This window comes from Aestuariirhabdus haliotis (assembly GCF_023509475.1).
In the GTDB taxonomy this organism is placed as follows: Bacteria; Pseudomonadota; Gammaproteobacteria; order Pseudomonadales; family Aestuariirhabdaceae; genus Aestuariirhabdus; species Aestuariirhabdus haliotis.
In genome coordinates, this window is sequence record NZ_JAKSDZ010000006.1 from 1 (window position 1) to 57,671 (window position 57,671).

Consider the following 57,671-nt stretch of genomic DNA (forward strand, 5'->3'; position numbering starts at 1 on the left):
GAATTATTATCCATCTGCGCAGTGCACCCGAAGGGCGTTCTGGGGGCGCGCTTTCTTTGCTTCGTTTCTTTATCGCGAATAAAGAAATGAAGTCGTCTGCGGGGCGAAACCCGCGGAGCTTCATCAAGGAATACTGGGCCAAAAACGGACTTTATAAGAGAATAAGGGCTCAGAACCCTTATCCAGCTCTCTCTGGTCCATAACATCGAAAAGCTAATGAATTACGGAGCGATAGTTTAGTCGCAGAGCTATCCGCAGAAGCGCCGAGATCTCTTTGTATAAGAGATGATTATGTTGAATGGATTTGGTTAAATAACCGACATCGAAAACAAAGGAATGCAGGCTTTGGATAACAATTTGGCGGTTTTCGTTTTTCTACAGCCTCGTTATGAATTTCCGAGCTGTGAATCCACATCCATTTGTTTATGTAAGATACGAACTATTTGAATGGATTTATTGGAGAGTTCCCGGTAGAAAATAATGTGACTTCCTTGTGGAAACTTGCGATAGCCAGCTTTAATGTAGTTACAGTCTTTACCGGCTGAAGGAGTTTCTGAAAGCATATGAAAGGAATCATCAAACTGCTTTATGTAAATTGTTCGTTGTTTGTAACCCCAGTGCTGTTCACTGAATTTAGCTATCGCTTTCAAGTCATTCTTTGCAGAGTTGGTGAGGGTAAATGAACTCATTTATTACCATCTTCATCCATTTCGGAAATAAAGCTCTCAAGGCTGTAATCAGAGACGCCACTATTTTCGCCATCGACCAGCATTTGCCGAAGGGCTTCAAGTTTACCCTCGCTGTCTTCAAGAAGCCTCAATCCTGCCCTAACCACTTCACTGGCAGAGCCGTAGCGGCCGCTTTCGAGTTGGCGTGTAATAAAGCCATCAAAATGTGTTCCAAGCGTCATGCTGGTGTTCTTGGCCATAACGAATCTCCCGAGTACCTAAATATACCTAATACTGGTATAAAAATCATAACAAGTCAATGCACTGGAGCCACAAAGCTGTGTTTTGCAATTTATGCACTACGCTGCCGCTTGGTTAACATAAATTACAACTCCGCTTTATGTCCCAGTGATTGAAGCGTTATCGCGCAATGAAACCAGACTGATTCGCTTCGTTACAGCTACCGGTTATTCACGCTTTATAACTCATAAACTTACTCTTCAAATGGAGATTCGATATGAATATATCTGAAAAGTTTTGGGATAAAAAAGCAGAAAGCTATGCAAAGAGCCCTATTTCTGACGAAGAGACCTATAAGAGAAAACTCACCGAAACGCAAAGTTTGTTGAATCCCACAATGCGTCTTTTGGAGTTCGGCTGCGGAACAGGCACTACCGCAATCCATCATGCTCCGCATGTACTGCACATTGATGCGATTGATATCTCTGAAAACATGCTGGATATCGCTCGTGAGAAAGCCAGCAACGCAAACATTGAGAATATTACCTTCACTCACTCAACCCTGACAGAATTTAACGCAGACACAGCCAGCCTGGACGCTGTTTTGGGTTTAAATATTCTCCACTTGCTACCAGAAAGGCAGTCTATCCTCACTGAAGTGGCTAGAATTCTAAAGCCTGGAGGTATTTTTGTTAGTAGTACGGTTTGCTTGGGCGATTCGCTGTTCCGCTTTATAAAACCTATTGTCCCTCTTGGAAAGCTTCTGGGAATAATGCCTGATGTGTATGTACTGAGAAAATCTGAACTGGTGAGCGAAGTCCAAAACGCTGGGTTTGCGATTGAACGCCAGTGGTATCATGGCATGAAAGGTATGGTTGTTTTTATGATTGCTCGGAAATTATAAAGCTAAAATTAAAAGGCCATAAAGACTCGAGCCACTTTTCTCTACTCCTCCTCTCGCGACCAGCGACGTATATGGGCAATCTCTTCCTCATCGATCCCCAGCCCCTGCAAAAAGTCCTGATGGGCCTGCGGGGCCTGCTGCTCAAAGGAAACATGCCATTGCCGCATATCCTCTTCTGACATACCGGAGGCTGCCAGTACCGAGACCCAGCCGGCCTTGTCGAGGGAGCGGCAGTCCTGCAGGCGGGAGCGGTCCTGTAACAGGTTTACCAGCAGCCTTTGTTGTTCCCGCAGGGCGTGAATCTCCCGGTTAATGGTCAACAAACGTTGATCCAGCAAACTGTTGGTTCCGGTCGCATCCGCATTGAGCAAGGCGGCAATCTTTTCCAGTTCGATACCTGCCTCGCGATACTGTTGAATCGCCGCCATGCGCTGCTGGTCCGCCTGAGAATACAGCCGGTAATTGGCCGCAGAGCGCAGCGATGGCGACAACAGACCGATACGGTCGTAGTACAGCAACGTACTTCGGGACAGGCCGAAGCGTTTCGCCATAGCTCCCACGGTAATTGCTGCGCTCTCTGACATTCGGCTTATCCTTTTCGGGAGTCTCTGGACCATTGACGTATGCGAGCCACTTCATCGCTTGATTCACCCAACCAGCGCAGAAAGCTCTCGTGCCCTTCGGGATGACGCTGCTCAAACAGCTGATGCCACTGTTGCATCATGGCCTCGGTCAAACCGGTGTCGGCAAACAGCTCGCTCCACTGCTGTTTGTTGATCGCACCAGTCATGGGCGTCGTGGTGTTGTTCGGTGTATTCGTCATGTTCTTACCCTCTGTGTTGATCGAGAGGCCAGTGTGAACTATGAAGCTATAGTCAGGTCAACACTGGTCAGAGCAACGACAGCCCGATCAGCTACCGCTGGTTCATCGACTCGATAACCTGGTCAACACTCGCACAAGGCGATCAGCCGGCCTGGGCTTCACTTTCAAAGTCGGCCTCACCCAGTTGGGCCAACGCCGCCATCATACCGGGGTAATGACGCTGGTACTCCTGGAACATCCGTTCAAAGGGCAGATCAGCGAAGTGGCCATGTTCCGTGACATATTCCATATGGCGTTGGCCGCTTTGATCAAATTCATGAAATACCGAATCACTCAAACCATCGAACTCCAGAGGCTTGACCCCGGTTTTTTCGCACAGTGACAAATTAAAGGCCGGTGTCGCCTTGACCCACTGCCCTTCAATAAAGAGCTCGGTGTAACCATGCCAGGCAAACAGGTCGGTGCCCATCGCCTGGCGCAAACGTTCGGACGTTAAATGATTGCGCACATCGGCAAACCCCAGACGGGCCGGAATGTCCGCCGCCCTGGCCAGGGCCGCCAATAACACCGCTTTGCTGACACAGTAACCATGACCACTGGCCAAAATGGCACTGGCACGGGAACTCTCCAGGGTGGTACCAATGCGATAAGGATCATAGCGAATGGCATCACGTACGCTGTAATAGAGAGCGATAGCCTGCTGACGTTGGCCTGTATGGCCTGCAATCAGCTGCTGGCTATGGCGGACAATTTCGGGGTGGGTACTATCAATAACCGCTGTTGGGGCCAGGTACAGACTGTGATCCGGGTCGGCACCCTGGGTAGGTGTTGTAGTGGAAGCCATCATCGCCTCGATTTGCTGTGAAGGTGGTTTGGGTAGAGGTTGTCGCAGACAGGGTCTCAGCTTCCATCAACAGCCGCAGAACTTCAATGGCCAATAGATTCATCGTGAATGACACTTACCCACATTGAAATAGTACACCCTGTAGTGTATTTGGCGATCTCTGTTGGTCGCTGAGATGCTGTCAGCAAAGGCACAGGATTGGGAGAAACAGGCAGGCTGTGAACAGGAGAAAAAAAGGGGCGGCAAATAGTGAATCCTTTCACTCAATCATCGAAATGCCGTGCCGCCCCTGCAGAAACCTGACTGTCCAGGGAAGCTCTTGCACTGCAAAAGCGGGGCCGAATTACCTTAATTGCTTATTTTTGAATGAGTTACACCGTATTAAGAGTTCCCACGAAGAGATCTATGTCAAACAATCTGACACTCGATTGGTGAGCCATCGGGCACCTCTATATACTGAGCCGATTGCCCTGCTCCGGTCTAAAATAACGGGGCTGGGAACCTGATCAAGCAAGGAAGACACACTACATGAGTCTGGCTAGCAAGGTAATTCTGGGTCTGATAATTGGCGTCAGCTGCGGCTTATTCTGGGGCGAACTTACCGCGCCACTGGAAATCATCGGGGATATTTTCCTGATGCTGCTGCAGATGACTGTCTTGCCCTATATTCTCACGTCGGTCATGTTGGGCGTGGGGTCTCTGAAGCGTCATGAGATCCTCCCGATCGCAAAATACGGTGGCCTGGCACTGCTTCTAATGTGGTCAACCGCCGCCATACTGCTACTGCAAACAGCCTGGTCACTGCCCCACCGGGTAACTGCCAGCTTTTTCAGCTTATCCTGGATTCATCCCCCGCAAGAGTCTTTGGCATTAAGCCATTTTATACCGGCCAACCCGTTCCTTGCCCTGTCCGAACGCTCGGTGCCGGCCATAGTATTGTTCAGTGTGGCTATGGGTATCACCATCATCGGAATGCAACGCAAAGAGAAGATACTGGAGGGCCTGACCACCGCAAGAGACATGATCTCTTCCCTTTCCTCACTGGTGATTCGCTTTACCCCTTTCGGTGTCTTCGCTATCAGCGCCGCTGCTTCCGGCACCATGGAACTGGAGCAACTCAAGGGCATCTACGTGTTTGTCACGCTGTTATCTGTGATGTCACTGTTTCTCACCTTTTGGGCATTCCCTCACCTGATACGCAACATTACTCCCTTCCGTTACCGGGAAATCATCGCCACCAGCCGGGATGCTCTGGTAACCGCTTTTGCCACCGGCAACCTGTTCGTTGTATTGCCTATTTTAAGCCGGCGCAGCCGAGTGTTGTTGCTTAAACATCGGCCGGCTAACAAAAGCAGCGTATCCATTGTTGATGTGATCGTACCCATCAGTTACAGCTTACCGACGGCGGGTAAAATGCTGGGCTTTCTGTTTATTCTGTTCGCCGGTTGGTTCAGTGGCAAAGAGCTTTCCCCGGCGGATTTCCCCGTACTGCTGTTGATGGGACTCACCTCCTTTTTCAGCCCCATGATCGTCTCCATTCCCGAGATGCTGAATCACTTCAATATCAACCCGGAGATTTTCAAGCTCTACCTGTTGACCGACCAGATCCTGTTTAATCGTTTTGCCGCACTCACCGGTGCCATGTTTATTTTGGGTGTCGCCCTAATCGTCGGAGCCGGGGCTACACGCATGTTAAAGGTCAAATGGCGACGTATCAGTTTCGCCTTTGCCATTACCGTTGCCTGGACAACCGCCATCGTGCTCTCTCTGCATGCAGTCTTTGCCGGCATCGATTACCACTACAACGGCTACCAACTTTTTATCGAGCGGGGGGCCATGGAACCTCCGGTCAAACACAGTCTGCTGGAATCGGTACCCAACACCATTGTGAAAGCACCTCTGGTTACTTCCAAACCGGTACTCAAACGTATTCGCGAGAGAGGCTTCTTGCGTGTGGGTTATTATCGCGATTGGTTGCCCTACGCTTTCCATAATGTCGATGGCGAACTGGTCGGGTATGACATCGAAATATTTAACAAACTGGCCGCCGATCTGGGCGTGGAGATCGAGTTTGTTCGTATCTATCGCAACGAAACTGCGCCATTGCTGAACAATGGCTATCTGGACATTGCTTCCGGCGTGGTTTCCAGCCCCAAACACCTGTTGCAATACACCCTGTCGTCCGAATACGGCCGCGAATTGATGTCCCTGATCGTACCGGATAACAAACGTCGTCAATATCGCCGCTGGGAAGATATGCGGCAACAGGAGAAACTGATCATTGGTGTCCCCGATGGTTTTGTCGATGCCGTGGATTTGTCCGATTTACTGCCGAATGCCACCTTGTGGGAAATCGCTTCGCCCCGAACCTTCTTCCGGGACAGCGAAGAGATGGCGCAATACGATGCCCTGCTTTTTGTCGCAACGGCGGCTTCGGGCTGGGGCATGATCAACCCCGAGTACAGCATTGCCATTCCCCAGCCCGAGCAGCTGTTCGTGCCCCTGGCCTTTCCGCTGGCACGCAGCGACCTGGAGTTTGAACGCTACGTGCGCAAATGGCTGGAGCTCCGGAAGCTGGATGGCACGTTGGATCGTTATTTTGATTACTGGATCAAAGGCGAGCTGGGCACACCAAAGGCACCACGCTGGTCTCTGTGGCAAAGCCTGACCGCACCCGACACCCAAGCGGCACAATAACCAGCACGGGTACCAGAACGCTGCCAGCTATTGTCCGACCTAAAACAAAAAAGCCCTCCTGAATTGCTCAGAAGGGCCTCAACCTGACAGAAAATCGGGTCAGCTTTTATTCAAAGCGCTTGCCGCTGGCGGCCATCTCCTGCAACAAGGCGGGAGGCTCAAAACGCTCCCCGTATTGTTCAGCCAGATAATGGGCGCGGTCCACGAAGGATGTCAGCCCGTACTGATTGATAAATTGCAGTGCACCGCCACTCCAGGCCGCAAAACCGATACCGAAAATACTACCGATATTGGCATCCGCCACCGAGCGCAACACATTTTCCTCCAGACAGCGTACGGTTTCGATGGCCTGAATAAACAGCATTCGGTCCCGCACATCCTGCTTGGAAATTTGCAGATCCGATCGCACAAACTGCTCACGAAGCCCAGACCAAAGATGCTTTTTCCCTTGTGAGGGATAGTCATAAAAACCACCACCAGCAGCACGACCCTGGCGATCGAGATCCTCCACCATGGCGTCGATCACGGCATTGGCAGGATGATTCGGAATCGTCGCGCCTTCGGCTGCCAGATCGGCTTCGGTCTGTTTGCGAATATGCTTCATCAGACTCATGCTAACTTCGTCGGAGATCGCCAGCGGCCCCACCGGCATACCGGCCTTGAGCGCTTCTTTCTCGATCAGCGCCGGCTCGACGCCCTCACCCAGCATGGCAATACCTTCATTGGTGAAGGTACCAAATACACGAGAGGTGAAAAACCCTCGACTGTCGTTAACCACAATGGGTGTCTTGCGAATCTGCAAAACAAAATCAAACGCCCGAGCCAGGGCTTCATCGCTGGTTTGCTTGCCGCAGATAATCTCCACCAGGGGCATTTTGTCCACCGGCGAAAAGAAGTGCAGGCCGATAAAACGATCCGGATTCTGCACCGCTTCGGCCAAACCTGTGATCGGCAAAGTCGAGGTATTGGATGCCACCAATGTGTTATCGCCGCAAATGGCTTCGGCCTCGGCGGTTACCCTGGCTTTCAGTCCCCGATCCTCAAATACGGCTTCGATAATCAGGTCACAATCGGCAAAGGCTTCGCTGTTGTCAGTGGCCTGAATGCGGGCCAGTATCCCGGCCTTTTTCTCTTCCGTCATACGACCACGGGATACACGCTTGGCCAGCAGCTGCTCGCTGTAGGATTTGCCCTTTTCGGCGCTTTCCATAGAGATATCTTTGAGCACCACATCAATTCCGCTGATAGCGGCTTGGTAGGCGATACCCGCTCCCATCATTCCGGCACCGATCACACCCACTTTTTGCGTGGTGTAGGTATCGATGCCCTGGGGACGTGACCCACCCGCCTTGATATCATTGAGCTGAAACCAGAAAGTATTGATCATATTCTTCGCCACCGGCGAGGTAACCAGCTCGGTGAAGTAGCGACTCTCGATCAGGCAGGCGTTATCAAAATCGACCTGAGCCCCCTCCACTGCGGCGGCCAGTATTTTTTCCGGCGCCGGGAAACAGCCTTTGGTCTTCTGGCGTAACATAGCGGGAGCTACGGACAACATCTGGAACACCTTGGGGCTGGATGGCGTGCCACCAGGCATGCGATAGCCTTTTTCATCCCAGGGCTGGGAAGACTTTGGATTGTCTTTGATCCAGGCTTTACCCCGTTCAACCAGCTGCTCGGGCGTATCGACCAATTCCTGAACCCAGCCCGCTTTTAGCGCCGCTTCGGCTTTTAACTGTTTGCCTTCGAGCAGGTACGGCAAGGATTTTTCCAACCCCAGCAAACGCACCATACGCACGACTCCGCCGCCACCGGGTAGCAGTCCCAGAGTCACTTCCGGCAAGCCCAGGCTTACTTTAGGGCTGTTCAGGCAGATACGGTGATGACAAGCCAGGGCAATTTCCCAACCGCCACCCAGAGCGGCCCCATTGATGGCAGCCACAACGGGCTTACCCAGGGTTTCCAGTCGGCGCATGCCCTCTTTGATGCGATTGACCATGGCATAAAACTCAGCGGCATCTTCAACCGCCACCAGTTCTTTCAGATCACCGCCAGCAAAGAAAGTGCTCTTGGCCGACGTCACCAGAATACCACTGATGCTGTCTTGCTCTTGCTCAATACGGGTTACGACATCGGTCAGGGCCTCGCGAAAATCCGCATTCATGGTGTTGGCCGATTGTCCGGGATTGTCCAGGACCAGGGTTACGATGTTGTCGGCGTCTTTCTCAAATCGAATTGCACTCATGTTTCTATCCCCTATACCCGTTCCACGATTGTCGCGATACCCATACCACCACCTACGCAGAGGGTGCAGAGGCCATAACGCAGCCCTCGGGCTTCCAGTTCATCGACTACGGTGCCCATAATGATGGCGCCGGTTGCGCCCAGTGGATGGCCCATGGCGATGGAGCCGCCATTGACATTCACTTTGCTCGGATCGACATCCATCTCCTTGATAAACTTCAACACTACCGAGGCGAACGCTTCGTTGACTTCAAACAGATCGATATCATCGACACTCATGCCTGCTCGAGCCAGGGCTTTGCGGGCCGCCGGAGCTGGGCCGGTCAACATAATGGTGGGATCGGTACTGGTCACTGCAGTGGCGACAATGCGCGCCCGCGGAGTCAGGCCCAGCTCTTTGCCTTTCTGCTCATTACCGATCAGCACCGTGGTGGCACCATCGACTATTCCCGATGAGTTACCCGGAGTATGGACATGGTTAATGCGCTCGACGTGGGAGTACACGCGCAGGGCTGTATCATCAAAACCCATGGCCCCCATCATCTCGAACGAGGGTTTGAGCTTACCCAGGCCTTCCATGGTGCTCTGGGGTTTAATGAACTCATCTTTGGCCAGCAAAACAATGCCATTCTGGTCGGCAACCGGCACCACGGAGCGATCGAAACGACCACTGTCCCGTGCCGCCGCGGCTTTTTGCTGCGAGGCCAGGGCAAAGCTGTCCACATCTTCGCGGCTGAAGCCTTCCAGGGTAGCGATCAGATCGGCACCAATGCCCTGAGGAATGAAATCCGTATGCAAATTGGTATGGGGGTCCGCCACCCAGGCACCGCCATCGGAGCCCATAGGCACTCGAGACATCGACTCGACACCGCCACAGACCACCAGGTCTTCCCAACCGGACGCCACCTTCATCGCTGCCATATTGACCGCTTCGAGTCCGGAGGCGCAAAAACGATTCAGCTGTACGCCGGCGACCGAGACATCCCAATCGGCGACACTGGAAGCGGTTTTGGCAATATCAGCACCCTGATCACCCACGGGTGTAACACAACCCAGCACGATGTCATCCACCTGGGAGGTATCCAGATCATGGCGCTGCTGCAATTCCCGCAGCAAGTTGGCCACCAGATCGACGGGTTTTACGGTGTGCAGTGACCCATCCTTCTTACCCTTACCCCTGGGGGTACGGATCGCATCAAATATGTAAGCTTCGGTGCTCATACTATTCCTCGTCTGTCGCGCTGCTTAAAACCGCAGCGTCTCTTTTATGGATGATTGTTATAGATGACCGGTATAGCTGATCGTACAGGCATCGTTAGGGGGCAGTAATTGCCATGGCTGTCGACACTGTCTGTAACCCTAATGGATCGCCGCCGGGATTGCCTATGGCCGCATTGCTCAAAGCCGGTGACCGAATCGGTCAGTGATGTGAACTCATCCCTTGTCATTGGCGCTCATTGCCCCGTACAATGGACGCCGATTTACTGATACATCAAGAGAAGGGCTGACGTCCTCTCCAACCTGCTCCTAGGCAAGGTGGATTCCGGTAACGGAGATGTGGCCATCGCGGCAACCATCTAGGGATTTTCCCCGTACCCCAAACGTCAGTTCTCTGTTATTTGGAGAACAAAATGCAGTTTACATCGATCGCTATTGATCATCCGAACGAGCCCCCCCTGCCCGACAGGTCCTGCTGTTTAATCGAGCACAGCTGGGTTATCGATCATAAGCAGTATCACTGCCCTATCTACCTGTGGCTATCCAATGGTCGTTATCGGGACGGCGAAATCATTGTCTTTCTGTTTATCGAATACCGTGACGTCGACCGGGCCAGCCGCTATTGCCAATGGCAGTTTCAGAGCCACGAACAGGCACTGACGTTTATCGAGCAGCATGCAACAACGGTGTCCCTGCCAGCCATCAGTGGCAAGCAAACCCGGCAACACCCCATTCCAGCCTGACAGGGCAGCCCTGAGTAATCTGGATAGCGCCGTTTTAAGAGTTCAGACGGACACACTGATTACGATGTGAAATATTGCCCTTGACCGCAGGGTCTCCTAGCCAAAGGAGGGTCCCATGTCTGCATATACATTCGCCCCAGCGCCCGTTCGTCAGCTTCGCCTTTCACTCACCAGCCTAATGTCGAGCATTCTGTTGAGTGTTTTTGTAGTGGTCCCCAGAGCCGAATCCGCCGGGTTGTTTAATCAACATAATGGCTTTGACCTGAGCGATAGCAGTCTGCCCGTCAATGAGATTATGCATGGCGGGCCACCCCGGGATGGCATCCCGGCGATCGATAAGCCCCGGTTTATTGGTGCCGAACAGGCTGACTATCTGGACGACGATGCGCGAGTGATGGGTGTCAGCCTTGGCGGCCAGCAGAAGGCCTACCCGATTGGCATCCTGAACTATCACGAGATCGTCAACGACTCTCTCGCCGGCACTCCCATCGCGGTCACCTATTGCCCCCTGTGCGGTACCGGCATTGTGTATCAAGCCCAGGTTAAGGATCAGCTGCTGCAGTTCGGTGTCTCCGGCTTGCTCTACAACAGCGATGTGCTGCTGTACGACCGCCAGACCGAATCCCTCTGGTCCCAGGTCCTGTCACGGGCCGTCACGGGCCCCATGAAAGATCAGCCACTGGAGCTGATCGCAGCCAGCCATACCAGCTGGAAAGATTGGCACAATCGTTACCCCGATACGCTGGTGCTCTCACGGGAGACCGGATACCGCAGGGATTATTCTCGCTCGCCCTATGGCGACTACGATCAATCTCCCGGGGTCTACTTTCCCGTCGCTAACAGAGACGATCGTTACCACAACAAGGAGGTGGTGCTGACCCTGGAACTCAATGGTCAGACTCGCGCCTGGCCCTTTGTTGAGCTGGCTCGTTATCAGCAACAGAGCGGTGCCAACCGCTTGCAGGATCGCATCGGCACGACTGCCGTTACCATCGATTTTAACCTCGATGCCCGCAGTGCCCGCGTTCTCGACAGCGACGGACAGGAGATACCCAGCGTGCAAGCCTTCTGGTTTGCCTGGATCGCCTTTCATCCCGGTACCGGAGTCTATCAGGCACCAGTAGGCAACTCACCGAAGCCGACAGAATAAAACCGGATAACCAGGCCGATCAGGCCTGAATCATCAACATATTGCGTACGATGGGCGTCAGGCCACCGACAAAGAATTCAACCCCGATCACCATCACAATCAAACCCATGATCCGCAACAACACCTTGTTGCCGCTTTCCCCCAGACGGTCCATGATCGGCGTGGAAAACAGCAGGAACACATAGGTCACCAGCGCCACCAGGGCAATGGAGGAAAACAACATCAGGTGGTACACCAGACCAGTGTTACTGCTCATCAAAATGATCACCGAGGCAATGGCGCCGGGACCCGCTATGAGGGGGATGGCGATCGGCGTAATGGCGATATCCTGGGTGTAGGATTCCATTTCATGCAGGTTATCCTTATCGAAACGAATCTTACTAAGGCGAGCCTGAATCATCTCGTAGCCCATGATAAAAAAGATCACGCCCCCCACGATGCGCAGGCTGTCGACGGTGATGGAGAAGATTTTGAAAATAAACTGACCAGTAACCGCAAACAGGATCAAAATAATGGCCGCGGTCAATGTCGCCTTGCCCGCTACCCGGCGGGCTGTGGCCCGGTCCAGCTGGGAGGTCATGGAAGTAAATATCGGTGTCACACTGAGCGGGTTGATCATCGTAAACAACGATGTCAGGCACAACAGGAAAAACTCCAGCAACTCATTGGGCATAACAATCAACTCCTGACACTGACGCGATGGGCGCACCGACAAGGTTCACTATAGCGTTAACGGTCATTAAATCCTCTTTCTCTTTTCAACAGTGCGACAGAATAGTCCTGGCATCAATTAGCCCTGGCTTCTATTAGCCATAGCACCATACAATGCCTCGAGCTAGAAACGCCTTACGCCACATGCATTCCATAGCTCAAAAAACCTATCAAGTGTCTCGATAGCCGATACGGTTGTACCTCAAGAGCCACAACTGCGGGAACCTCTATTGCCAACGCCATCGTCCTCCCCATCGCAAAAACACTCAGAATCTACCATCGGTCTTTTTTTCGCCCTCGCCGCCTTCACGTTTTGGGGTCTTTGCCCAATTTACTTCAAGGCCGTCTCCGCGGTTCCCGCACTGGAAGTGCTTTCGCACAGAATCCTGTGGTCCGTTTTATTACTCGCCGCGCTCATCAGTGTGGCACGACAATGGCCACTCACCCTCGGCATTCTGAGAGATCGAAAAAAACTGAAGTTATTACTTGTCTCGGCCATTTTGATCGCCATTAACTGGCTAACCTTTATCTGGGCCGTTTCTAACGAACGTATTCTGGATACCAGTTTGGGTTATTTCATCAATCCGCTGGTCAATGTGCTGCTGGGTATGGTGTTCCTGCAGGAGCGCCTCAATCGTGGACAGACCCTGGCCCTGCTGCTGGGGTTGGCGGCGGTATGCTACCAGATCATGGTGATGGGCAGTATCCCCCTCGTAGCCCTTATTTTAGCCTGCAGTTTTGGCTTCTATGGCCTGGTTCGAAAGAAAGTGTCCGTCGCTTCGGTGCCGGGACTGGCGATTGAAACACTGCTGTTGTTGCCACTTTGTCTGGGATACCTTGGCTATCTGGCGCTCAATCAACAATCAAACTTTAGCGGGCAAACTCCCGACACGGCCCTGCTGCTGGCACTGGCCGGTGTGGTCACGACACTGCCTCTGGTCTGGTTCAATTCTGCGGCCACGCGTCTGCCCCTGTCCACCATCGGTTTTATTCAATATTTGGGCCCCTCCATTGCTTTTATGCTGGCGGTCTTTCTTTATGATGAACCCTTTAATCGCGAAAAGCTGATCGTGTTCGCCTTGATCTGGATGGCCCTGGTGGTCTTCAGCCTAGATGCCTGGCAACAACAGCGACGCAGAAACTTGTAAAGCCAAACCCTCGCCCCCATATCTGAAATAGCTGGCCAATTCTGGCAATACAGTTATGGAATCAATACTCAAGGACACAGGGAACTCAGTGGCTACCACAGACAACGCTATGGAGAGCAATCCACCAGCATCGGTTGGTGACGAGATCCGGTCAGGCGCGCGGGACACCATCCCACTCATTGTTGGCGCTATCCCCTTCGGGATTATCTTTGGCACACTGGCTGTCACCAATGGCTTATCGCCCTGGACGGCCATGGCGATGTCGTTGTTTGTCTTTGCCGGGTCTTCCCAATTTATTGCCGTGGGCTTGCTGGCGATTGGTTCGAGTCCTGCCGTGGTAATCTTGACCACTTTTGTCGTGAATCTTCGTCACCTTTTGTATGCCGCATCGCTGGTACCCTACGTGCGTCACCTGTCCCAACGTTGGAGAATTCTGCTGGCCTTTGGTCTCACCGACGAAAGCTACGCCGTGGTTGCCAATCGCTATTTTAACCAGCAAGCCCGCGATAGAAACCACTGGTATTTCCTGGGTTCCACCTTAGCCATGTGGAGCAACTGGCAACTGTGCACCCTGTTAGGAATCAGCCTGGGGGCCCTGATCCCCGACATGAGCAGCTGGGGGCTCGACTTTGCCATGTCCGTTACCTTTATCGGTCTGGTGATACCTTACGTGCGTAACTGGCCGATGATGGCCGCTGTTCTGGTTTCCGGCACCATAGCCGTGGCGGCCCACCCCCTACCCCACAATCTGGGATTAATACTGGCGGCGCTGTGCGGCGTCGTCGCTGGCGTGCTGTGCGAACGTTTCAAACCTACACCGGAGGCCGCGTAGTGAATGACCTACTACTGATTCTGGGTATGGTCGCCGTGACTTTCCCCGTTCGCTACACCCTGTTCGCCCTGGCCGGTCGTTTTCGTTTTCCGGAAGCGGTTTCCGATGCCCTGCGCTTCGTGCCGCCGGCCGTGTTAACCGCCATTATTGTACCGGCGGTACTGATGCCCAACGGCGAGATCCAGCTAAGCCTGGACAATGCCTATCTGATCGGTGGACTCATCGCCGTAGCCATCGCCTGGTTCAGTCGCAACCTGTTATTGACGATCCTGATTGGCATGACCAGTTTCCTGATACTCAAACACCTGATCCTATAGAGCGACTCGGCCCGAAATAGCGACGACAATTCCAGAGCCGTTTAAAAGGAGGAACCCGGTTGGGTCAAAAACTCTATTTCCTCAGCGGACGACTGTCGAGCCAGGGCCTTGTTACGATGGGGGAAACGACCGAAGCGCTGAATAATATCGCGATGCAAACGGGCAAACCGGGCATTACTCAGCACCTCATCCCGCTGCGATGCATCAGCTATATCAGCCAACGCATCGAATAAAGCAATGCCCTGTTCTTGCTCAGCCAGGCTTTCGCTGTGCATGAGTGGCATGTAAAAGAAAACCCGCTCCTGCACCGACAAAGAACGATCATCACCTCTTACCAGCCCCTCTTGCACCAGGTTTCGAGCCTGCTGGTCCCAGGCAAACGCTTTGCCCAGGTCTCGATAGATATGACGGGGAAGCTGATCGCACGCAATGATGCTCGCCAACCGTCCCTTGGGAGAATCCTCCAACAAAGGCATTCCAGGTTTTGACAGTACCGCCAGAAGATCGGCAAACTGCTCCGTCACAAAACGGTCCACCGCTGCGCTTTTCCCCCACCAGAGCTGTTTCCCGGTCTCGGGTTGTCCCTCCAGTTCAGCGAACCAGAATGATAAAATACGCGTTACCTCAGGGTGCACATCAGGATGAAGGTTCATGAACGCTCCGGTAGACAATGTCGAAGTCGGGATGATCGATAAAATCTTCAGGTGCTATGCCTTCCGGGGTCGGAAACCAGCCCCACAACTTATGCACGCTGGGCATAAACTCACTCATCCCCCGATAGGCGTAAGCGGCCAATTCAGAACAATAGAAACGCTCATCTCCCGAGGCCACGTCGAAATCAAACTCCTTACCGATAGCCCCATGCATACGCTGTTGAAGTCGCTCTATCGCCTCCTCGCGCGCAGAACCCTCAAGCGCCGCCAGCTTCTTGTTGCGCAGTAAAATCAGATGATCACAACGACAAAAATAGGGGATATCAATTTTTTCTACCCCGCCAGCGATCGCGTGGACCACGGTACGATGATCGACGCAGACACCCGAGTGGGTATAAAAGCCCGGAATAAAAACCGTATTAAGATAAGAGTCGTATTTACGTAACAGTATATCCCCCGGTTCCACATGATCGAGCAGAGTGTAGAGATCTCGAAACTTGTATCCCGGCACACGAAAAACCACAAAAAAAGGATATCGGTAGACCCGTAAGTGTCCCAGAAACGTGAGTAGTCTGGATTTCAGTCGGTAACCCAGTGAGGGACGCAACGTATTGATTACAGATTCTGGCTTGGCAGCAGCAGGTTCTGACGGATTGTTAGCTGACATAGTTTATATTTTGAAACAGGACAGAGTTAAACCGCTCACTGTACCAAAGCTATCGCCTTGCTGAAATCAAAGGCGCACTAATCATTGAAATCAATTCACCGTTTCGAAGGTCTATAACAACACACCGATACGGAGAAAAACATGTTCCGACTTCTTGCCATAAGCATATTGGCATTTTCCAGCACAGCATGGGGATGGCAAATCAGCAGCGACTCCCAGCGCGTCGCACTGCTTGAGCTTTATACTTCGGAAGGATGCAGTAGCTGCCCAGCTGCCGATCGCTGGCTGAATGGTCTGGTCAATCATCCGGATTTATGGCAACGCTTTGTACCAGTTGCCTTTCACGTTGATTATTGGGACTGGATCGGCTGGAAAGATCGCTTTGCCCGCCCCAGCCACAGCAACCGGCAACGCACCTACCAACGTCAGGGAGGGCTGAATGCGGTCTACACTCCCGGTTTTGTTGTCGACGGCAAAGAATGGCGCAACTGGTTCCGCTCTACAAACAGCACAACACCCCCGGAGTCCAGTGAGGATGCCGGTGTTCTGAGCCTTGAGCAAAAGGGTAACGAGCTCGTCGCGCGATACCAGTTACCTGAACACCAGGCTGGCGCAAACCATTACAACCTGGACTTTGTTATCACCGGGTTTGATCTCAGTAATCGCATTGATGCCGGAGAAAACAGGGGCAAAGTACTTGAACACAATTTTGTCGTACTCCACCACCTGAGGCAGATGAGCTATCCACTACCGGACTCACCCGGAGTATTGCAATGGCGCATCGCCTTGCCTCAGACGATTAACCAACAGAGTCAAACCAAAGAGCCCCGTCGTCTGGCCATATCAGCCTGGGTCAGCACCGGCGACTTTTTACGCCCCTTGCAGGCCACCGGGGGTTGGTGGAGGAACTCGAAGGAAAACACACTCTAAGGGCTTAGGGAGCTAATGCCTCGTACAAACTGACACGACCAAACTCCCTGAATTCATCGATATCCGGGAAGGTCGTGCACTCCACCTGGCTGATACGTCGATAAGGCGGAACATTAAAATCACGAATTCGTGAATCCGCCACCAGCACTCGTTTAGCACAGGCAAGAAAACCATCAAGCAACCCCAGGTTTTCACGGTCATACAATACGTCCGCGGCAATCAACAGGTCCACCCTGTCCTGTTGCTTGGAGAGATCATCCAGTCGCTCGATCTCGACGCCGTTAATCTCGGCATTGATCGCCACCGCCGCTAACGCCTGTTCATCGATATCGCAGGCGATCACCTTTTTGGCCCCCGCACGGGCTGCAGCAATGGCGACAATACCGGAACCGGCACCAAAATCGACAACCGTCTGGCCTGACAGTTGCTCAGGCCGCGCCATCAGGTACTGGGCCAACGCCAAACCACTGCCCCAGCACAGGCTCCAGTAGGCTGGCTCCGCCATGATTCGATGGATCTCTTGCTGCGTATAGCGCAGTGGCACAGTCCGGGGATCAACCAGCATCAGCTCAATACCTTCACAATCGGGTAAGCGCTGTGATAGCAGGCGCGAACCGGGGATTCGCTGTTGCAGCATGTGTTGCAACAGCGCAACAGACGGCGGTTGGCAACAGCCTGATTGATCAGCACGTTTGGATACAGGTTTGTTCGTTAGCACAGCGATTGCAAACTCATTGGGAGAAGACTATCCAGGGATGGAGTAGGGATGGACTTTAGGGTTTTTCTAATCTGTTTTCTGGCATTAATCGCTGTTTTCCAACGCTATTTATTCAGGCCTGTACGAACAAAAGCAGGGTTAAGCGGAACCACAGGATTATGGTGACAATGTGCGGACAGGCTAGTGTTGTTCATAAAACATTTCGACTAAAAACAGACAAGGCCGACCACTCTCTCTGGATTGGTCGGCCTCTATAGCCTTTCAACAGGAGGTGGTTATACCTCCTTGGACACTCATGGTGAGCAGTTCTATTTATAACGCTCGGGGGCAGCCAAGTCCACCGAGTTCTGAGAACAGTTTGCACTAAAAAAAAATCCTTTCTTCCTTCTATTTTTAGACGCTCATTCATTATCATCCGGTGCCCGTTGCCACGAGCAAACTACGCTGTTCGCGAACGGCCCTGGATATTTCCAAAGCCGATGTCGGTCGGCAAAACAGGTATCCCTGCCCTTCGTCACAGCGCAGTCGCTGTAAGTAGGATTGCTGCAAAGCGGTTTCTACTCCTTCGCCAACCACCCGTAAATCCAGATTATGAGCCAGTGCCACGATGGCACGAATAATGGTTTCGGCATCTCCCCGACCCGTAACGGCCTTGCCCAGCTGATTCACAAAGGTCCGGTCGATTTTAATGCAGGAAATGGGTAGCTGGTTGAGATAGCTGAAGGAGGAATAACCGGTGCCAAAGTCGTCGATAGCGACGGTGATGCCTAATTCCCGAATGTGTGATAGCAGCTCGATCGAGCGATCGATGTTCGACATAATTGCCGTTTCGGTCAGTTCAATTTCGAGTAAGCGAGGATCGATGTCGTGCTGCTGCAACAGGGACGCCATATGACTTGCCAGCTGCTGATTTTGCAGTTCCTGGGCCGAAATATTGACCGCCATCGTCAGGTTGATTCCTTCCGCCCGCCAATATGCCAACTGACGACACGCCAGCTCCAGCACCCGGCGCCCCAAACGATGAATCTGGGCCGACTGTTCGGCAATGCCGACAAATTCTACGGGAGATATCTCGCCCAGCTCCGGATGCTGCCATCGGGCCAGCGCTTCGACACCGATAACCTGGCCACTGAGCAGATTAATTTTGGGTTGATACTCGAGATAAATTTGCTCGCTTTCCAGCCCTTCATGCAAGGCTTGCTCAACCTGCACACGACGCTCCAGCGCCTCAGCCTGTTCCAGTTGAAATAGCGACACCGGCACTTCTTTTTGCTTGGCCTGGTACATGGCAATATCGGCATGCTTGAGCAAACTATTGAGATCAGCCCCATCTTCGGGAAAACAGGCAATCCCTATACTGGCCTCCACCTGTACGCGATGGTTTTTCAACGCCACCGGTTTACCGACCGCAGCAGCAATACGTTCGGCAACTTCCAAAGCCGCCATATTGCTGCATTCGGGTAGGATGATGGTGAACTCATCGCCACCTTGTCGGCAAAGGGTATCGATATCGCGCAAGCACCCCTTGATCGCCTTACTCACCGCGACCAGCAGAAGGTCGCCAACATCATGCCCCAGGGTATCGTTGACGTCCTTGAATTTATCCAGATCGATCACCAATACCGCCAACGGCCCATTACCACGACGAGCCAGGGCCAAACTTTGTTCGGCACGTTCAGCCAATAAACGACGGTTGGGCAAGCTGGTCAGGGAATCATAAAACGCAAGATTCTCAATCTGCTCTAGCCGTTCCATATCCTGGGTAACGTCCTTATGGATACCCACCATGCGCAGGGGTTCGCCGGCTTCGCTCCAACTGACTACCCGCCCCCGGGAAAGGATATAAATCAGCGAACCATCCTTTTTGAACATACGAAAACGTTCTTCAAAACGCCCACCATTCTCTTCATGGCGCTCAAGCATACTGGTGACCAGTGCTCGGTCCTCCGGATGCACAAAACGTCCCCAATAGCTCAACTGGTCGCCATACTCAGCGGGGGTATATCCGAGCATCTCCAGAAAGCGGGGACTATAAAACACCTTACCGCTGGGAATATGAGCGTCCCAAATCCCCTCATCAGCCACTTCAAAGGCGTAACTCAATAACTCTTCGCTATGCCGGGTCCTCTCTTCCGCCCGCTTTGAAGCATCGATATCGGCCATTGTGCCTACCATGCGTAATGCCCGACCGTCCGCATCAAAACTGGCCGTCGCACGCTCGGACACCCAGATATAATCACCGCCGGCTACACGAATTCGATGTTCGCTGTGATAAAAGGGATCCGAGCCACGCAAATGCCCTACCGTCTCCCGACTTACTCGGGCACGATCATCCGGATGCAGTACCCCCTGCCAACGCTTGACATCGAAACCCTCATCGATGTCATAGCCGGTAATTTCATACCAGCGACGGGAAAGAAATAATTGGTTGTTGGCAATGTCCCAATCCCATAAGCCTTCCTGGCTGCCTTCCAGTGCCAGCTGCCAACGCTGTTCAGAGGCCTTGAGCGCACTGTCGGTGTGACGGGCTTCGGTGACATCGAGACCGCAAGCTCCAGCTCCGCGAATGTTACCTGCGTCGTCCAGAATAGGGCCATAACTCGCATCCAATACCAGTATTTCGCCATCAGGCAATTGATGGCGACGTTCTGCATGGCAGCTCTCCCCGCGCAACGCCTGATTTAGGCCGATCCGTATTTCCTCTCCGCCAGCGGCTTGGGCCAATAAAGGCAATATATCCATGCCTATCTCAGGGTCGACACCGGTCAGTTGCTTCACCAGTTCACTGTGAGCTCGGTTGAACATCGTGTAGCGATAGTCAGTATCAACCGCATAAGCGAACATCAATTGTGTTTCGAGAATATTTTGCAGTTGACCATAAGCATCCCGAGCCTCAAACCCAAGTTGAGTATTGGTCTGTAGTTCCGATTCTTCCTCCGTATGAAGCTGCTTTCTCTGACCACCAAACCAGAATCTCAGACCTGCAATAGTCTCCGGTTTTTTACTCGGCAGGAACAATAACAACGCGGCGGCGGGTATCAACAACAATACCGCAACCATAAACTTATTGATCAGCCAGTCCCCTCCACCAAGAATAAGCCCGGAAACCATCGCATCGACCAGGGTTCCCCCTAACAGACAGATCGAAAAACTCCAGAAACGGATACCCTCAATTCGCAACAATAGACGCTCGAAAACGGCCAGAGAGAATAACGCCAATAAAACCAGGCTAAACATTTTCAGGAGCAGTTGTCCGAAAGGCACTGCGACTACCGGGCCATGAAAGAGAGATCCCCCCATCAGGGCGCCGACACCGGTCTCCACAAGAGGCAGCCCAACACAGGTAGAAACAATAATGGCAGCCCCTATACGAGCTGCCGCAGGGCCTGTATAGAGATAGATCAGCAACAAGGTCATCAAAGACAAGGGCGCGGCAATGGCTTCCCACCCGGAAAGGCTGAGCACCGCTACCGCAGGAGAAAAATGCACCAGAGTGATGCCCCCCAACAACACATAGGCAGGTACCAGACCCAGATATCGACGAAGACTGACAAGGATGCACGCAACTCCACCAAGCAAGATGGCAGCCAGCAGCTGCAGCACAGTTAGGCTCAAAACAGTATTCTCCTCACCCGAGCGAGATAAATCATCAGCAAACTCCCGGCAGTTGGGAACTTGCCCTATTTTCATTAGAATAGCGCACCCGTTTCATCCCAATCTACCCTAGGGTGACCTACTTGACCGATAACGGCCGCAACAACGCTCATCAAACACCAATCGCCTGGGACGAACAGGGTCTGCCCCGCTCCAGCCTCTACGATGATGTCTACTTCTCGGTCAGCGGCGGTCTGGAGGAGAGCCGTCATATTTTTCTTGCCAACAACCGTTTGTCCGAGCGCTGGCAGGCACTATCCGAAAACGACCACTTTACCGTAGCCGAAACCGGTTTTGGCACGGGCAAGAACTTCCTGTGTTGCTGGCAGCTGTGGCGGCAACAAGCCCCTTCCAATGCCCGACTCCATTTCATCAGCACCGAAAAACACCCGCTCGGCCGTGACGACTTAAAGCGCACATTTTCCCTTTGGCCCGAGCTGGAACCCCTGGCTCAAGCACTGTTACATCAGTATCCCGCCGCCTGGACCGGTATTCACCGTTTGATCTTCGATGAAGGCCGTGTCTGCCTGACCCTATGCCTGGGGGATGCTCTGGAGAGTCTGGAGCAATTACAGGCAAGCGTCGATTGCTGGTTTCTCGATGGCTTTGCTCCCGCCAGAAACCCGGACATCTGGCAACCCGCACTTTACATGAGAATGTCTCAACTTAGTAATCCGAACGCTACCTTCTCTACCTATACGGTAGCCGGCATGGCTCGGCGCGGCCTGGTCGCAGCAGGATTTCATGTCGAGGTGGCCGAAGGTTGTGGGCTGAAACGGGAGATGCTACGCGGTTTCTTACCACGGCCGGTGGAATCTGTACCCTCAGGAAGCCCATGGCAATACCCGGCAAACAGTAACCTTGGCGGACGAGAGATTGTGGTGGTTGGTGCCGGCCTGGCAGGTGCCAGTTGCGCCTACGCCCTGGCTCGTCGTGGCTGGAAGGTAAGAGTGCTTGAACAACACAGCGAACCGGCGCAGGAAGCATCAGGAAATCCCCAAGGGGTTCTGTATACCAAACTGTCGGCTCAGGGGACCTTGCTATCAGAGTTAGTGCATCAGGGTTATCACTTCAGCCTGGCCTTGTTGCGCCAGCTGCTTCCTCCAGACCAACACCCTTTGGCCTGGTCTCCCTGCGGTATGGTTCAGCTCGCCTACAACGATAAGGAGTTAAAACGCCAGCAGCAGCTGTTAAACAGCAACCTGGCTCATCCACAATTCTTCCAGGCACTGAACGCTGGCCAACTCAGTGACAAGGCCGGCGTTGAGGTCGGTGTTGGCGGTTTGTATTACCCGAACGCGGGTTGGGTTAATCCCGCCAGCCTCTGCCAGGCCCTGTTGTCCCATCCCGCGATCACCCTGACAACCCATTGGCCGCTGACCTCCCTGGAAGCTATCAATCCGGGTTCCGGATGGCGGCTGAGCAACGATCGGGGTGACAGCCTGGACAGCTCCAGGGTGATACTGACCACCGGTCGGGATTGTCATAGCTTACCCCAGAGCCAATACCTGCCATTAAAGTCCATTCGCGGACAGATCAGTTATCTGGCATCGGGCACCAGCAATTCCGACTCGTCGTGCGGACAACTGCCCAGGACCGTTCTCTGCGGTGAGGGGTACATTGCTCCTCCAAGGCTGGGTCAAGTCAATGTTGGCGCGACCTTTAATTTCGATAGCGATCTGCGTGAGTGCCGCGATCAGGATCATGAGTTCAACCTCGATCTGCTGCATCGGCTCAGCCCGGAACTGCATCAATACCTGAATGCCAGCTTGCCTAATATCACCGGTGGTCGGGCCAACTTCCGCACCACATCGCCCGACTACCTTCCCCTGGTCGGAGCCCTGGTCGATGAATCCGCTTTCCTGGAGACCTATTCCAGGTTGAGAAAAGACGCCAAAACGCAGTTCGACACCCCCTGCCCTTATTTGCCTGGACTCTATGTGAGCACCGCTCACGGATCCAGAGGACTGGTGACCTGTCCTCTGGCTGGCGAGATGCTGGCCAGCGAAATCTGCAACGAACCATTACCCGTAAGCCTCAAACTGCATCAGAACCTGAGCCCTAATCGTTTCCTGGTACGTCAACTGATTCGTAACCGGATTTGATCAGGCCTGATATCAAGGCTGGATCTTCCCCCTGCGCTCGACCTCAAGCGGGCCCGATGCTGTGACGCGTCCATGACCCGTGCCCAGCCATCGAACCCTTGCCAATCGGTCAAACCAGAGGGTATGCTGCTGTAAATTTTAATTTACACATCAGAAAGTATATTCAACAACATGAAGATACCCGTACACAGCGCGAATCACGCCCCCTCTTACTACGCCGCGACGGCCAACCGACAGACGGACTATCAAAGCCTGCAGGGGGATCAAAGTGCGGATGTCTGTATTGTCGGGGGAGGATTCACCGGTGTCAGCACAGCTCTGAACCTTGCCGAGCGCGGGTATAAGGTTATCGTGCTGGAGGCCCACAAGATCAGCTGGGGGGCTAGCGGACGCAATGGTGGTCAGCTAATCCGGGGAATCGGTCACGGCGCCGATCAGTTTCGAAACGAGATCGGCACCGAAGGCGTCGAAGCGATCTTTCGAATGGGGCTCGAAGCGGTCGAAATTGTGCGCAATACCGTCGATCGTTATCAAATAGATTGTGACCTGACCCTGGGTTACTTCGATGCTGCGACCAAGCCACGCCATATGCGCGAGCTGGAAGAGGACTATGAGTCGCTCACTGGCTATGGTTACCCTCACGAACTCAAGATGCTGGATCGCTCCGAGGTTGCTTCCGTGGTCGGCTCGGATATGTACATTGGCGGCCTGGTCGATATGGGCAGTGGTCACCTTCATCCGCTTAACTTGTGTCTGGGTGAAGCCGCTGCGGCAGAATCTATGGGCGCGCAGCTCTTCGAACATTCTGCCGTTACCCGCATCAAACATGGCACCCGGCCCGTGGTTTATACCGAGCAGGGTAGCGTCAATGCCGATTTTGTAGTGCTGGGCGGTAATGCCTACATTGGCAATCTGGAGCCCCGCATTGCAGGCAAGGTACTACCCGCCGGTAGTTATGTGATCGCAACCGAGCCCCTGCCGGAGACCCTTCATAGCCGGTTAATGCCTCGCAATATGGCCATCTGCGACCAGCGTGTGGCTCTGGATTATTACCGTTTGAGTGCCGACAAACGTTTGCTGTTTGGCGGCATGTGTAACTACTCGGGCCGTGAACCGGCCAGCATCACCGCCGCCATGCGGCCGAAGATGCTGAAAGTCTTTCCTGAACTTGAAAGCATCACTATCGACTACGAATGGGGGGGCAACATTGGCATTGGCGCTAACCGCATGCCGCAACTGGGTCGAATCGAAAACAACGTGCTCTTTGCTCAGGCCTACTCCGGTCACGGTATCAATGCCACCCATATGATGGGGCGACTCGTTGCAGAGGCCATCAGTGGTCAGGCCGAACGCTTCGATGTTTTTGCCGGCATCAAGCATATGACCTTCCCCGGCGGGAAACATTTGCGCAGCCCCCTGCTGGCAGCGGGCATGCTCTATTACCGTTTTATGGATCTGTTCTAACTGTGTTTATAAGCGGGTTAACAGTGATTGAGGGCGCTGACAGGGGGATCTGACAGAAGGCTTCACGCCGTACCTGCACCCTGCACCAGCAATCCGGTCGTGCCGTCATACAACAATTTGACACCCATGACGCAGAGAAAGAAATAAGCCAGTCGATAGATGGTTCTCTCATTCACCTTATGCAGCAGATAAAAACCCAACCGGACCCCGATAGGCGCTAGCGGAATCAGCACCAACGACGTCATCAGGTTCGCGGTTTGAAAGCTGCCCAGCCAGGCATAGGGAAAGAGCTTAACGACATTGACCGTGGCAAAAAAAATCGCAAAGGTTCCCATTAACAGTTTTTTGTCCAGCTGTTGGGGCAACATATAAACACTCACCGGAGGCGCTCCGGCGTGAATTCCAAAACTGGTAAAACCGGCGACCATGCCCCAAAACGAACCCTTCATCACATTGGGGCCGGTTTTCTGGTGATAGCCCGGATTAAACCAGTAGTTCAAACAGAAAACGACCGCGATCAAACCGATCAGAATGCGAATCGCATCATCGGGCAGATAGCGAAAAAAGAACGCCCCGACCACCACACCGGCTACCGCCGCCGGTAACAAAATTTTCAGGTTAAGCCGGTCGTATTGACCGCGAAAACTCCACAACGCCACTGCATCCATCACTACCAGAATCGGTAATAAAATGGCTGCCGCCTGCAATGGCGGTACTGCTAACGCCATCAACGGCACACTCACCACCGCAATGGTGCCACCAAATCCCCCTTTTGCCATGCCAAACAGCAATACGGCCGGAATAGCACAGAGATAAAAGAAGGGATCGGTGATCATGCCGTCAGGTCCAGCGGTTGCCCCATCTGCGGTAGCCATTGCTGGAACCAGTTACGCACGGGTAGCAATTCATCGCTTTGCAAATTGCGCATCAGTAGTGCAACCACTCTGGGAATATGCTGCAAGTAGACCGACTTGCCGTCCCGCACCATCAGCCGCACAAAAATGCCGGCAACCTTGGCATGACGCTGGGCCGCCAACACACGATAGCTGCTCATAAATTGTTTGGCATCAAGCTCTGGCCTTGCTGCCAGATACTGTTCGAGCAACCGGGTTTGCAATTGCGGGGTCACATCCCGCCGAGCATCTTCGAGCAACGACATCAGGTCATAGGCGGCATTGCCCAGCAAAGCATCCTGGAAATCCAGCAAACCGCACTCAGCCCCCTCCCCTTCACCTTCGATACGCATCAGGTTATCGACATGAAAATCCCTCAGTACCAGGGCCGGTGCTTGACCCTCCAGCAAGGCAAAGCAATCCAGCCAGGCCTCACGGTACTGTTCAACAGCCTCCTGCGGACAAGGCGTGCCGGCCAGTGCGGGGTAATACCATTGCACCAACAACAGGGCCTCATGGAGTAACGCCTGGTGATCGTACTCGGGAAGTTCGATCTGGTGACTGTCGGGATTATTGTGCAGGCGAATCAACAGCTCCACAGCCATCGAATACAACGCCGCTTCGGATTCGCCTTTGGACAATAAACGACTGAAGGTTTCATCGCCAAAATCTTCCAGCAACGCGAAGCCTTGCTCGACATCACTGTCGAACACACGGGGAGCTCGAAAACCGAGGCGAATAAGATGGTTGGCGATCTGAATAAAAGGACGAATATCTTCTTGCGGTGGAGGCGCATCCATCAACAAACAGCCGGAGGTTCCCTGATGCAAACGAAAATAACAACGAAAAGAAGCGTCCGCCGCCAACACTTGAACGTCTGCCTTCCCCCAGCCATGCTGCGCTATAAATTGGTTTCGCGCCTGCTGGCGATCCTGCCCCTGCATACTTGATCCTTGGTTTTTAATTCGATTCGTACTCTATCACGCTACACATTCGATGCCAGTGGGCTTCAGCCATTACCAATAATAATCCTGTACATTTAACCGATATGATCATCGAGCCCGTTACAATCACCCTTCATTGACCATGGCCTGAGGTAGATTGAATTGAGTCGAAGCGCTTCCTTCTGGCCAGCGTGACTGCTACTGTGATGTTCAATATAAACAACAGCTGTAATAAATAACATGCTCTATCATCCAAGCGCATACGATACCTCCAGCCCCGTCCCCAGCTACTGGGAAGCCTCAGTACAGCGTTCCGAGCTACCAACTCGCCCCGAGCCACAGCACTATGACGTGGTGATTATAGGGGGCGGTTTCACCGGGCAAAGCGCAGCGCTCACCTTTGCCGAACAAGGCCAAACCAGCGTGGCCGTGCTCGATGCTGGAAAACCCGGCTGGGGAGCCTCAGGGCGCAATGGTGGTTTTTGTTCCGTCGGTGGTACCGGACTTTCCTACCGGGAGATTGAGCAACAGTTCGGGCAAAGCGCTTGCCAGCATTTCCTTCGCATGCAGACACGCACCATTGAGCGAGTGGCCGAACGTGCCGGTCAATATGCCTGGAATATTGACGCCTGCCTGCCTGGCGAACTGCAACTGGCCCACAGCCCTAAAGCCTTCAAGGCACAGCGGGAAAAACAGCAATACCTGCAGCAACGTTTTGATCACCCCACCGAGCTCTGGGATAAATCAACCTGCCAGCAGCAGGGTGTCGACTCCCCCGCCTTTTATGGCGGCCTCTATGTCCCCTCAGGGTTTGGTCTGCACCCGTTGAAATACGACCTTGCCCTCACCCGAACATTGCTCGACATGGGGGTTCACTGGCACGCCGAAACCTTTGTCGATCGCTGGCAAAGAATTGGCCAGGGCTTCCAGATACAGACCTCACGAGGCGATTTCAGCGCCAAGCAGCTGTTGATCGCCACGAACGGTTATACCCGCCCCGGGCTCCTGCCCAACTACGAAGCCGGGTTGATGCCGGTACAATCCAATATTCTGGTCACCCGACCTTTAAGCCTTGAGGAGCAGCAGCAACAAGGCTGGCATTCAACCCTGATGAGCTACGATAGTCGCCATCTGTTGCACTATTTCCGTTTATTACCCGATGGCCGTTTTCTGTTTGGCGGCCGCGGTGGCACCTCCGCCAATCCCAATACCCTGGCCGCTATGCGTGCCCTGCTGACTCGGGACTTCCATCAGTTATTTCCCGCCTGGAAATCGGTGGAGATTGAGTATTTCTGGCGCGGTCTGCTCTGCTTGAGTGCCACCAATATGCCCCATGTCTGCGAGTTGCCAGACAATCGCGGCGCTTATGTGGCGATGGCCTTTCACGGCGACGGTGTAGCTATGGGCAGCTGGTGTGGTGAACAGGTTGCCCGTCAAATGATGGGCATGGACAGCGACTTACCGGAATTTATGCGCCAGCCCCCCAAAGCCTTCCCATTACCAGGGTTGCGCCCGCTCTATCTCAGGGCCGGGTATCTCGGGTACCATATGCTCGACCTTTGGAGCTGACCCCGACACTTATGATTATCCCTCACCGCGACCTGCAACCAGCAACCCTGACCAACCTTATCGAGGAGTTTGTCTCCCGGGAAGGCACCGACAACGGCTTTGATGACACCCTGGAGCAACGGGTACAAGCGGTGCACCGATTGCTGGAAAGTGGTGAAGCGGTGATTCTCTATACCCAGCTCACAGAGAGCGTCAATATCATCATGCGCCATGACCTGCCTGAAGAGGCCGAACTGGATGCCATGAACCAGGTGCAAGATTGAAAAACCGTCTGCTGACTAGCTGCGCAAGCTGCCCTCGTGCTGCCATTCACAGCGCACCTTGATATTGCCGGTACCCGGTTTGTGGAAGCTGGTGTCGGAATCCCAGGTGAAAGTGTGGGTTCCAGAGAGTTCGGTTTCCAGGTGAACGGCGACCGATACCCAATACATCGATTGCAACAACTGCTCAAACTTGGCCACCCACTGCTCCCATTCGTATTCGATGGCACGATAGGAAGCGCCAAAGTGGATCACCTGGGTTTGAAAGGTGCTGTTTTCCGTTATCTGGCTACCGGTTGAGGCAAACATCTCGCGGGACAGGAAGGGCCAGTCGTCCATGCCAGGCAACGACTTTATGGCGCGCTGATTGTGCATTCGGCGTACCTGCATTTCGCGGTCGTCGCCAAAGGGCAAATCCTTGATACAGCCATAAACAATCGACTCGTGATCCACGCAGTCCTCTCCTTGTGTTCGCTATAGTCAGTCGATAGCCGTACAAAAACTACTATGACCTGGTAACCGCCGCCATTGTGCTATCGACTCAATGCTCCACGATACCCAAAAGCATAAGCGAGGGGAACGCGGGAAATGCAAAAATTCAGAACCAGTTAAAAAAACCAGCTATCCAGATCATCTTCGCAGCGCCGCAACTGGGCACCATAGTCGCTGGCACGACGTTTCACTTTTGCCGCCACCCGGGTTAACCAGGGCTTACTCTTATAAGTGCCTCGGCGGTATCCCCCCCAACCCTCATGGTAGTTGAGGTAGAGCTTGTCGGCATGCCATTTGGAAACACCGTTCACCTGATGGGTCTTCCAGGTGTACCAACCGATAAAATCGATGGCATCGGCAAAATCATCCCGATCCGCCCCCCAGCTACCGGCCTCTTTCAGGTAGTCATCCCAGGCCGGTGTTTGCGCCTGGGCATAACCGTAGGCCGATGAAGGACGAGGGCCGGGAATAAAACCCAGATACCAGGTACGGGGCGGCTGGGCGTCGGACACAAAACGGGACTCCTGGTGCATAATCGCCATCATCACCTGGATGGGTGTACCCCAGCGTTGATTCGCGTCCTGGGCGGCCTCATACCAGTCGTCCTGCTCACGGAAAATAGAGCAAATATTATTCGGATTTTTCGGCGGCGAAGTGGCGCAACCCGGTAAAAACACGGACAACAACAGTGCCAGAAAAAAGCGATTCTTATTCACCTTTTACTTTCCAGTTGTGCCAGACGATCAATAAAAGCCGGTTCATCAAGCACCGGAATCCCCAACTGCTCTGCCTTGGTCAATTTCGAACCCGACTTGTCACCCGCGACCAGCATGGAGGTTTTGGCCGAAACCGAGCCGGCGACCTTGGCGCCCAAAGCCTGCAATCGGCTTTTGCCCTCTGAGCGTCCCATGGTGGTGAGGGTTCCAGTCAGTACCCAGGTTTCCCCTTCCAACGGCCGGGCGCTGAGGTCGACTTCGAGATCGGGCCAGCTCACGCCTTGTTGTTGTAGATCCTGCAGCACTTCCAGATTATGGGCCTGACGGAAAAACGTATAAATATGATGGGCCACAATGGGACCCACATCGTCCACTTCGAGCAGTGCTTCTTCGCTGGCGTCACAGAGCGCCGGAAGATTCAGAAAATGCCTGGCCAGGCTCAATGCGGTGGCTTCACCCACCTCACGGATACCCAGGGAATAAAGGAATCGGGGCAAGGTTGTGGTACTGGAGCTTTTGAGCGCGTCCAACAGATTTTGTGCGGATTTCTCGGCCATTCGTTCCAGGCCACTGAGCTGCTCGAGACTCAGGCTGAACAGATCCGCCGGGGTTTGTATCAGCTGCTCGTCGACCAACTGTTCCACCAGTTTATCCCCCAGCCCCTCAATATCGAGCGCCTTGCGGGAGGCAAAATGTTTGATCGCCTCCTTACGCTGGGCACCGCAAAATAACCCGCCACTGCAACGCGCGGCAGCCTCGCCCTCGGCTCTCTCGACCTCAGAGCCACAGACGGGACATTCTTTAGGCAATTCGATGACAGAAGCGTCATCGGGTCGCTGCTCCAGCACAACCTTGACCACCTGGGGAATGACATCTCCGGCGCGGCGAATCACGACGCGATCCCCCTTCATCACCTGCAGGCGTTCAACCTCATCCATATTGTGCAGGGTGGCGTTACTCACCGTCACCCCACCGACAAAGACCGGTTCAAGGCGAGCTACCGGCGTCACGGCGCCGGTACGCCCGACCTGGAATTCCACATCCAGTAGCTGGGTCATCTCTTCCTGAGCGGGAAACTTATAGGCGATGGCCCAACGCGGCGCGCGGGAAACAAAGCCCAGTCGTTGCTGCAGCTGCAACGAGTTGACCTTGAACACGATGCCATCAATTTCATAAGGCAGCTGGTCCCGTTTTTGGCCCAGTTGCTCATAATAAGCTTGGCAGGCCTCGGCACCTTTGACGACCGCCATTTCGCTATTGATGCGCAACCCCCATTCATTCAACAGGTGCAGCACATCGCTGTGGAGAGGGGGCAGCTCAAAGCCTTCCACCCGGCCAATACTGTAGCAACACATCTGCAGGGCACGACTGGCCGTAATTTTAGGGTCCAGTTGGCGCAGGCTGCCGGCAGCGGCATTTCGGGGATTGACAAAGGTTTTTTCGTTATTGTCCCGAGCCCGCTGATTGAGCGCATCAAAAGCCGCCTTGGGCAGATAGATTTCACCACGAACCTCGAGCACCGGAGGAATCGAATCCCCCCGCAGTCGAAGCGGAATAGAGGCGATGGTACGCACATTCGAGGTGATATTTTCACCAGTGCTGCCATCACCTCGTGTGGCGCCCCTGACCAGCAGCCCATTTTCATAAAGCAAACTAACCGCGATACCATCCAGTTTGGGTTCACAGGCGTATTCGAGGGGCTCTGAATGTCGTAAACGGTCCTGCAAGCGCTTCTCGAAGGCCTGCAACTCTTCGGCACTGAAAGCGTTATCGAGCGACAACATGGGCACTTCGTGGCTAACCTGCTCAAAGCCCTCCAGGGGTTCACCACCTACCCTTTGGGTGGGTGAATCTGGAGTCAGCAGCTCGGGATACTCCGCTTCCAGTTGCTGCAGGCGACGCAGCAATCGGTCGTACTCGGCATCGGGCACCGAGGGGTCGTCGAGCACGTAGTAGCGATAATTGTGTTCATTTAACTGCTCACGCAGCTGCGCCACTTCCTGCGCGGCCGGCTCGGGATGATTCATCGTGCTCTCGATACTTTTTCGGTACTTGATTCGATACTTAAACAGGTGCGAAATCAGCGCTGAACGCTGACCGGTCGCTAGTCATATTGGGCCAGCCCAGGATAGAGGCTGGCCTGAGATCGATCAAAAGCGATCCCGCTCACGGGTTAACTGACGACGTTCAAATTCGGTAATACGCTGCTTGCAATGGGTCAGGGTTTGTTGGGTCATAACGCTGCGGCTTTCATCTTTTAATTCGCCGTCCAGCTCCCGGGCAATGGTCTGGGCCGCGGTAGCCATCATCTCAAACGCCTTGAGCGGCTCTTTCGGCCCAGGCAATCCCATAAACAGTGTCACCAGCGGCGTCTGCAGCTGATCCATGTGATCCAGATCGAAGCTACCGGGTTCGACACCATTGGCCAGACTGAACTGCACCGGCCCTTGGCCATCGAACTGCTCATGACGGTGAAAAATACTCATTTCACCATATTTCAGACCATTGCCAAGCAGCAGTTGCAGCAGCGGTTCGCCCGCGAAGGTGCCACCATTTCGAGCCAGCACGTTAATCACTATAATCTCTTCGGCGGGGGGACGCTTTTCACTTTCTTTCGGTGCCGTCGGTTCTGCAGCTTTGGCAGGTGCCGGTGTACTGCGCTTTCGAGTCTCTTTGCGAGGCGCCGGAGCTTCAGGGGTTTTACCATCCACTTCCATCAATACCGGAACCGGCTCGTCGAGGTTCAACGACGTCTGGGCCGGAGCTGCCGCAGATTCTGCGCCAGGCTGATAGGCATCAACCACCGGCTCAGCCTCGCTGCGAGTATAGCTTGTATCCGTTGCTACCTCGGGTTCAGTAGCCGCATAAAAGGGCTCCGGGTCGGCTTCGGGCATGGGCGAATCATCGAGTGCCGAACCAAAGGATTCTTCTTCAACGATCTCTGAAGCAGGCCCTGATACGCCGCTGTCATGGAGCGACTGAGCGGATGCTTGTTCATCGTCATAAGCTGTCGATGCTTCAGAATAGCCGCTTTGGGATTTACGAGGCGGCGGCATAAAGAGCGGGTCATTACTTTCATCATAGCCATGGGAATTTTCATCATAGCCGGCGGAGCTTTCATCATAGGCATCAAAGCCTTCATTCTGATCAGGTTCGTCACCGCGAAGTTTTACCCTGGCGCCGCCGTTTGGCAGTTCATCATTAAAATCCTGGGAGCTACTGCCAAAGGAAAAATCGAGGTCTTTCGGCTGGCGACGCGCCACCCGCATCCGACGGTAACCATCGGCCAGAATACCCAGGATCAATATTACGGCTATAACGACCAGCCACTCACGCACACCCATATCCATGTTGTTTCATTCACCCCTGTTCAGTCATCTCTGGATGACTCGTACCTGCACACACCGGTTTTCCCTGATGCCGCCGAATAAAACGCTCGTTCCTTACAGATACTCAGGACCAAACATTCGACAGAATCTATACCGTCCAAATCCCCTTCGGGTATGCCGTTCATTATCGAACAGCACTCAAGAAAACTCAAAAATTCTCTAGCCGTTTTTACACCGCTGCCAGGGCGGCGGCTTCCTCAATATCTACCGCTACCATACGGGAAACACCAGGCTCGTGCATCGTCACACCCATCAGCTGATTACCGGCTTCCATAGCAATCTTATTGTGGGTGATATAGATAAACTGCACCGAGGCCGACATCTCCTCAACCATGCGGGCGTAACGGGCCACGTTGGCATCATCCAATGGGGCATCGACCTCATCGAGCATACAGAAAGGCGCCGGATTCAACTGAAAGATCGAGAACACCAGAGCGATGGCGGTAAGCGCCTTTTCACCACCGGACAGCAGATGAATGGTACTGTTTTTCTTACCCGGAGGTCGCGCCATGATGGTCACACCGGTATCGAGCAGATCATCCCCGGTCAACTCCAGATACGCGTGGCCGCCACCAAAGACTTTCGGGAACAGAATCTGAATTCCGCTGTTGACCTTCTCGAAGGTCTCCTTAAAGCGACTACGGGTTTCCCGGTCGATCCGCCTGATGGCGTTTTCCAGGGTATTCAGGGCTTCTACCAGATCATCGTTCTGGGCATCCAGATACTCTTTACGCTCAGCCTGGGACTTGTATTCATCGATCGCCGCCAGATTAATAGCACCGAGTCGCTGGATTCGATTATCCAGGCGGCGTAACTGGTCTTCCCACTCGCTGTCGGTGGCGTCTTCCGGTAGGTTGTCGAGCACCGTGGGCAGATCAAATTGCTCCTCGGCCAACTGCTCCTGCAAGGTCTTGCGCCGCACTTGCAACGCCTGCCACTCCATTCGATTCTGCTCCAGCTGACCACGCAGGTTCTGGGCATGCTGTTCGGCTTCGGAGCGCTGTTTCTCATGCTCACGCATCTGATGATCGAGTGCCTCAACCTGGCGGCGGGACTCGGCCAACTCCTCTTCCACCACCACTCGTTGCTCCAGCAACTCTTCGAGCATCAATTTCTGCTCGGCTACCGGCTCATCGCTTTGGTTCAAGCCTTGTTGTAATTGCTCTTTGCGCTCTTTCAGCTGCTCCATCTGTGTTTGCAGGCGCTGTTGACCACCGCGGGTCGCATCGAGCTGAGTGCGAATGGACTGGTAACGTAACTGCAACTGGTGCGTACGATCCTTATCGTGGCGAGAACGCTGGCGAGCCTCATCGAGCTTGGCTCGATTGTCATCCCGCAGCCGTAACAACTCTTCCCGTTTCTCGGCATCGCTCTCCATCAAATCGAGGGATTCCTGCAATACCAGACGGGCTTCGCCCAGCTTTTCCTGCTCCAGCGTTTGTTGCTCCCGAATCTCTTCCAACTCACTGTCGATGCCTTCGCGACGAGCGGCGGTCTGCTCGATACGAACCCGCTTGGCTCCCAGCTCAGCACGCAGCTCACTCTGCCGACGGCTCTGGTCGGCAATCGTTTTTTGCAATTCGTCCCGTTCCAGTTCAGTTTGCTTCAGGGTTTCCCGATGTTGCTGCAGGTTCTCGGCAAAGCTTTCGACCTGCTCTTGATCCGTCTCGATACTGGCAACCAGTTCCTCGAGTTCCTGCTGGCGCTGCAATACGCCGGCTTGCTGGTCTTCGTCCCGGGCAACCCGCAACCAGTTGTGCCCCACCCAGATACCGTCACGGGTGATGATCGACTGGCGCCCGGTCAAGTTCGAGCGTTGAGCCAGGGCCGAGGTAAGATCTTCGGCCACCGAAATGCCGTCCAGCAAACCCGCCAAATCCGTCTCGGAGCGAACCTTACTGATCAGGCCCGCATCGTTTGTCGATGCATGGCTATTGCTCTGCCCCTGCTCAAGAGCCATCAAGGTGCCGGCATCCAGGCTGCCCAATAGATCTTCCAGCGGGTCCAGGCCCTCGACACAAACCGCTTGCAAGGTATCCCCCAAAACGGTTTCCAGCGCCAGTTCCCAGCCTTCATCGACCTGCAACTGCTCCGCCAGACGCGGACGATCCGACAAACCCTGCTGTTCCAGCCAGCCCCCCAGGGAACCACGCTGACCCAGTGCGGCCTGTTGCAAGGCTTCCAGAGAGGCCCGGCGCCCTTGCTGACTTTGCAGTTGAGTGCGGCGCTCATCCAGTGCAGAGCTGGTTTCCTGAATGGTTTCGCGCAATTGTTCAATGCGTTCCTGCAAGCCTTCGCGATCCATCTGCTGGTCTTCCCCAGCCATCTCCAGTTCACTCAGCTGCTCGCTGAGTAGTTCGAGTTCCTCTTCCCCTTCATCGGTACCCAGGTCGGCACGTTCATCCTGCAATTTACGAATGCGCTCACCCTGCCGCGTCACTACCTGCTCGATATGCTGAATGCGGGACTGTTCGACTTCCGCCCTTTGACGGGGCTCCGAGGCGCGCTGGTTGAAGGTATCCCATTGCTGCTGCCATTCCTGCATCACCTCTTCGGCGCCTTCCAGGGTCAGGGTGGCTTCCTCTTCGGTCTCGCGAACCAGCTCCAGTTCGGGTTCGATCTCTTCCAGTTCCAGTTCCAGGCGCTCGACCAGTTCACGATCGGCATTGAGGTGGGTGCTGGTCTCTTCCCAGTTTTTCTCCGCTTGCTGCAAGTCTTCCAGTAACTGACGAGAACGTTCGCGGGTATGTTGAATGGTTTGCTCTATGCGGGCAATTTCTCCACCCACACTGTAAAAACGTCCCTGAACTTCGTTAAAACGGTCGGTGAGCTGGGTGTGCTCATCGCGTTTCTTCTCGATCGCGGTATCCATGGAGCGCTGGTCGGCGACAAAGGATTCCATACGCACTTCGAGGTCGCGTATGGTGCCCTCTTTTTCGCTCACTTCGCCATCAATCGCACGCCAGCGCAGGGCGCTGAGCTGCGCTTTTTTCAAGCGCTCGTCGGCTTTGAACTCCTTGTATTTCTCCGCCGCCTGGGCCTGACTATGCAGGTGATGCAACTGGCGCTCGAGTTCTTCGCGCAGGTCGGTCAGGCGCTCCAGGTTTTCATTGGTACGGCGAATGCGGTTTTCGGTATCACGCCGACGCTCCTTGTACTTGGAGATGCCGGCCGCTTCTTCGATAAAGACCCGAAGCTCTTCGGGTTTGGATTCGATCAGATTGGAGATGATGCCCTGACTGATAATGGAATAACTGCGCGGTCCAAGGCCGGTACCCAGGAAAATATCGGTGATATCACGACGGCGGCATTTGGTGCCATTGAGGTAATAGATATTCTTGGCATCTCGGGTCACTTTACGACGTACGGAGATCTCACTAAAAGCCGCGTATTCACCGCGAATGGTGCCATCGCTGTTATCGAACACCAGCTCAACCGAGGCCTGGCCGACAGGTTTTCGAGCATTTGAACCGTTGAAGATAACGTCCGTCATGGACTCACCACGCAGGTTCTTGGCGGAGCTTTCTCCCATCACCCAGCGTACGGCGTCGATAATATTGGATTTTCCGCAACCGTTTGGCCCAACTACTGCACACATGTTGCTTGGAAACTGAACGGTCGTCGGATCCACAAAGGATTTGAATCCGGCGAGTTTAATACACTTGAGTCGCATGCGATCTAATGGTCCTGAATCGGGGAAGACCCGTTTGCTGCGGCCTTCCCCGGGACGCAAAACGAGCTCTTATCAAGTGACTCAGTTTACACGGCCATTGCGCCTTGTGGAACTGGGCAAGGGGAGATCAGGACCGAACGAACGCCAGCCCTGCGATCGATTTAACGTCTTCGGCTATTTTTCGCCCAGCAGCTGTTTGAGGCGTTGCTGTTCATCGTCACTTAACGACTCGAGCGGTGCAGCAGGGCTATTGGCGCCAGCGCTCGCTTTGTCCGAAGACCTGACCGTTATCTGGGCTTGACGGTTCTTGCGTAACAAGCCAAACAGCACCACCAACCCCATTAACAGAAACAGCACCGGCCCTCCCCAGAGCACCAGGGTCTTGGCACTGAAACGGGGCTTGTAGAGGACAAAATCACCGTAACGATCGACCAGAAAATCGACAATCTGGTCATCGCTCATACCCTCTTCCAGCATGCGATAGATTTCACGACGCAGATCGTTAGCAATAGGCGCATTGGAATCGGCGATATTCTGGTTCTGGCACTTGGGGCAGCGGAGTTCATCGGTCAGCACCGAAAAACGCTCCTGCCGATCCGGGGTACTGAACTCATAGGTATCGATAGCGGCCTGAACCTGAGGCACCAATAGCACCAACAGGAGAATCAACGCACGTGTCATCACCCCTCCTCCTTGCGCAGCTGCTCTACCAGCGGCTTGAGCGTGTTGTGCCACAAACGCTCGTCCACTACCCCTACATGCTTGTAACGAATCACACCCTTGCTATCCACCAGGTAGGTCTCCGGCGCGCCGTAAACCCCAAGATCGATACCTAATCGACCATCGGCATCCTCAATGCTGAACACATAGGGATCGTGCAATTGCTTGAGCCAGCGTAACGCCTGTTCTCGCTCATCCTTATAGTCGACACCATAAATCTTGATACCTTCCTTACGCGCCAGCTCGACCAGATAAGGGTGCTCAACCCGACACGAGGGGCACCAGGTTGCCCAGACATTAACCAGTGAGACCTCACCCAACAGATCCTGACGACTGACTTTACGCGTAGGATCCTTCACCGTCGGTAGAGAAAACTCGGGGAAAGGCTTGTTCAATAAAGCCGAAGGCAGAATGTCTTTCTCCAGGAACAAGCCCTTGTAGAGAAAGCCCGCAATCACCACAAAAATGATCAGGGGAATAAACAGCTTAAAACGTTTCATTCTGATTCCTTAGTTGTTCAAGCGACAGCCGACGAGGCAGGCGTCGCCAGATCTCGCTGTGCGACGCGTTCGCGCATGCGGTAACGACGGTCGCAGGCGGCCAGTAAACCACCGAAGGTCATCAGCAAGCCGCCCAGCCAGATCCAGCGAACAAACGCCTTATACTGAACCCTCACCGCCCAGGCACCATCCCCCAGGGGTTCACCCATGGCAAGATAGAGATCCCGATTAAGACCAGCATCGATCGCCGCTTCGGTCATTGGCATTTGCGAGACATTATAAATGCGTTTTTCAGGGGTCATTTGGGTGTAAAGCTCGCCGTCGCGATACACCTCAAACACGCCCTCGTCACCTTCGTAGTTGGGTCCGACCAAATGGCGCGCGCCGACAAACTTGAAGCTGTAGTCATGCAAGGTGATGGTATCGCCGGGCTCCATTCGCAGGTCTCGTTCGATGGTGTAATAGCTGGTTAACACCGCGCCCAGGATAGCAGCCGCCAGCCCCAGGTGGCCCAGCACCATGCCCCAATACACCGGTTTCAACGACCGTACTCTCGCCCAGATGCCAGACTTGTTACGGGTGCGATTGAGCATATCTTGCAAGGTCACCAGCACCACCCAGAACACCAGCGTCATCGCCAATAAAACGGAGAAATAGAAGTTATCGCCGTACAGCACACTGAAGGCCACCCCCAGCACAACACTCAAGACCAGCGAGCGTTTGAGTTGTTGCCAGAGATAACCGGATGAGGTTTCTTTCCAGCGGGAGACCATACCCACGCCCAGCGTGGCAGCCATTAATGCAACAAGCGGGCTAAACAGAGCATTGAAATAGGGAGGCCCCACCGAGATCTTGCCGCCACCCATGGCATCCAGCAAGAGCGGGAACAGGGTACCCAGCAACACCATGGCGGCGGACACGGTCAGCAGGATATTGTTGATCAACAGAAAAGCCTCACGGGCACTCCAGTTGAAGGTGATTTTGCTTTTCACCTCGGGGGCTTTGAACGCATAGAGGGTCAGCGAACCACCCACGACAAACAGCAGGAACATCAGAATAAAGGCGCCCCGAGCCGGGTCGGTGGCAAAGGCATGCACCGAGGTCAATACACCGGAACGAACCAGGAAGGTACCCAGCAAACTCAGGGAGAAAGCGAAGATTGCCAACAGTACGGTCCAGCTTTTAAACACTCCTCGCTTCTCGGTTACCGCCAACGAGTGCATCAGCGCCGTACCGACCAGCCAGGGCATAAAGGACGCATTCTCAACCGGATCCCAGAACCACCAGCCGCCCCAGCCAAGCTCGTAATAAGCCCACCAGCTGCCCAGTGCAATACCAATGGTCAGGAAAGCCCAGGCCACATTGGTCCAGGGTCTGGACCAGCGCGCCCAGGCGGCATCCAGGTGTCCACCCAGCAGCGCCGCGATGGCAAACGCGAAGGCCACAGAAAAGCCCACATATCCCATATACAACAAGGGCGGATGCAAAATCAGTCCGATATCCTGCAGCAACGGATTGAGGTCATTACCATCTGCGGGAAAATTGGGTAACAAACGATCGAAAGGGTTGGATGTCAGCAGCATAAAGAGCAGGAAGCCAACACTGATCATACCCATGACCGACAATACCCGCGCCATCATTTCCCGGGACAGGCCCTTACTGAAAATGGAAACCGCGTAGGACCAACCGCCCAGTATCACCACCCATAACAACAGCGAGCCTTCGTGCCCTCCCCAGACAGCACTGATCTTGTATTGCACTGGCAGCATGCTGTTGGAATTCTGAGCAACGTACTCGACCGAGAAATCGTCGCGCACGAAAGAGATCGCCAGACATACCAGGGCGAACATCAGGAAGCTGAACATGCCCCAACTGAGCGGGCGGGCCAGGGACATCCACTGGCGATTACCGCTATAAGTGCCCGCCAGAGGGACCGATGCAAGGGTTATCGCAAACATCAGCGCCAGAATAAGCGCCAACTGGCCAAATTCCGGAATCATTGTTGCCATTTCAGAGATCATTGTTCCACACGCCTCCGGCGCTTCAGGTTAGGGGATATGCACACAGGGTTCTAAGGTTGCGTAGCCGCCATCAAGTTTCCGTCGATTTGGGGTGTCCGGCATTATCGATGGCTTCCTGAACTTCCGGAGGCATATAGTTTTCATCGTGTTTGGCCAGCACCTCTACCGCTTCAAACACACCATCATCACGAATCTTGCCCTGGGCGACGATGCCCTGCCCCTCACGAAACAGGTCCGGCAGGATACCGGTGTATTCTACCGGAACATTCTCGGCACCATCGGTAATATCGAAACGCACCAGCAAACTCTGCGAATCCCGATTCACACTACCAGTCACTACCAGGCCACCGCCCCGAATCCTTTGGCCTACGGGGGCTTCACCCTGGGCAATCTGGGTTGGTGAAAAGAACAGGTTAATATTTTGCTGCAGTGCGACTAACGCCAGGCCCACCGCTGTAGCGACACCAAACACCAAAAACAACACAACCATCAGGCGTTTTTTACGGATTGGATTCATGATTGCTTAGCCTCTCTGCGCAAACGGCGCTTTAAATCAACAATAAAATTCTTGCGGATACGCATCGGGCTCCACACATTGTAAACCACAACCAGCGCCCCGATGGCATAGCAGACCCAGACATAAGGCCCATGGCCACCCATCTCGATAAAGCTCGCAAAACTGTCAAAATACATGCATCACCTCAATCAGACCTCGGGTTGAACAATTTTCTTCACCCACTTGGTACGCTTTTCACGAATCAGCACCTCGGTCCGTAATCGCATCAGGAAGACCAGGGTAAAAAAGCAATAGAACGCCGCGATCGACAACAGCAAGGGGATCAGCATTTCAGTGGCCATGGCGGGCCGTTCGGTCAACGTTAAAGTGGCCGGTTGATGCAAAGTATTCCACCATTCCACGGAGTATTTGATGATGGGGATATTAACCAGTCCCACCAGGGCCAGGATAGAGCTGGCTTTGGCGGCGGTGGACTCGTTATCAAACGCCGACTGCAACGCCATAAAACCAAAATAGAGAAACAACAGCAGTAACATGGAGGTGAGTCGTGCGTCCCACACCCACCAGGTTCCCCAGGTCGGCTTACCCCAGATAGCGCCGGTCAACAGAGCCAGAATGGTAAAGGAAGCGCCAATCGGTGCACTGACCTTGGCTGCCATATCCGCCAGCTTCATTTTCCAGATCAGGCCGATTGCGCCGGCAACCGCCATCATGACGTAACAGGCCTGGGCCAAAAACGCTGAGGGAACATGAATAAAAATAATTCGGAAGCTGTTGCCCTGCTGATAATCAGCAGGTGCAAAGGCCAGGCCCCAAACCATAGCGACGCTCAGCAACAGAACACTGGCCAAGCCCAGCCAGAACATCCATTTATCCGTGATGTCGTAAAACCACTTGGGCGAGCCCATTTTGTGAAACCAGGTCCAATTCATCGCAATACTATCCCGATCAATTTCATTGTCTTTCTACCTTTAATACAACTACCTGCTGATTTTTCAGCCAAACCTTCAACCCGCAATACTGACCCGTAAAGCCGCGGCAATAGCAAAGGGTGCCAGAGTCACGGCCATCACCAGAAACACTCCCAACCACAGCAGGTGAGCACTGAAGGGCATACCATTAATGGCAGCCCCTACCGCGCCGGTGCCAAAGATTAACACCGGCACATAGAGGGGTAAAATCAGTAATGACAGCAGCACACCACCTTTCTTCAACCCGACGGTTAAAGCGGCTCCGATGGCACCGATCAGGCTCAGCAAAGGCGTTCCCAGAAGCAGGCTGGCCAGCATTGCCAGATACCCCTCCCAGGGCAAAAAGAGTATCACCGCCAGCACGGGGAATAATATGGTTAACAACAATCCGCTGACGACCCAGTGACTAAACACCTTGGCCAACACCAACAGATAGAGGGGGTAAGGGCTAAGCAGCAGTTGTTCGAGGGAACCGTCGTCGTAGTCAGAACGGAACATTGCGTCCAGAGACAACAGGGTCGCCAGCAGCGCCGCCACCCAGATAATGCCAGTGGCAATCTCCGCCAAAAATTCCTTATCCGGGGTAACCCCCAACGGAAACAGGGTGGCGACCATGACAAAGAAGATAAGCGGATTGGCCAGATCACTCTGGCTACGCAAGGCCAGGCGCAAGTCTCGCTTCAATACGATAAGGCAGGACTGTCCGAGGCTCGGTTTTACTAGCTTATCCATCCCGGTTACGACTCCCTGACATCCAGACTGATACGACGAAGATCCGGATAAACCATGGCCAGATCGTGATGGGTGGTCAGGATGATCGCGCCACCCTGTTCGGCATGACTGACCAGCAACTGCTCGAGCGCCGCTACACCGGCCTTGTCGATGGCGGTAAAGGGTTCGTCCAGAATCCACAGCGGCTGCCTGGCCAGGTGTAAACGTGCCAGGGCAACACGACGTTGCTGCCCAGCCGACAGACTGTGACAGGGAACATCTTCGTAACCGTAGAGACCCACCTTTTCCAGGGCATCGTTGACGTCATGGTCGGTGACACTGACGTGCAATCCACAATACCAGGCCAGATTTTCCTGAGGGGTGAGTTGGGCCTTGACGCCGACACTGTGGCCAGCATAGAGCAACTCACTAAAATAGCTTTCACGATCATCACGGATAGCAACCCCACGCCAATGAATGTCGCCTTCGAAATCCGCCGACAAACCACAGAGGGCCCGCAGCATAGTGGTTTTGCCACTACCATTGGGCCCTTCAATCTGGAGTATCTCTCCCGGGCTCAGGTCAAAATCCAAAGCCTGGAACAGTACCCGCTCGTCTCGCTCACAACCCAGCTGGCGTACTTCTAGAAAGGGGCTCAAACGGCGCTCCGTATCATGTGTCAGGTTTCTCAACAGCTCTTCGGAAGATAATCAGGCAGCCACTTCCAAAAGCCAATCGAGTCAATTCCATATTGATCAGTTCGACAAAAAGGATCTTAAAACAACCCGTTGCGAACGTTTGCCATTATATACAAAAAGTTTCCAAAACCGATGAGCCTGATCAATAATAGTTCCATAACAGGCCACCATCGGCACTCCGAACCCGCATGTCGATCGATCCCCCCAAGCAAAGCCCTCCCACACCGGCCAACCGCGTGGCTGACAGTTTGCTGCGCTCAACCGGGGATAAGACCGGAAACCCAAATACAGGCAACAAACCGGCAACCGATCCCTTAGGGCGTTTACTGGACACCATCAGCCAACGCTCACCCCCCCAAATTGCCGTCACCATCAAGGCCATCCAAAGCTTTGTGCCCAGTAAAGAACCGGTTATTGAGCTGGTCCGTGACCCGACGCTACTGGTGCGCGCCCTGGTCGCAGGTAAAGAACTATTATTGGCGACCCGCCAATTACCCCCCGTTAACCAGCCGCTGCTGTTGGTTGCCAATGGCAATACGTTGAGCTTGCAACCTCAGCCCGGCACGTCAACCGACCAGGTCCGTTCGGAACTGCTGCAGCAACTGCAACAGCTGACCCCCTTCAGCCGCCGCCCGCTGATAGAGTCGATTCGACAATTGGTCAGTGCTCCCACCGCCCCCCCGGCAACCTCCAACGGGTTAAACCAGCAAACCTTACAAGCGCTGCAATCCCTGCTCGACCGCTTGCCCACGCCCTCGAGCTTCAGCTCTCCCACGACGGTTCGTGAGCAACTGTTAAACAGTGGACTACACCTTGAGCAGCGTTTGTTGCAATTGCCCGGCACAGCTCCCGTAACCAACGGAAAAACAACCCTACCGGGCCAGTCGATATTGCCAACGCAGGTCGCCGACCTCAAAGCGCTTCTGTTGACAACCTTGCAATCGGTCGCCACCAACGTTTCGGGCTTGCCCTCCACTAGCCAGCCCTTACTGCAACTGCTGCAATCACTGCTACCCAGTGCACAAGCTGGCGCCGGCCAGAGCACCGCTTACAGCAGTGAATCGCCGCCACCTCCCCCTCCAAGCTTCCCCCAATTCGCGCAAGCCTTGCTCCCTGCAGAAGGGCGAGCCGGCAGCAGCGAGATCAGCTCGCAACAACTAATGCTGCAACTGGCCACCGCCCTGGCCCGCATTCAAACCCAGCAGGTTCTCAGCGGGCTGCAGCAACAGGGCCTGTCTGCCGACCCCAATGGCCCCCTTAATAGCTGGTTGTACGAGTTACCCGTACGCAACGAACATCAGGTCGACAGTATTCAACTGCTGATCGAGCAATACGCCGATAAAGAGAAGAAAAAGCAACGCGGAGAGCCCGGCTACCGCTGGCAGATCAACCTGGCTTTTGAAATAGCCCCGCTAGCACCCTTTCAGGCACTGCTGAGCCTGATCGATAATCGTGCCTCGATCGCCGTCTGGGCCGATGAGGCCAAGACCCTTCAACTGTTAAGCCAGCATATAGGTTCATTGCGAGGCGCCCTGGTCGGTGCCGGAGTGGAAGTCGAAGAGCTACGCTGTAAACGCGGGCTGCCCGTTCCCCAAAAAACACGATTGGATCGTAGCCTTGTTGATATCCATACCTGATCCAGACTGCATCATTTTACACCGACCACATCCAGGAGATGGCTTATGACGCAGCAGCCCCCGAATAACCAGGATAAGCCCTCTAGTGCGGTGGCGCTGGAATACGACGGGGAAAATGCACCCCATGTATCAGCCAAGGGCCAGGGAGATCTCGCCGAGCAGATCATCGCGATTGCCCGCGAGCATGAAATTCCCCTGTACGAGAACCCTGAGCTAGTGCGCCTGCTAGCCCAGCTCGACCTTGGCGAGAAGATTCCCCCAAGCCTGTACATCTGTATCGCACAACTGATCGCCTTTGCCTATCGTGTTCAGGGCAAAGCACCGCCGGGCTGGACCGAACCCGAGCCTTCGGAGAAAGAGCTATAAAGAAGATTAGAATCAGCAAGCTGCCAGGCAATCACAGCCTTAGCAAAAACTCCCGGACGCTATAATGCCGTGCTGGCAGAGCTTACGGCTGAAAAAACTACCCGCCATCTCAAATAAGCTGTTCTTTAGCGCTCGGCCCAACGGTGACTCTGGCGCGGTGCGCTCTGAATCGGCATATCCCAGGCTAACCAGGCATAGTAGCCATCGCGGAAATAATAGACCTCGGTGTATCCCCATTTCGCGGCAAGGTAGCTGGCAAAGGCACTGCGTTTGCAATCGAGGTCATTGCAATAGATCACCAGCGGGATATCACGCTCCATATAACCGGGATAAAACAGCTTGCCGAAGTCTCTTCTCAGTTCCATATGGCGAGCGCCTTCGATGTGTCCCCACTGCCACTGCTTGTCGTTACGCACATCGACAAAAACGGCCCCGGCATCGTATAACTGCTTGGCCTGATGCACATTGATCGTCACTGCACCCAGCACATTCAGAGGTGACTCCACCGCCGATGCTGCGGGCACAAACCAGCAACACAATACAACCCAGTAACGAATAAGAGCGCGCATAACGAACCTCGCAGACTGATTACCCTATGCTCAGTCTAGTGAGGCACAAAGCACTGCGACGGAACCAATGGTCGCAAAAACCATTCTTTTTACTCGGTTATTATCTATGCCCGTCCCAAAACCAAGCTGAGACCTGGTACACAATCAGGAGCCATGCTTTTGGATAGACTCAGGGGCTGGCTGTGATACTGTGTGTATCCTACAAACCGCGCTTCGCCGGTTACCTGACTTAACGTTGTACTCCACTTTAACAAGGCATTGCTGCACCCTTCGTGAAAAAGCTGTTGATGAAATGGTTGCTGGCCCTCTTTAGCGCCCGATTCCTGGTAATTCTCTTGACCGGCTTACTGCTGGGAGAATGGTTAACTCTGAACGCCGCCAACCAACGCTGGCTAAGCTGGAGCGCCCTGTTCCATCCCCAGGCCGAAGACTCAAGCCTGCCGACGCCTATCCAGGTGCTCTTGCCTTATGGAGAACAACGCAAGGTCCAGGGACATCCGGTGCTATCGACCCCGCTCTACAACCTGCTTAGGCAGCAGATTAAACAGGGCGGCAAGGCTGTTCTGCAATTACCCTCTTCGCCTTTGCTATCGACGTCCGCCCTGAGCCAGCTCGGTACGGACAAAAAACTGCAAAGCAAACTCCAGCAGCTTAGGGTCTGGCAGAAAAGCGGTCAGTTGATGTTGGCAGTAGACCCGACCCGCCCCCCCTACCCCACTGCCTATAAAGAGCAAAAAGCAACTGTTGAGGCGTCCTCGGCGCTTCCCCGCTTTATCAGTCAGAGCCTGAATCGTCAGCCCCCCGAACTGCAATCACCAACGATCACCGACAGTCAAATCCTATGGCCAACCGCTAGTGCCAACGACTACGGCCTGCCCCTGATCTTCCAGCTCGAAGAACGCTGGTACGCCGGCTTGCTATTGCAGTTGGCTCGTCAGTATTCAAGCACGACCATTCACTGGCTCGCCAACGATGGCCTTGTTGGTGAGAACGGCCAACGCTACAGCGGCAGTGACGGTTACCTCTATCCCTTGCCAAACACTCAAAATACGCCGTTGCAGTACAGCCTGAAGGACGCATCAAAACAGACCAGCCCTCGAGTATTACTCGTGATAGATGCGAGTCAGTCGAGCCATCAACCGGGCTTGGCATCGGCGATTACGGCACTGCAACAATCACAGTATCTGCATTCTACGCCCTGGAACGGTGGCATTCGTTGGGCTCTGATGCTGTCCATCGCGCTCTATCTACTGATCATCATGCCGCTTTTCGGTGTTTTGCGTGGTAGCCTGTCCAGCCTGCTAATCGGCTTGGCATTAATCACCAGCCAACTGGTCTTACAGCGCCTTTATGGTTACTGGATACCGGTTGCGGAACCGCTACTGTTGCTCTTCCTGGGTTCCGCCCTGATGATGATCCAACTCCGCCAGCAACAAGGCTACCAGCAGCTGCAACGCCGCTATCAGGACAAATCAATACAGCTCGGTAGCACCCTCTACCATCAGGGTAAATTGAACGAAGCGGCTTCGGCGATCAATGGCTGTGGTACCAGCGATGAGCTCCTTGCCCTGACCTACGATATTGCCCAGCAGCAGGAGCAAACCCAGGACCTGCAGGGCGCCCTGCAAAACTACACCCAGATCAAGCAACGCCGTCGCCAATTCAAGGATGTGGGCGAACGGATCGACAAACTCAGCGGCAAGCTGGGCGATACCGTTGCGGACATTTCCCTGGCCGCCACTCAAACCATGATGCTGCCCGAGCAAAGTGGTTCCACTCCGCACCTGGGGCGCTACGAAGTCATTCGAGAAATTGGTCGAGGTGCCATGGGGGTAGTCTACCTCGGACGAGACCCTCGCATCGCTCGCACCGTGGCGATTAAAACCCTGACCTACGATCAGTTTGAAAGCTCGCGCATCAAAGAGATGAAGAGCCGTTTTTTCCGCGAAGCGGAAGCCGCCGGGCGCCTCAACCACCCCAACATTGTCACCGTGTTCGATATGGGCGAAGAGCAAAGCCTGGCGTTTATTGCCATGGATTTCGCCAAGGGATCACCACTCAACCGCCACTGTAAACCGGGCACCCTGCTACCGGTCAGTACCGTTTATCGCATCGTCGAAGAGGTGGCCAGCGCGCTCAGCTACGCGCATCAGCAAAAAATCGTGCACCGGGATATCAAACCGGGCAATATCATGTTTGATGCCGACAGTGGTGAAGTCAAGGTGACCGATTTTGGCATCGCCCGCATCAGCGACGACTCGCAAACCAAAACCGGCAGCATTCTGGGCAGCCCCTTGTACATGTCCCCTGAACAGCTCAAGGGCTCAAAGGTCACCGGGACCGCCGACATCTACAGCCTGGGGGTTACTTTTTACCAGCTGCTAACGGGCGAACTGCCTTTCCATGGTGACAGTCTGGCCAATCTGACGTACCAGATCATCAATGGTAAATACAAAAGCGTGCGCACTCACCGCAGCGAGCTGCCCGCCAGTGCCACACGCATCGTGAACAAAGCGCTGCAAAAAGACGCCAGCAAACGCTATCAGGATGCCAGCGAAATGGCGGAAGCACTGCGCAAATCCATCAACAAGGAGTTCGCTCGCGAACCCGCCTGACACCGGAGACTATCATGGCAATACTGGCACAACTAATCGACGATGTAGTGGTCAATCGCGTCGAGATCGACCGCCCCGAAATTACCCTCGGGCGCCATCCCGACAATGATGTCGAAATTAGCGAGGCGTCCGTGAGCAGCCGCCATGCGCGCCTGATTCGTGAACCCAATGCCGCTATCAGCAGCATTATTGATATCTACATCGAAGACCTGGACAGCACCAACGGCACCTTCGTTAATAACCAGCGAGTCAATGGCCGCTGCAAGCTGCACAACAACGATTTGATTCGTATCGCCTGGAATCATTTCAAGTTTGTCGACGATAGCGAAAGCACGCTCGAACAAACCGTGTTCAGTATCGACACCGACTGATTAGAGCGAACCTTACCAACGCGGGCTGACAGGTTCGGCCTGCGCGGCTACAATACGCCGCTTTTCGCCCCTCCAGGACCTGCCTTGAACTCTTTTGACGTTATTATTATCGGCGCTGGCGCCTCCGGCCTGATGTGCGCCCTGATAGCCGGCGCCCGTGGTCGACGCGTACTGGTAGTGGATAAAAGCAACAAAGTGGGCAAGAAAATCCTTCTATCCGGGGGCGGACGCTGCAACTTTACCAATCTTGACGTTAGCGCCAATAACTATCTGGCTGACAACCCCCACTTTTGCAAGTCCGCCCTTAGCCGGTATACCCAATGGGATTTTATTTCGATGGTTTCAAGCCACGAGATAGTCTGGCACGAACGGGACCATGGGCAACTCTTCTGCGACGACAGTGCCAAAGAGATCCTGGCCATGCTGCTCGATCAATGCGAGCAGTCCGGAGTGGAAATACGCACCCGCTGTGACGTCGAGCGGATCAATAGCAAATCGGGCTATCGACTCGAGACTAACCAGGGCACCTTTAGCTGTGAATCTCTGGTGATTGCAACCGGCGGACTCTCCTTCCCAACGATGGGGGCCACAGGCTTCGGCTATGAGATTGCTTTGCAATTTGGTCATCAGGTACACCCGACATCGGCCGGTCTGGTACCTTTTACGTTTAGCGATCAGATTAAAGGTTTGTGCGAACGCCTGTCCGGTACGGCAATCGATGTCAGCATTGCCTGCAATCAGCAATCATTTAGCGAGGCCATGCTGTTTACCCACCGGGGTCTCAGCGGCCCCGCGGTATTGCAGATCTCCAATTACTGGCAGCCTGGGCAGTCTGTCAATATCGATCTCATCCCCTCCGAAAACGCCGAGTCATTATTGCTTGAACTCAAACAGGAACACCCGAAAAGCCTGCTGCGTACCCTGCTGGCCCGCTATCTACCGAAGGCCCTGGTGGCCGAGCTCGAGCAGCTGTGGTGGGGCGAATACGCTGACACTGATATGGCTCAAATACCCGACAAATGCCTGTTGGAGATTGCCCGGCTGCTGAATAACTGGTCTCTCAAACCCGCTGGAACCGAAGGCTACCGAACAGCCGAGGTTACGCTGGGAGGGGTCAGTAGCGACCAGCTTTCCTCCAAAACCATGGAAAGTAAACTCCAGCCCGGACTCTATTTTATCGGCGAAGTGGTCGATGTCACCGGCTGGCTGGGTGGCTACAATTTCCAATGGGCCTGGGCATCAGGCCATGCGGCTGGTGAAGTCGTCTGATCTCAGGCAGTCATTCCTGGGGCACCTCTGATTCATTCAGATAGATCTCTGCGGATCCTGGAAATGGTTTTTATCTAGGCGAAGCTCGCCGTTCATGTCGAGACCTGGACAAGGGCTTCAACACCGAGAAAAACCATTTTCAGGGCCGCCCTACGGGGCTTTCGGGCGAATCCAGCCTCTTTGTTATGCCTTTTTGAAAGGTCTCGACCTTACTGCAAAGGCGTGCCGCGATTCTGAATTCGCCAGAAAGCCAGAGTTCATCTGAATGAATCAGAGGTGCCCTTGACTAGCCACTGGGAAAAACCCACTCCACTGCTATATTTCCTATAGCAATAATGCCCCAAGAGGCTCTACGGATGCCTGTATTGAAGAAAAACATCTGGCTTGTTTTCTACGCTCTGGTCCTCACCGGCTCCATACTGCTGGCTTACATCTCCTACGTTCGCTGGTACGACATCAAGGAGAGTCTGCAAAAACAACAACAATATCAGGTCGAGCTGGTCAAAAATTCTGTCAGTTCAGTGCTGGAGAATCAGTCGATACTGCTGCGAGTCATTGGCTCCCAAATAACTAAAGACGTCTTCCTCAATCATCCCGATGCGATTCGATCCCTATTCGATGAACAGCTCAGATTGAACCCGGAACTGGCCGGAATTGGCGTATCGCGACCCGATGGCACACCTTTTATTGTTTCCAAAAACCTAAGGCAACTGCCCCGGTTAAACCTGTCGACCGCCAAAGAGACCAGCGAGAGTTTTAAGCGCGCATTAGTTAGTCAGGATGTCGTTATTGGCCGAACCTACTATCACCCCAATTTAAAAGAATGGATTATTCCTATTCGAAAAAGCTTGCGCACGCAAGAGGGAGAGCTTTATGGCCTGGTAGCCGTTGGTGTTTATCTGGAAGGCACCAGTTTTTGGAGCAGCGCCACTCATATCAATCCACACCATCAGCTATCCGTTGTGCGCGACTCAGACCTCTATTTTCAGTTCTACTCCTCGGGCTGGAATAATTCACAACAGAGTTATAACAAACCATTAACACAGAACAGTTTTGACACCTTCGTTCAGCGTTCCACGGAAAAGTATCAGATTTCCGAATTTGAATTACGCAATGGCTCAACCCAAATATCACTGGAATATAACGTTCGTGGCGACTCCGTTTTTTCTGATATCCGCTTCAACCCCGACTTAGGCCTCTGGTTTGTTTCAGAAATGAAAAACTCCGCGGTTTGGGATGTTTTTTATCACACGTTTTGGATCTACTGCCTAATTTTTGGCAGCACACTTGTCATCATCTTTTTCTTGTTCAAGCTTATCTATCAAGCCGATAAAAAGCGCCATCAGGCACTTGTTTATCAAGCTCATCACGACAAATTAACAGCACTACCTAACCGAAACTACATTTTGTACAAGGAAGCAGAACGTTTCGAAAAGCCTGACAATCCCTTCTCCATTATCTTTATTGATATGGACCGTTTTAAAAACATTAACGACAGTTATGGACATAAATTCGGAGATAAGGTTCTTATCGAAATCACTCGACGCTTAAAGGTCAGCTGTAATAGCAACGATTTAATCGCCCGACTGTCGGGAGACGAGTTTTTGATACTGACTTCGGAGACCAACCCGACAGAACTTACCAGCAAAGCGAAAAAGATTATTCAGACACTGTGCGAACCCTACGACATCAACAAACAGCATTTTATATTGGGGGCCAGTGCCGGTATTGCCCAGTATCCCGCCCACGGAGACAATCTGGAAGCGGTGCTAAGCTCGGCCGACCTCGCCATGTTCGACGCTAAAACACTCAAATCTTCCGTATCGTTCTTTGACCCTATTATGATGAATGATCATATTGATCGTCTTAAAATCGAACAAGAGCTGCATCGAGGGTTGAGTGAATCCGAATTTTATATGGTCTACCAACCCAAAATAGATGGTGACGGAAAAGTCTATGGTGTCGAAGCCCTGGTTCGATGGAAAAACCAGCAGCTTGGTTTTGTGCCGCCCGATCGTTTTATCTCGGTAGCCGAGTCCTGCGGCTTGATCCCGGCCCTTGGCGAATTCATCATAAAAACCACACTGACTGATATCGCCTCACTGCAAAAAGAGATTGATTTTGAATTCAATGTGGCGATCAATATTTCGGTACAACAGTTTTTCCATGCCAACTTCGTTGATCTGCTTGAGCAAGAGATCGCTGGCAGAAACATCCCTTACGATAAGATCACCCTCGAAATCACCGAAAGCCTTTTTATTGAAGATATCGATGCCCTGTTATTAATCCTGCAACGCATTCGATCATTAGGTATGGAAATTTCCCTGGATGATTTCGGCACCGGCTTCTCATCCCTTGGCATGCTGCGTCGCCTGCCCATTGACGAACTAAAAATTGATAAAAGCTTTGTTGATAACATCCTCACCGAAGAACCCGCACGACAAATGGTGCAAAGCATCATAGCCATCAGTCAGAATTATCAGATGAGCGTAATCGCCGAGGGAGTGGAAGAGATTGAACAGGCCCAATTGCTGAAAGACTTCGGCTGTTATCATTTCCAGGGCTATCACTTTGCTCGCCCACTTCCCCTGGATGAACTCCGAGAGTTTATTATCCACAATCGGGCCCAGGCTTCACCTGTTGCTGACTAGTGCACGGCTCGGCTCACCGGATTCATTCGGTTTTCTTCCTTTCAGGCCCTTTTGCGTATCATACGGGGTGCCTTAACCCCTGTTTGGGGTTTACAATGCGCGCCAGAACCCTTTCCTAACCATCCCTATGAGGCTCGACATTGTTCAACCAACTCGCCCTGAGCGAACGCCTGTTAAAAGCGCTCGATACCCTTGGCTTTACCGAGCCCACTCCGGTCCAACAAAAATCGATTCCACCGGCGCTGAGCGGTAAAGACCTGCTGGTCTGCGCTCGCACCGGCAGCGGCAAAACCGCCGCCTTTGTCTTGCCTATCCTGCACCGGCTGCACGAAAGCCCCAAGCCCAATTCCCAGGCTCGGGCACTGATCATGGTACCCACTCGGGAACTCGCTCGTCAGGTCATGAAAGCCTGCCAGCAACTGGGACAATTCACCTTTATCAAAGCCGGCATGATCATCGGCGGTGAGGGCTTCAAGGAGCAGCGAGCCATGCTGCGCAAGAACCCGGAGATACTGGTCGCCACTCCGGGACGCCTGGTCGAGCATCTGGAAGCGGAATCGCTGCATCTGGATGACATCGAGGCACTGGTGCTTGACGAAGCGGACCGCATGCTGGAGATGGGCTTTAGCGAGGATCTGGAAAAGATCTGCAGCGCCTGTGCTAGCGAACGCCAAACCCTGCTCTATTCCGCCACGTTAAAACGCCGAGGGCTCGATACGATCATCGGCCTGGCACTGGATAACCCTGAGTCGTTGATTCTGGATACTCCCCGCAAGCAGAACGATGACATCATTCAACAGATGATTCTGGCTGACGATAACGACCACAAAACCGCCCTGATCAGTCACTTGCTGGAAAACGATCCTTTCGACAAAGCCCTGATATTTACCAATACCCGCACCATGGCCGATCAACTCTGTGGGCAGCTGCGAGGCAAAGGGTTACCGGTTGGCGTGCTGCATGGCGAAATGAATCAGCAGGAACGCACCCATGTAATGCAGCTGTTCCGTGACGGTCACTTCAAAGTGTTGGTCGCCACCGATCTCGCGGCTCGCGGGCTGGATGTCAAAGGCATCGATCTGGTGATCAACTACGATATGCCCCGCAATGGTGATGACTACATTCATCGCATTGGCCGAACCGGGCGAGCGGACACCGCCGGCGTTGCTATCAGCCTGATCTGCGCCTATGACTGGAACCTCAAAGCCGGTATCGAGCGTTATATCAATACCGGATTGCGCAAACGCCATATCGAAGGTCTGATCGCCAACTATAAAGGCCCGAAAAAGGTCAAGAGTTCGGGCAAGGCCGTGGGCAGCAAAAAGAAGAAGGCCTCGGCCACAAAGAAACGTCCCGAGGCCAAAGGCGGTGCTAGATCGGCAGCGAACAAAGACGCTAAAAAAGGCCCAAAGGCAGCAGCAAAGCCAGCCCCCCAAGGGCGTAAAAGCGTTGCTAAAGGCACCGCAAAATCGAATCCCTGGGGAGAAGAAGCGGGTTTCGAGCCCCCGAAGCGGCGCAAATAACACCGAGCTATCAACTGTCAGCGGCACGCCCGAAGCTCTTATCTTCGAGCGCCTGCATTCGACTTGCCTTCAGGTCGTTCTGGCTGATAAGCCCGCCGCAATTTCGTGATCAGTGGTGATGACCACCGACGCCATGGGCATGGCCATGGGCCTTTTCCTCATCGCTGGCATCGCGCACATCGATAATTTCAATATCGTAATGCAGATCCATGCCCGCAAAGGGATGGTTGGTATCCACATCCACATTAAAACGGCCGGATTTTATAATCGTCACCGGACGCGGACCATTTTCAGTATTCACGCTAACCACCGCGCCAGGCATTAGCAGCGATTTCTTTTTGACCAGCAGGTGTTTGATAGGTATGCGCTGTTCGCTGCCCTCAACCCGCTCGCCATATCCGTCTTTGGCGACCACCACCGTACTGAAACGAGTACCCTGCTCGCGATCGGTCATGGCCATTTCCAAACCCGGAATCATATTATTATGACCATGCAAATACGCCACCGGATCGTTGTCGTAGGAGCTCTCCAGCTCATTGCCTTCGCTATCGTTCAAACGGTAATGAAACTGCACCACCTTATCGGCTTCGACCTTCATCGCGGTTACTCCAAAGAGGAAAATGGGCGCACATTATCGGGGCAGCCTTACGCCTTGGCAACCATTGCCTGACAATCAGGCCGCGCTTCCGGACCTGGCCGACTTGGCCTGGCTCGACGAGCTACTGCCACGACCAGCGGCAGGCTTGGGTCTAGAGGCGCTTTTAGCCCTGTTCGTACCCGCGGCCTTACTCGCACCGGCCGCCTTGCCGGCACCAGGCTTTGCTCGACTGCCATTCGCAGCTGTTGTCCCTCGGTTGCGTTTGGGCTTTTTCGCGCCTTTGCCTCGCCATTTTCTTGCGGGTGCTTGCACCGCCCCAAACGCTGTTGGCAGATTGGCCTGGGACAGTACAATCAAGGCTTGCAGGCTCTGTTGCAAGGGTTGCATAAAGCCCTGATAGTTCGACTGACGTTCGCAAATGGCTTCCAGCTGCGCTTCCCAGCGCGCCGTCATATCCGGGGTTGCCACCGCCTCAGGCAAACTGTTTATCAGGGCGTTACCGATCTCGCTGGCGCGAATCTGCTTGCCCTGGCGCTGCAAAAACTGGCGCTGAAACAACAGTTCGATAATACCAGCCCTGGTGGCTTCTGTGCCCAGACCATCGGTATCGCGAAGAATACGGCGGGTGTCCGGATCGCTGACAAAACGGGCAATACCGGTCATCGCGGCCAGCAATGTAGCATCGGTAAAATGTTTCAGCGGCTGGGTCTGCTTGTCTTTCACCGCCGCCTGCAGGCATAACAACGAATCTCCTTGCTTTAGGTCGGGCAAGGTTTGAATGGGAGGCGCATCCTTATCATCACCTGACGAAGCAACATCACCCACTTGAGAAGCGTCGGCTTTATTCTTTTTGGTGGCTGGCAACAGGGCTTTCCATCCTGGCTGTAGAACCTGGCGGGCCCTGGCTTCGAATTGGCCACCGGATAATGTGAGAAATACTCTCGTATCGCGATAACACCAGGCATCATAAAACTGCATCAGATATTGACGTGCGATCAATTCGTACAACTGCAATTCCCGACGGTCCAGTTTAGCGGTATCCAGCTGGCGCTCTGTCGGGATAATGGCGTGATGTGCCGTCACCCTGGCATCATTCCAGGCCCGTCCTCGCTGTTTCAGGTTGGCATGGGTCACTGCATCGCCAAGCCCCGTGCAATTAGTAGCAATTGCATGGGTTACCTTACCCACCTCCTGAAAGTGCTGAACGGGTAAGTAGCGGCAATCAGAGCGGGGGTAAGTAATCAACTTATGACGCTCATAGAGCTGCTGACACAGATCCAGCACCTGTTTGGCACTAAGCCCAAAGCGCTTGGCTGCATCGATCTGCAAGGCCGACAAATTATAGGGCAAAGGCGCAAGCTGTCTGCCTTCTTTTCCCTTAAGGCTCTCTACCGTTGCCGTTTGGCCCTGTATGCGCTGCACCACGTTATCGGCCAGCGAACGGTTCAACACCCTGCCCTCTTCGTCCTGATGGGGACGGCAAGCCTCACTGGGCAACCATTTGGCGTTAAAGGTGTCACCCGTTGCCGTTTGCAATTGCGCCCAGACCTCAAAATAGGCCTTGCTTTGAAAGTGTTCGATCTCGGCATCGCGCTGCACCACCAGCCCCAGCACCGGCGTCTGCACCCGGCCGACACTCAGTAACCCCTGGAAACCGACCTTTCGACCCTGCAATGTCGTGGCGCGGGTCATATTGATGCCATACAGCCAGTCCGCCCTGGAACGGGCCAGGGCCGACACCGAGAGCGGCATAAATTCTTTATTGGGGCGCAGGTCAGCGAGTGAGCGCAAGACCGATTGGGGGTTGAGATCGCTGATCAGGCAGCGCTTAACCGCCTCGAAACGCTGGCCTTTCACTCCCAGGTAATCGAGCACCTCATCCACCAGCAGCTGGCCTTCGCGATCAGGATCCCCCGCATGCACCAGCTGATCAGCTTGCTTGACCAGCTTACGCAGTACCGACAACTGTTTACGGGACTGCGGGCGCGGCTTCAGTTGCCAGCTCTCGGGAACGATGGGAAGGTGCTCCATCTGCCACTGTTTAAATGCCGGGTCGTAGGCTTCCGGTTCGGCTTGTTCCAGCAGGTGACCTATGCACCAGCTGACACAATCGCCATTGCCCAACCAGATACAACCATCCTCCTTACGATGAGGCTTGGGCAGTACGGCGGCAATGGCCCGCCCCAGGCTGGGCTTTTCAGCAATATAGAGTTTCATTCGAAAGCGCCAAAATACTGTACATAAAAACAGTATACTAGACCGCTTTTGAGCACATGCCAACCCGGAACGACATGGCCCTATAGGGATATACGACTCAGGTGCGAATAAACCTTAAGAGCAGATTATTGGCCGGCATAGCATCCTCGCCCTGTAACACCAGCCCGACCCGAGCCGAGCGGGAAGCAATATCAGCCATATCCTTGATACCGCTATCGGGGTCACGCTCCCGCAACCAGACATCCAGCTCCCGATTGCCTTCGCTGGTGTATTGCCCGTCACGGTTAAAGGGTCCGTAAGCGCAAAACACAGCCCCGGAAGCCAAGTGAGTGGCAACCCCTGCGAGTAACGCCTCGACCACCGACCAGCCGACAAAATGCAGGGTATTGGCGGTAAAGGCGCCGCCATACCGATCCGAAAGCGGCCAGGGATTCGAGGTGACATCGAGCACAAGCGGGGGCAACACATTGTCCAACGCGGCCTCTTGACGCCAAAGCTCAATCCCCGGCAAGGCTGGAGCCAAATCACTGGGCTGCCATTTCAGATGAGGCAGATGCCGAGCCATATAGACCGCATGTTGGCCGGTACCACTGCCAACTTCCAACACGCTCCCAACCTCGGCGAAGTGCGCCTGAAGCGCCTCGCATATCGCCTGCTGATTGCGCAGGCAGGGCTGACTGACGGGCTTGTCCATAACAGAGATTAACTCACCGCCTTACGATACCGCGCGGGGGTTACCCCCACCAGCTGGCGAAACACCCGACCGAAGTGGCTCTGGTTACTGAAACCGCAGTCCAGGGCGATCTCGGCAATCGATTCCGCCCCCGACAAACGCTCACGGGCATGCTCGATGCGCAAGCGAGTCAGATACTGGTGCGGCGTGCAGGCCATGCTGATACGAAACATGCGATTGAAGTGGAACGGACTCAGCTGGGCTATGCCGGCCAATTCCTCCAGCGACAACGCACGGTGCAGTTGGTCTCGCATATACTCCTCGACCCGCTTGCGCACGGCCAGCGTAAGCCCGCCACGAAACAGACCCGGATCGGTT

Annotated in this window: 52 protein-coding genes and 1 riboswitch (1 of these 53 running past the window's edge); of the genes, 20 read left to right on the forward strand and 32 right to left on the reverse strand. The window is 53.9% G+C overall.

Annotated elements, in window-relative coordinates:
- Positions 1–203: hypothetical protein (locus MIB40_RS06435; protein WP_249692149.1), on the forward strand; the 203-nt coding region annotated here is incomplete at its 5' end.
- Positions 204–386: 183 nt separating this feature from the next.
- Here the strand turns inward: MIB40_RS06435 and MIB40_RS06440 are convergent.
- Together MIB40_RS06440 and MIB40_RS06445 are read right to left on the reverse strand one after the other, a co-directional pair.
- Positions 387–689 carry a type II toxin-antitoxin system RelE/ParE family toxin gene (locus MIB40_RS06440; RefSeq protein ID WP_249692152.1) on the reverse strand — a complete coding sequence of 101 codons (303 nt, stop codon included), beginning with the start codon at positions 687–689 and terminating at the stop codon, positions 387–389.
- On the reverse strand, positions 686–928 hold the full coding sequence (locus tag MIB40_RS06445) for a type II toxin-antitoxin system ParD family antitoxin (RefSeq protein WP_249692154.1): 243 nt from the start codon (positions 926–928) through the stop codon (positions 686–688). Before MIB40_RS06445 ends, MIB40_RS06440 begins: the two co-directional genes overlap by 4 nt.
- Positions 929–1,185: 257 nt before the next feature.
- On the opposite strand from MIB40_RS06445, the gene MIB40_RS06450 reads away from it, so the two are divergent.
- On the forward strand, positions 1,186–1,812 hold the full coding sequence (locus MIB40_RS06450; RefSeq protein ID WP_249692156.1) for a class I SAM-dependent methyltransferase: 627 nt from the start codon (positions 1,186–1,188) through the stop codon (positions 1,810–1,812).
- Positions 1,813–1,853: 41 nt separating this feature from the next.
- Here MIB40_RS06450 and MIB40_RS06455 read toward each other — a convergent pair whose 3' ends face one another.
- The 3 genes from MIB40_RS06455 to MIB40_RS06465 form a co-directional block, all read right to left on the reverse strand.
- A complete protein-coding gene (locus tag MIB40_RS06455) occupies positions 1,854–2,396 on the reverse strand; it encodes a MerR family transcriptional regulator (RefSeq protein ID WP_249692158.1) in 543 nt (180 codons plus the stop codon).
- Positions 2,397–2,401: 5 nt separating this feature from the next.
- Complete coding sequence (locus MIB40_RS06460; protein ID WP_249692160.1) at positions 2,402–2,635, reverse strand: MerR family transcriptional regulator; 234 nt, start codon at positions 2,633–2,635, stop codon at positions 2,402–2,404.
- A 142-nt stretch (positions 2,636–2,777) separates the two neighbouring features.
- Positions 2,778–3,482, reverse strand: a complete 705-nt coding sequence (locus MIB40_RS06465; RefSeq protein ID WP_249692162.1) for a transglutaminase-like domain-containing protein — start codon at positions 3,480–3,482, stop codon at positions 2,778–2,780.
- Positions 3,483–4,007: 525 nt separating this feature from the next.
- Between MIB40_RS06465 and MIB40_RS06470 the strand changes: the two genes are divergently transcribed.
- A complete protein-coding gene (locus MIB40_RS06470; protein WP_249692164.1) occupies positions 4,008–6,176 on the forward strand; it encodes a cation:dicarboxylate symporter family transporter in 2,169 nt (722 codons plus the stop codon).
- A gap of 106 nt (positions 6,177–6,282) precedes the next feature.
- Here MIB40_RS06470 and MIB40_RS06475 read toward each other — a convergent pair whose 3' ends face one another.
- Together MIB40_RS06475 and MIB40_RS06480 are read right to left on the reverse strand one after the other, a co-directional pair.
- Positions 6,283–8,421, reverse strand: coding sequence for a 3-hydroxyacyl-CoA dehydrogenase NAD-binding domain-containing protein (locus tag MIB40_RS06475; protein WP_249692166.1), 2,139 nt, complete (start codon positions 8,419–8,421; stop codon positions 6,283–6,285).
- A gap of 11 nt (positions 8,422–8,432) precedes the next feature.
- Positions 8,433–9,641, reverse strand: a complete 1,209-nt coding sequence (locus tag MIB40_RS06480) for an acetyl-CoA C-acetyltransferase (protein ID WP_249692168.1) — start codon at positions 9,639–9,641, stop codon at positions 8,433–8,435.
- A 263-nt stretch (positions 9,642–9,904) separates the two neighbouring features.
- A riboswitch (SAM-I-IV-variant riboswitch) is annotated at positions 9,905–10,007 on the forward strand.
- Positions 10,008–10,051: 44 nt separating this feature from the next.
- On the opposite strand from MIB40_RS06480, the gene MIB40_RS06485 reads away from it, so the two are divergent.
- Together MIB40_RS06485 and MIB40_RS06490 are read left to right on the forward strand one after the other, a co-directional pair.
- Entirely contained in the window at positions 10,052–10,381 is a 330-nt protein-coding gene (locus MIB40_RS06485; RefSeq protein ID WP_249692170.1) for a hypothetical protein, read from the forward strand.
- A 115-nt stretch (positions 10,382–10,496) separates the two neighbouring features.
- The gene (locus tag MIB40_RS06490; RefSeq protein WP_249692172.1) at positions 10,497–11,531 is read left to right on the forward strand and encodes a DUF3179 domain-containing protein; all 1,035 of its coding nucleotides are present in this window, start codon (positions 10,497–10,499) and stop codon (positions 11,529–11,531) included.
- Positions 11,532–11,550: 19 nt separating this feature from the next.
- Here the strand turns inward: MIB40_RS06490 and MIB40_RS06495 are convergent, their stop codons facing one another.
- Positions 11,551–12,204: a MarC family protein gene (locus tag MIB40_RS06495; RefSeq protein ID WP_249692174.1), complete on the reverse strand. Its 654-nt coding sequence runs from the start codon at positions 12,202–12,204 to the stop codon at positions 11,551–11,553.
- Between the two features lie 268 nt (positions 12,205–12,472).
- Between MIB40_RS06495 and rarD the strand changes: the two genes are divergently transcribed.
- The 3 genes from rarD (at position 12,473) to MIB40_RS06510 (ending at position 14,539) form a co-directional block, all read left to right on the forward strand.
- Entirely contained in the window at positions 12,473–13,390 is a 918-nt protein-coding gene (gene rarD / locus MIB40_RS06500) for an EamA family transporter RarD (protein WP_249692176.1), read from the forward strand.
- An 88-nt stretch (positions 13,391–13,478) separates the two neighbouring features.
- Positions 13,479–14,222 carry an AzlC family ABC transporter permease gene (locus MIB40_RS06505; protein ID WP_249692178.1) on the forward strand — a complete coding sequence of 248 codons (744 nt, stop codon included), beginning with the start codon at positions 13,479–13,481 and terminating at the stop codon, positions 14,220–14,222.
- Positions 14,222–14,539: an AzlD domain-containing protein gene (locus tag MIB40_RS06510; protein WP_249692180.1), complete on the forward strand. Its 318-nt coding sequence runs from the start codon at positions 14,222–14,224 to the stop codon at positions 14,537–14,539. Before MIB40_RS06505 ends, MIB40_RS06510 begins: the two co-directional genes overlap by 1 nt.
- Positions 14,540–14,580: 41 nt before the next feature.
- Here the strand turns inward: MIB40_RS06510 and MIB40_RS06515 are convergent, their stop codons facing one another.
- Complete coding sequence (locus MIB40_RS06515; protein WP_249692182.1) at positions 14,581–15,192, reverse strand: DUF924 family protein; 612 nt, start codon at positions 15,190–15,192, stop codon at positions 14,581–14,583.
- Positions 15,176–15,859 (reverse strand): YiiX/YebB-like N1pC/P60 family cysteine hydrolase, encoded by a 684-nt coding sequence (locus MIB40_RS06520; RefSeq protein ID WP_249692184.1) that lies wholly within the window; start codon positions 15,857–15,859, stop codon positions 15,176–15,178. The genes MIB40_RS06515 and MIB40_RS06520 overlap by 17 nt, the downstream gene beginning before the upstream one ends.
- A gap of 141 nt (positions 15,860–16,000) precedes the next feature.
- Here MIB40_RS06520 and MIB40_RS06525 point away from each other — a divergent pair, with 141 nt between their 5' ends.
- Positions 16,001–16,789 (forward strand): DUF1223 domain-containing protein, encoded by a 789-nt coding sequence (locus tag MIB40_RS06525; RefSeq protein WP_249692187.1) that lies wholly within the window; start codon positions 16,001–16,003, stop codon positions 16,787–16,789.
- 4 nt (positions 16,790–16,793) lie between these two features.
- Here the strand turns inward: MIB40_RS06525 and MIB40_RS06530 are convergent, their stop codons facing one another.
- Both MIB40_RS06530 and MIB40_RS06535 read right to left on the reverse strand, forming a co-directional pair.
- Positions 16,794–17,507, reverse strand: a complete 714-nt coding sequence (locus tag MIB40_RS06530) for a class I SAM-dependent methyltransferase (protein ID WP_406566439.1) — start codon at positions 17,505–17,507, stop codon at positions 16,794–16,796.
- Between the two features lie 411 nt (positions 17,508–17,918).
- A complete protein-coding gene (locus tag MIB40_RS06535; RefSeq protein WP_249692189.1) occupies positions 17,919–21,122 on the reverse strand; it encodes a sensor domain-containing protein in 3,204 nt (1,067 codons plus the stop codon).
- 122 nt (positions 21,123–21,244) lie between these two features.
- Here MIB40_RS06535 and mnmC point away from each other — a divergent pair, with 122 nt between their 5' ends.
- Both mnmC and MIB40_RS06545 read left to right on the forward strand, forming a co-directional pair.
- Complete coding sequence (gene mnmC / locus MIB40_RS06540; protein WP_249692191.1) at positions 21,245–23,266, forward strand: bifunctional tRNA (5-methylaminomethyl-2-thiouridine)(34)-methyltransferase MnmD/FAD-dependent 5-carboxymethylaminomethyl-2-thiouridine(34) oxidoreductase MnmC; 2,022 nt, start codon at positions 21,245–21,247, stop codon at positions 23,264–23,266.
- A gap of 171 nt (positions 23,267–23,437) precedes the next feature.
- Positions 23,438–24,730 (forward strand): NAD(P)/FAD-dependent oxidoreductase, encoded by a 1,293-nt coding sequence (locus MIB40_RS06545; RefSeq protein ID WP_249692193.1) that lies wholly within the window; start codon positions 23,438–23,440, stop codon positions 24,728–24,730.
- 62 nt (positions 24,731–24,792) lie between these two features.
- Here MIB40_RS06545 and MIB40_RS06550 read toward each other — a convergent pair whose 3' ends face one another.
- A complete protein-coding gene (locus MIB40_RS06550; protein ID WP_249692195.1) occupies positions 24,793–25,605 on the reverse strand; it encodes a sulfite exporter TauE/SafE family protein in 813 nt (270 codons plus the stop codon).
- On the reverse strand, positions 25,563–26,567 hold the full coding sequence (locus tag MIB40_RS06555; protein WP_249692197.1) for an aminoglycoside phosphotransferase family protein: 1,005 nt from the start codon (positions 26,565–26,567) through the stop codon (positions 25,563–25,565). The genes MIB40_RS06550 and MIB40_RS06555 overlap by 43 nt, the downstream gene beginning before the upstream one ends.
- Positions 26,568–26,807: 240 nt before the next feature.
- On the opposite strand from MIB40_RS06555, the gene MIB40_RS06560 reads away from it, so the two are divergent.
- Both MIB40_RS06560 and MIB40_RS06565 read left to right on the forward strand, forming a co-directional pair.
- Complete coding sequence (locus MIB40_RS06560; protein WP_249692199.1) at positions 26,808–28,136, forward strand: NAD(P)/FAD-dependent oxidoreductase; 1,329 nt, start codon at positions 26,808–26,810, stop codon at positions 28,134–28,136.
- 11 nt (positions 28,137–28,147) lie between these two features.
- A complete protein-coding gene (locus MIB40_RS06565) occupies positions 28,148–28,399 on the forward strand; it encodes a YheU family protein (RefSeq protein ID WP_249692202.1) in 252 nt (83 codons plus the stop codon).
- 15 nt (positions 28,400–28,414) lie between these two features.
- Here the strand turns inward: MIB40_RS06565 and MIB40_RS06570 are convergent, their stop codons facing one another.
- The 13 genes from MIB40_RS06570 to ccmA form a co-directional block, all read right to left on the reverse strand.
- The gene (locus MIB40_RS06570; RefSeq protein WP_249692204.1) at positions 28,415–28,849 is read right to left on the reverse strand and encodes a hypothetical protein; all 435 of its coding nucleotides are present in this window, start codon (positions 28,847–28,849) and stop codon (positions 28,415–28,417) included.
- A gap of 155 nt (positions 28,850–29,004) precedes the next feature.
- Entirely contained in the window at positions 29,005–29,604 is a 600-nt protein-coding gene (locus MIB40_RS06575; protein ID WP_249692206.1) for a transglycosylase SLT domain-containing protein, read from the reverse strand.
- Positions 29,601–31,631: an NAD-dependent DNA ligase LigA gene (gene ligA, locus MIB40_RS06580; protein WP_249692208.1), complete on the reverse strand. Its 2,031-nt coding sequence runs from the start codon at positions 31,629–31,631 to the stop codon at positions 29,601–29,603. The genes MIB40_RS06575 and ligA overlap by 4 nt, the downstream gene beginning before the upstream one ends.
- Positions 31,632–31,754: 123 nt before the next feature.
- Complete coding sequence (gene zipA, locus MIB40_RS06585; protein ID WP_249692210.1) at positions 31,755–32,954, reverse strand: cell division protein ZipA; 1,200 nt, start codon at positions 32,952–32,954, stop codon at positions 31,755–31,757.
- Between the two features lie 208 nt (positions 32,955–33,162).
- Positions 33,163–36,666, reverse strand: coding sequence for a chromosome segregation protein SMC (smc, locus tag MIB40_RS06590; protein ID WP_249692212.1), 3,504 nt, complete (start codon positions 36,664–36,666; stop codon positions 33,163–33,165).
- Positions 36,667–36,840: 174 nt separating this feature from the next.
- Entirely contained in the window at positions 36,841–37,347 is a 507-nt protein-coding gene (locus MIB40_RS06595) for a cytochrome c-type biogenesis protein (RefSeq protein WP_249692214.1), read from the reverse strand.
- On the reverse strand, positions 37,347–37,886 hold the full coding sequence (locus tag MIB40_RS06600; protein ID WP_249692216.1) for a DsbE family thiol:disulfide interchange protein: 540 nt from the start codon (positions 37,884–37,886) through the stop codon (positions 37,347–37,349). Before MIB40_RS06600 ends, MIB40_RS06595 begins: the two co-directional genes overlap by 1 nt.
- A gap of 17 nt (positions 37,887–37,903) precedes the next feature.
- Positions 37,904–39,886 carry a heme lyase CcmF/NrfE family subunit gene (locus MIB40_RS06605; protein ID WP_249692403.1) on the reverse strand — a complete coding sequence of 661 codons (1,983 nt, stop codon included), beginning with the start codon at positions 39,884–39,886 and terminating at the stop codon, positions 37,904–37,906.
- A gap of 91 nt (positions 39,887–39,977) precedes the next feature.
- Positions 39,978–40,424, reverse strand: coding sequence for a cytochrome c maturation protein CcmE (ccmE, locus tag MIB40_RS06610; RefSeq protein ID WP_249692218.1), 447 nt, complete (start codon positions 40,422–40,424; stop codon positions 39,978–39,980).
- On the reverse strand, positions 40,421–40,600 hold the full coding sequence (ccmD, locus tag MIB40_RS06615) for a heme exporter protein CcmD (protein WP_249692220.1): 180 nt from the start codon (positions 40,598–40,600) through the stop codon (positions 40,421–40,423). Before ccmD ends, ccmE begins: the two co-directional genes overlap by 4 nt.
- 12 nt (positions 40,601–40,612) lie before the next feature.
- Positions 40,613–41,356 carry a heme ABC transporter permease gene (locus tag MIB40_RS06620; protein ID WP_406566440.1) on the reverse strand — a complete coding sequence of 248 codons (744 nt, stop codon included), beginning with the start codon at positions 41,354–41,356 and terminating at the stop codon, positions 40,613–40,615.
- Between the two features lie 75 nt (positions 41,357–41,431).
- On the reverse strand, positions 41,432–42,127 hold the full coding sequence (gene ccmB, locus MIB40_RS06625; RefSeq protein WP_249692222.1) for a heme exporter protein CcmB: 696 nt from the start codon (positions 42,125–42,127) through the stop codon (positions 41,432–41,434).
- A gap of 5 nt (positions 42,128–42,132) precedes the next feature.
- A complete protein-coding gene (gene ccmA / locus MIB40_RS06630) occupies positions 42,133–42,765 on the reverse strand; it encodes a cytochrome c biogenesis heme-transporting ATPase CcmA (protein ID WP_249692224.1) in 633 nt (210 codons plus the stop codon).
- 227 nt (positions 42,766–42,992) lie between these two features.
- Between ccmA and fliK the strand changes: the two genes are divergently transcribed.
- Both fliK and MIB40_RS06640 read left to right on the forward strand, forming a co-directional pair.
- Complete coding sequence (gene fliK / locus MIB40_RS06635) at positions 42,993–44,441, forward strand: flagellar hook-length control protein FliK (protein WP_249692226.1); 1,449 nt, start codon at positions 42,993–42,995, stop codon at positions 44,439–44,441.
- Positions 44,442–44,486: 45 nt separating this feature from the next.
- Complete coding sequence (locus MIB40_RS06640) at positions 44,487–44,807, forward strand: EscU/YscU/HrcU family type III secretion system export apparatus switch protein (protein ID WP_249692228.1); 321 nt, start codon at positions 44,487–44,489, stop codon at positions 44,805–44,807.
- Between the two features lie 125 nt (positions 44,808–44,932).
- On the opposite strand, the gene MIB40_RS06645 is transcribed toward MIB40_RS06640, so the two are convergent.
- The gene (locus MIB40_RS06645) at positions 44,933–45,376 is read right to left on the reverse strand and encodes a rhodanese-like domain-containing protein (RefSeq protein ID WP_249692230.1); all 444 of its coding nucleotides are present in this window, start codon (positions 45,374–45,376) and stop codon (positions 44,933–44,935) included.
- A gap of 287 nt (positions 45,377–45,663) precedes the next feature.
- Here MIB40_RS06645 and MIB40_RS06650 point away from each other — a divergent pair, with 287 nt between their 5' ends.
- From MIB40_RS06650 to MIB40_RS06670, 5 genes are all read left to right on the forward strand, one after another.
- Positions 45,664–47,991 (forward strand): serine/threonine-protein kinase, encoded by a 2,328-nt coding sequence (locus MIB40_RS06650; protein WP_249692232.1) that lies wholly within the window; start codon positions 45,664–45,666, stop codon positions 47,989–47,991.
- 14 nt (positions 47,992–48,005) lie between these two features.
- Positions 48,006–48,362, forward strand: coding sequence for an FHA domain-containing protein (locus tag MIB40_RS06655; protein WP_249692234.1), 357 nt, complete (start codon positions 48,006–48,008; stop codon positions 48,360–48,362).
- Positions 48,363–48,446: 84 nt separating this feature from the next.
- Entirely contained in the window at positions 48,447–49,631 is a 1,185-nt protein-coding gene (locus MIB40_RS06660) for a BaiN/RdsA family NAD(P)/FAD-dependent oxidoreductase (RefSeq protein ID WP_249692236.1), read from the forward strand.
- A gap of 356 nt (positions 49,632–49,987) precedes the next feature.
- Complete coding sequence (locus tag MIB40_RS06665) at positions 49,988–52,282, forward strand: bifunctional diguanylate cyclase/phosphodiesterase (protein WP_249692238.1); 2,295 nt, start codon at positions 49,988–49,990, stop codon at positions 52,280–52,282.
- A gap of 140 nt (positions 52,283–52,422) precedes the next feature.
- Positions 52,423–53,805, forward strand: a complete 1,383-nt coding sequence (locus MIB40_RS06670; protein ID WP_249692240.1) for a DEAD/DEAH box helicase — start codon at positions 52,423–52,425, stop codon at positions 53,803–53,805.
- Between the two features lie 109 nt (positions 53,806–53,914).
- Here MIB40_RS06670 and MIB40_RS06675 read toward each other — a convergent pair whose 3' ends face one another.
- From MIB40_RS06675 to MIB40_RS06690, 4 genes are all read right to left on the reverse strand, one after another.
- Positions 53,915–54,403 (reverse strand): FKBP-type peptidyl-prolyl cis-trans isomerase, encoded by a 489-nt coding sequence (locus MIB40_RS06675; RefSeq protein WP_249692241.1) that lies wholly within the window; start codon positions 54,401–54,403, stop codon positions 53,915–53,917.
- Between the two features lie 75 nt (positions 54,404–54,478).
- On the reverse strand, positions 54,479–56,620 hold the full coding sequence (locus MIB40_RS06680; RefSeq protein ID WP_249692242.1) for a DNA topoisomerase III: 2,142 nt from the start codon (positions 56,618–56,620) through the stop codon (positions 54,479–54,481).
- A 97-nt stretch (positions 56,621–56,717) separates the two neighbouring features.
- Positions 56,718–57,314 (reverse strand): DUF938 domain-containing protein, encoded by a 597-nt coding sequence (locus MIB40_RS06685; RefSeq protein ID WP_249692243.1) that lies wholly within the window; start codon positions 57,312–57,314, stop codon positions 56,718–56,720.
- An 8-nt stretch (positions 57,315–57,322) separates the two neighbouring features.
- Positions 57,323–57,671 carry the end of an AraC family transcriptional regulator gene (locus MIB40_RS06690; RefSeq protein ID WP_249692244.1) on the reverse strand. The gene runs 557 nt beyond the window's last position, so the window shows 349 of its 906 coding nt (coding positions 558–906); the start codon falls outside the window, past its right edge; the stop codon is at positions 57,323–57,325.

Coding starts and splice junctions, on each gene's coding strand:
- MIB40_RS06440 (WP_249692152.1), bottom strand. CDS start 689: ATGAGTTCATTTACCCTCACCAACTCTGCAAAGAATGACTTGAAAGCG.
- MIB40_RS06445 (WP_249692154.1), bottom strand. CDS start 928: ATGGCCAAGAACACCAGCATGACGCTTGGAACACATTTTGATGGCTTT.
- MIB40_RS06450 (WP_249692156.1), top strand. CDS start 1,186: ATGAATATATCTGAAAAGTTTTGGGATAAAAAAGCAGAAAGCTATGCA.
- MIB40_RS06455 (WP_249692158.1), bottom strand. CDS start 2,396: ATGTCAGAGAGCGCAGCAATTACCGTGGGAGCTATGGCGAAACGCTTC.
- MIB40_RS06460 (WP_249692160.1), bottom strand. CDS start 2,635: ATGACGAATACACCGAACAACACCACGACGCCCATGACTGGTGCGATC.
- MIB40_RS06465 (WP_249692162.1), bottom strand. CDS start 3,482: ATGATGGCTTCCACTACAACACCTACCCAGGGTGCCGACCCGGATCAC.
- MIB40_RS06470 (WP_249692164.1), top strand. CDS start 4,008: ATGAGTCTGGCTAGCAAGGTAATTCTGGGTCTGATAATTGGCGTCAGC.
- MIB40_RS06475 (WP_249692166.1), bottom strand. CDS start 8,421: ATGAGTGCAATTCGATTTGAGAAAGACGCCGACAACATCGTAACCCTG.
- MIB40_RS06480 (WP_249692168.1), bottom strand. CDS start 9,641: ATGAGCACCGAAGCTTACATATTTGATGCGATCCGTACCCCCAGGGGT.
- MIB40_RS06485 (WP_249692170.1), top strand. CDS start 10,052: ATGCAGTTTACATCGATCGCTATTGATCATCCGAACGAGCCCCCCCTG.
- MIB40_RS06490 (WP_249692172.1), top strand. CDS start 10,497: ATGTCTGCATATACATTCGCCCCAGCGCCCGTTCGTCAGCTTCGCCTT.
- MIB40_RS06495 (WP_249692174.1), bottom strand. CDS start 12,204: ATGCCCAATGAGTTGCTGGAGTTTTTCCTGTTGTGCCTGACATCGTTG.
- MIB40_RS06515 (WP_249692182.1), bottom strand. CDS start 15,192: ATGAACCTTCATCCTGATGTGCACCCTGAGGTAACGCGTATTTTATCA.
- MIB40_RS06520 (WP_249692184.1), bottom strand. CDS start 15,859: ATGTCAGCTAACAATCCGTCAGAACCTGCTGCTGCCAAGCCAGAATCT.
- MIB40_RS06525 (WP_249692187.1), top strand. CDS start 16,001: ATGTTCCGACTTCTTGCCATAAGCATATTGGCATTTTCCAGCACAGCA.
- MIB40_RS06545 (WP_249692193.1), top strand. CDS start 23,438: ATGAAGATACCCGTACACAGCGCGAATCACGCCCCCTCTTACTACGCC.
- MIB40_RS06550 (WP_249692195.1), bottom strand. CDS start 25,605: ATGGCTACCGCAGATGGGGCAACCGCTGGACCTGACGGCATGATCACC.
- MIB40_RS06555 (WP_249692197.1), bottom strand. CDS start 26,567: ATGCAGGGGCAGGATCGCCAGCAGGCGCGAAACCAATTTATAGCGCAG.
- MIB40_RS06560 (WP_249692199.1), top strand. CDS start 26,808: ATGCTCTATCATCCAAGCGCATACGATACCTCCAGCCCCGTCCCCAGC.
- MIB40_RS06565 (WP_249692202.1), top strand. CDS start 28,148: ATGATTATCCCTCACCGCGACCTGCAACCAGCAACCCTGACCAACCTT.
- ligA (WP_249692208.1), bottom strand. CDS start 31,631: ATGAATCATCCCGAGCCGGCCGCGCAGGAAGTGGCGCAGCTGCGTGAG.
- zipA (WP_249692210.1), bottom strand. CDS start 32,954: ATGGATATGGGTGTGCGTGAGTGGCTGGTCGTTATAGCCGTAATATTG.
- smc (WP_249692212.1), bottom strand. CDS start 36,666: ATGCGACTCAAGTGTATTAAACTCGCCGGATTCAAATCCTTTGTGGAT.
- MIB40_RS06595 (WP_249692214.1), bottom strand. CDS start 37,347: ATGACACGTGCGTTGATTCTCCTGTTGGTGCTATTGGTGCCTCAGGTT.
- MIB40_RS06600 (WP_249692216.1), bottom strand. CDS start 37,886: ATGAAACGTTTTAAGCTGTTTATTCCCCTGATCATTTTTGTGGTGATT.
- MIB40_RS06605 (WP_249692403.1), bottom strand. CDS start 39,886: ATGATTCCGGAATTTGGCCAGTTGGCGCTTATTCTGGCGCTGATGTTT.
- ccmE (WP_249692218.1), bottom strand. CDS start 40,424: ATGAATCCAATCCGTAAAAAACGCCTGATGGTTGTGTTGTTTTTGGTG.
- ccmD (WP_249692220.1), bottom strand. CDS start 40,600: ATGTATTTTGACAGTTTTGCGAGCTTTATCGAGATGGGTGGCCATGGG.
- MIB40_RS06620 (WP_406566440.1), bottom strand. CDS start 41,356: ATGAATTGGACCTGGTTTCACAAAATGGGCTCGCCCAAGTGGTTTTAC.
- ccmB (WP_249692222.1), bottom strand. CDS start 42,127: ATGGATAAGCTAGTAAAACCGAGCCTCGGACAGTCCTGCCTTATCGTA.
- fliK (WP_249692226.1), top strand. CDS start 42,993: ATGTCGATCGATCCCCCCAAGCAAAGCCCTCCCACACCGGCCAACCGC.
- MIB40_RS06640 (WP_249692228.1), top strand. CDS start 44,487: ATGACGCAGCAGCCCCCGAATAACCAGGATAAGCCCTCTAGTGCGGTG.
- MIB40_RS06645 (WP_249692230.1), bottom strand. CDS start 45,376: ATGCGCGCTCTTATTCGTTACTGGGTTGTATTGTGTTGCTGGTTTGTG.
- MIB40_RS06650 (WP_249692232.1), top strand. CDS start 45,664: ATGAAATGGTTGCTGGCCCTCTTTAGCGCCCGATTCCTGGTAATTCTC.
- MIB40_RS06655 (WP_249692234.1), top strand. CDS start 48,006: ATGGCAATACTGGCACAACTAATCGACGATGTAGTGGTCAATCGCGTC.
- MIB40_RS06665 (WP_249692238.1), top strand. CDS start 49,988: ATGCCTGTATTGAAGAAAAACATCTGGCTTGTTTTCTACGCTCTGGTC.
- MIB40_RS06675 (WP_249692241.1), bottom strand. CDS start 54,403: ATGAAGGTCGAAGCCGATAAGGTGGTGCAGTTTCATTACCGTTTGAAC.
- MIB40_RS06680 (WP_249692242.1), bottom strand. CDS start 56,620: ATGAAACTCTATATTGCTGAAAAGCCCAGCCTGGGGCGGGCCATTGCC.
- MIB40_RS06685 (WP_249692243.1), bottom strand. CDS start 57,314: ATGGACAAGCCCGTCAGTCAGCCCTGCCTGCGCAATCAGCAGGCGATA.